The 55,580-nt window shown below is 62.9% G+C and carries 56 protein-coding genes (2 of these 56 only partly in view); 34 read left to right on the forward strand and 22 right to left on the reverse strand.

What is annotated here, in order from left to right; genetic code table 11:
- Together EKL15_RS09710 and lsrK are read right to left on the reverse strand one after the other, a co-directional pair.
- Positions 1-479, reverse strand: the 5' end (the start) of a protein-coding gene (locus EKL15_RS09710; protein ID WP_048233016.1) for an MFS transporter. Its footprint begins 706 nt before the window's first position; 479 of the gene's 1,185 nt are visible here — the first part of the coding sequence; it begins with the start codon at positions 477-479; its stop codon lies beyond the left edge, outside the window.
- Positions 480-700: 221 nt separating this feature from the next.
- Positions 701-2,266 (reverse strand): autoinducer-2 kinase, encoded by a 1,566-nt coding sequence (gene lsrK, locus EKL15_RS09715; protein WP_060421069.1) that lies wholly within the window; start codon positions 2,264-2,266, stop codon positions 701-703.
- A gap of 192 nt (positions 2,267-2,458) precedes the next feature.
- On the opposite strand from lsrK, the gene lsrG reads away from it, so the two are divergent.
- The 3 genes from lsrG (at position 2,459) to EKL15_RS09730 (ending at position 4,419) form a co-directional block, all read left to right on the forward strand.
- Positions 2,459-2,752 carry a (4S)-4-hydroxy-5-phosphonooxypentane-2,3-dione isomerase gene (gene lsrG / locus EKL15_RS09720; protein ID WP_043146917.1) on the forward strand — a complete coding sequence of 98 codons (294 nt, stop codon included), beginning with the start codon at positions 2,459-2,461 and terminating at the stop codon, positions 2,750-2,752.
- Between the two features lie 87 nt (positions 2,753-2,839).
- Positions 2,840-3,745, forward strand: a complete 906-nt coding sequence (locus tag EKL15_RS09725; protein WP_070914049.1) for an EamA family transporter — start codon at positions 2,840-2,842, stop codon at positions 3,743-3,745.
- 83 nt (positions 3,746-3,828) lie between these two features.
- Positions 3,829-4,419: a LysE family translocator gene (locus EKL15_RS09730; RefSeq protein WP_203089335.1), complete on the forward strand. Its 591-nt coding sequence runs from the start codon at positions 3,829-3,831 to the stop codon at positions 4,417-4,419.
- Here EKL15_RS09730 and EKL15_RS09735 read toward each other — a convergent pair.
- Positions 4,395-5,222 (reverse strand): AraC family transcriptional regulator, encoded by an 828-nt coding sequence (locus EKL15_RS09735; RefSeq protein ID WP_149572074.1) that lies wholly within the window; start codon positions 5,220-5,222, stop codon positions 4,395-4,397. The genes EKL15_RS09730 and EKL15_RS09735 overlap by 25 nt on opposite strands.
- Before the next feature lie 69 nt (positions 5,223-5,291).
- Between EKL15_RS09735 and EKL15_RS09740 the strand changes: the two genes are divergently transcribed.
- Entirely contained in the window at positions 5,292-5,510 is a 219-nt protein-coding gene (locus EKL15_RS09740) for a hypothetical protein (RefSeq protein WP_038879994.1), read from the forward strand.
- Positions 5,511-5,519: 9 nt separating this feature from the next.
- Here EKL15_RS09740 and EKL15_RS09745 read toward each other — a convergent pair whose 3' ends face one another.
- Positions 5,520-6,368: a PA4780 family RIO1-like protein kinase gene (locus EKL15_RS09745; RefSeq protein WP_084826612.1), complete on the reverse strand. Its 849-nt coding sequence runs from the start codon at positions 6,366-6,368 to the stop codon at positions 5,520-5,522.
- Between the two features lie 120 nt (positions 6,369-6,488).
- A complete protein-coding gene (gene amyA, locus EKL15_RS09750) occupies positions 6,489-7,979 on the reverse strand; it encodes an alpha-amylase (RefSeq protein WP_197757738.1) in 1,491 nt (496 codons plus the stop codon).
- Positions 7,980-8,479: 500 nt separating this feature from the next.
- On the opposite strand from amyA, the gene EKL15_RS09755 reads away from it, so the two are divergent.
- On the forward strand, positions 8,480-9,385 hold the full coding sequence (locus EKL15_RS09755) for a helix-turn-helix domain-containing GNAT family N-acetyltransferase (protein WP_080347957.1): 906 nt from the start codon (positions 8,480-8,482) through the stop codon (positions 9,383-9,385).
- A gap of 84 nt (positions 9,386-9,469) precedes the next feature.
- Entirely contained in the window at positions 9,470-10,768 is a 1,299-nt protein-coding gene (locus tag EKL15_RS09760) for an SLC13 family permease (protein WP_060440445.1), read from the forward strand.
- A gap of 77 nt (positions 10,769-10,845) precedes the next feature.
- On the opposite strand, the gene EKL15_RS09765 is transcribed toward EKL15_RS09760, so the two are convergent.
- Positions 10,846-11,103: a YdgH/BhsA/McbA-like domain containing protein gene (locus EKL15_RS09765; RefSeq protein WP_004939517.1), complete on the reverse strand. Its 258-nt coding sequence runs from the start codon at positions 11,101-11,103 to the stop codon at positions 10,846-10,848.
- 191 nt (positions 11,104-11,294) lie between these two features.
- Positions 11,295-11,552 (reverse strand): DUF1471 domain-containing protein, encoded by a 258-nt coding sequence (locus EKL15_RS09770; protein ID WP_060421097.1) that lies wholly within the window; start codon positions 11,550-11,552, stop codon positions 11,295-11,297.
- Between the two features lie 176 nt (positions 11,553-11,728).
- Between EKL15_RS09770 and EKL15_RS09775 the strand changes: the two genes are divergently transcribed.
- Positions 11,729-12,373, forward strand: coding sequence for a TetR/AcrR family transcriptional regulator (locus tag EKL15_RS09775; RefSeq protein WP_049201030.1), 645 nt, complete (start codon positions 11,729-11,731; stop codon positions 12,371-12,373).
- An 815-nt stretch (positions 12,374-13,188) separates the two neighbouring features.
- Here EKL15_RS09775 and EKL15_RS09780 read toward each other — a convergent pair.
- The 4 genes from EKL15_RS09780 to EKL15_RS09795 form a co-directional block, all read right to left on the reverse strand.
- Positions 13,189-14,007: a MetQ/NlpA family ABC transporter substrate-binding protein gene (locus EKL15_RS09780; protein ID WP_038880058.1), complete on the reverse strand. Its 819-nt coding sequence runs from the start codon at positions 14,005-14,007 to the stop codon at positions 13,189-13,191.
- Between the two features lie 19 nt (positions 14,008-14,026).
- The gene (locus tag EKL15_RS09785) at positions 14,027-14,695 is read right to left on the reverse strand and encodes a methionine ABC transporter permease (protein WP_203089337.1); all 669 of its coding nucleotides are present in this window, start codon (positions 14,693-14,695) and stop codon (positions 14,027-14,029) included.
- A complete protein-coding gene (locus EKL15_RS09790) occupies positions 14,688-15,713 on the reverse strand; it encodes a methionine ABC transporter ATP-binding protein (protein WP_203089339.1) in 1,026 nt (341 codons plus the stop codon). The genes EKL15_RS09785 and EKL15_RS09790 overlap by 8 nt, the downstream gene beginning before the upstream one ends.
- Before the next feature lie 264 nt (positions 15,714-15,977).
- Positions 15,978-16,421 carry an acetyltransferase gene (locus EKL15_RS09795; RefSeq protein WP_203089341.1) on the reverse strand — a complete coding sequence of 148 codons (444 nt, stop codon included), beginning with the start codon at positions 16,419-16,421 and terminating at the stop codon, positions 15,978-15,980.
- A gap of 241 nt (positions 16,422-16,662) precedes the next feature.
- On the opposite strand from EKL15_RS09795, the gene EKL15_RS09800 reads away from it, so the two are divergent.
- From EKL15_RS09800 to EKL15_RS09810, 3 genes are all read left to right on the forward strand, one after another.
- A complete protein-coding gene (locus tag EKL15_RS09800) occupies positions 16,663-17,535 on the forward strand; it encodes an oxygenase MpaB family protein (protein ID WP_203089349.1) in 873 nt (290 codons plus the stop codon).
- Positions 17,536-17,698: 163 nt separating this feature from the next.
- The gene (locus tag EKL15_RS09805) at positions 17,699-18,802 is read left to right on the forward strand and encodes a suppressor of fused domain protein (protein WP_038880072.1); all 1,104 of its coding nucleotides are present in this window, start codon (positions 17,699-17,701) and stop codon (positions 18,800-18,802) included.
- 29 nt (positions 18,803-18,831) lie between these two features.
- Positions 18,832-19,359 (forward strand): cysteine hydrolase family protein, encoded by a 528-nt coding sequence (locus EKL15_RS09810; RefSeq protein ID WP_060421112.1) that lies wholly within the window; start codon positions 18,832-18,834, stop codon positions 19,357-19,359.
- Between the two features lie 33 nt (positions 19,360-19,392).
- Here the strand turns inward: EKL15_RS09810 and EKL15_RS09815 are convergent, their stop codons facing one another.
- Positions 19,393-20,268 (reverse strand): NAD(P)-dependent oxidoreductase, encoded by an 876-nt coding sequence (locus tag EKL15_RS09815; protein ID WP_060421117.1) that lies wholly within the window; start codon positions 20,266-20,268, stop codon positions 19,393-19,395.
- A gap of 290 nt (positions 20,269-20,558) precedes the next feature.
- On the opposite strand from EKL15_RS09815, the gene trpS reads away from it, so the two are divergent.
- The 16 genes from trpS to EKL15_RS09895 all read left to right on the forward strand — a co-directional run bounded on the left by trpS (position 20,559) and on the right by EKL15_RS09895 (position 41,209).
- A complete protein-coding gene (gene trpS, locus EKL15_RS09820; RefSeq protein ID WP_046686640.1) occupies positions 20,559-21,566 on the forward strand; it encodes a tryptophan--tRNA ligase in 1,008 nt (335 codons plus the stop codon).
- A 117-nt stretch (positions 21,567-21,683) separates the two neighbouring features.
- Positions 21,684-22,517, forward strand: a complete 834-nt coding sequence (gene phnC, locus EKL15_RS09825) for a phosphonate ABC transporter ATP-binding protein (protein ID WP_203089351.1) — start codon at positions 21,684-21,686, stop codon at positions 22,515-22,517.
- Between the two features lie 41 nt (positions 22,518-22,558).
- Positions 22,559-23,491 (forward strand): phosphonate ABC transporter substrate-binding protein, encoded by a 933-nt coding sequence (gene phnD, locus EKL15_RS09830; protein ID WP_019454696.1) that lies wholly within the window; start codon positions 22,559-22,561, stop codon positions 23,489-23,491.
- 78 nt (positions 23,492-23,569) lie between these two features.
- The gene (gene phnE / locus EKL15_RS09835) at positions 23,570-24,433 is read left to right on the forward strand and encodes a phosphonate ABC transporter, permease protein PhnE (protein WP_193158834.1); all 864 of its coding nucleotides are present in this window, start codon (positions 23,570-23,572) and stop codon (positions 24,431-24,433) included.
- On the forward strand, positions 24,430-25,329 hold the full coding sequence (gene phnE / locus EKL15_RS09840; protein WP_033637591.1) for a phosphonate ABC transporter, permease protein PhnE: 900 nt from the start codon (positions 24,430-24,432) through the stop codon (positions 25,327-25,329). Before phnE (EKL15_RS09835) ends, phnE (EKL15_RS09840) begins: the two co-directional genes overlap by 4 nt.
- A 109-nt stretch (positions 25,330-25,438) precedes the next feature.
- The gene (locus tag EKL15_RS09845) at positions 25,439-25,903 is read left to right on the forward strand and encodes a DUF1456 family protein (RefSeq protein ID WP_004939471.1); all 465 of its coding nucleotides are present in this window, start codon (positions 25,439-25,441) and stop codon (positions 25,901-25,903) included.
- Positions 25,904-26,079: 176 nt separating this feature from the next.
- Positions 26,080-28,647 carry a putative mucin/carbohydrate-binding domain-containing protein gene (locus EKL15_RS09850; protein ID WP_203089353.1) on the forward strand — a complete coding sequence of 856 codons (2,568 nt, stop codon included), beginning with the start codon at positions 26,080-26,082 and terminating at the stop codon, positions 28,645-28,647.
- A 223-nt stretch (positions 28,648-28,870) separates the two neighbouring features.
- Positions 28,871-30,709, forward strand: a complete 1,839-nt coding sequence (gene atzF, locus EKL15_RS09855; protein WP_203089363.1) for an allophanate hydrolase — start codon at positions 28,871-28,873, stop codon at positions 30,707-30,709.
- Positions 30,702-34,322, forward strand: a complete 3,621-nt coding sequence (gene uca, locus EKL15_RS09860; RefSeq protein WP_203089368.1) for an urea carboxylase — start codon at positions 30,702-30,704, stop codon at positions 34,320-34,322. The genes atzF and uca overlap by 8 nt, the downstream gene beginning before the upstream one ends.
- Before the next feature lie 14 nt (positions 34,323-34,336).
- Positions 34,337-35,056, forward strand: coding sequence for a GntR family transcriptional regulator (locus tag EKL15_RS09865; protein WP_060421829.1), 720 nt, complete (start codon positions 34,337-34,339; stop codon positions 35,054-35,056).
- A gap of 26 nt (positions 35,057-35,082) precedes the next feature.
- Complete coding sequence (urtA, locus tag EKL15_RS09870) at positions 35,083-36,351, forward strand: urea ABC transporter substrate-binding protein (RefSeq protein ID WP_203089377.1); 1,269 nt, start codon at positions 35,083-35,085, stop codon at positions 36,349-36,351.
- Between the two features lie 56 nt (positions 36,352-36,407).
- On the forward strand, positions 36,408-37,988 hold the full coding sequence (gene urtB, locus EKL15_RS09875) for an urea ABC transporter permease subunit UrtB (RefSeq protein WP_203089385.1): 1,581 nt from the start codon (positions 36,408-36,410) through the stop codon (positions 37,986-37,988).
- Positions 37,988-39,064 (forward strand): urea ABC transporter permease subunit UrtC, encoded by a 1,077-nt coding sequence (urtC, locus tag EKL15_RS09880; RefSeq protein ID WP_149572084.1) that lies wholly within the window; start codon positions 37,988-37,990, stop codon positions 39,062-39,064. The genes urtB and urtC overlap by 1 nt, the downstream gene beginning before the upstream one ends.
- Positions 39,061-39,867: an urea ABC transporter ATP-binding protein UrtD gene (gene urtD / locus EKL15_RS09885; protein ID WP_015377102.1), complete on the forward strand. Its 807-nt coding sequence runs from the start codon at positions 39,061-39,063 to the stop codon at positions 39,865-39,867. The genes urtC and urtD overlap by 4 nt, the downstream gene beginning before the upstream one ends.
- A 12-nt stretch (positions 39,868-39,879) precedes the next feature.
- Positions 39,880-40,578 carry an urea ABC transporter ATP-binding subunit UrtE gene (gene urtE, locus EKL15_RS09890; RefSeq protein ID WP_149572085.1) on the forward strand — a complete coding sequence of 233 codons (699 nt, stop codon included), beginning with the start codon at positions 39,880-39,882 and terminating at the stop codon, positions 40,576-40,578.
- 118 nt (positions 40,579-40,696) lie between these two features.
- Positions 40,697-41,209 (forward strand): DUF2165 family protein, encoded by a 513-nt coding sequence (locus EKL15_RS09895; RefSeq protein WP_049272535.1) that lies wholly within the window; start codon positions 40,697-40,699, stop codon positions 41,207-41,209.
- Positions 41,210-41,231: 22 nt separating this feature from the next.
- Here the strand turns inward: EKL15_RS09895 and EKL15_RS09900 are convergent, their stop codons facing one another.
- From EKL15_RS09900 to EKL15_RS09920, 5 genes are all read right to left on the reverse strand, one after another.
- On the reverse strand, positions 41,232-41,744 hold the full coding sequence (locus tag EKL15_RS09900) for a GNAT family N-acetyltransferase (protein WP_147839581.1): 513 nt from the start codon (positions 41,742-41,744) through the stop codon (positions 41,232-41,234).
- Between the two features lie 24 nt (positions 41,745-41,768).
- Positions 41,769-42,074 carry a type II toxin-antitoxin system RelE/ParE family toxin gene (locus tag EKL15_RS09905; protein ID WP_047568680.1) on the reverse strand — a complete coding sequence of 102 codons (306 nt, stop codon included), beginning with the start codon at positions 42,072-42,074 and terminating at the stop codon, positions 41,769-41,771.
- Position 42,075: 1 nt separating this feature from the next.
- Positions 42,076-42,336 carry a type II toxin-antitoxin system Phd/YefM family antitoxin gene (locus EKL15_RS09910; protein ID WP_033637606.1) on the reverse strand — a complete coding sequence of 87 codons (261 nt, stop codon included), beginning with the start codon at positions 42,334-42,336 and terminating at the stop codon, positions 42,076-42,078.
- A 68-nt stretch (positions 42,337-42,404) separates the two neighbouring features.
- The gene (locus EKL15_RS09915) at positions 42,405-43,640 is read right to left on the reverse strand and encodes an FAD-dependent oxidoreductase (RefSeq protein WP_203089387.1); all 1,236 of its coding nucleotides are present in this window, start codon (positions 43,638-43,640) and stop codon (positions 42,405-42,407) included.
- Positions 43,641-43,716: 76 nt separating this feature from the next.
- Positions 43,717-44,286 (reverse strand): DUF4865 family protein, encoded by a 570-nt coding sequence (locus tag EKL15_RS09920; protein ID WP_060440434.1) that lies wholly within the window; start codon positions 44,284-44,286, stop codon positions 43,717-43,719.
- Between the two features lie 105 nt (positions 44,287-44,391).
- Between EKL15_RS09920 and EKL15_RS09925 the strand changes: the two genes are divergently transcribed.
- Entirely contained in the window at positions 44,392-45,261 is an 870-nt protein-coding gene (locus EKL15_RS09925) for a LysR substrate-binding domain-containing protein (RefSeq protein WP_149572090.1), read from the forward strand.
- On the opposite strand, the gene sseA is transcribed toward EKL15_RS09925, so the two are convergent.
- Entirely contained in the window at positions 45,258-46,103 is an 846-nt protein-coding gene (sseA, locus tag EKL15_RS09930) for a 3-mercaptopyruvate sulfurtransferase (RefSeq protein WP_159318939.1), read from the reverse strand. The genes EKL15_RS09925 and sseA overlap by 4 nt on opposite strands.
- 106 nt (positions 46,104-46,209) lie before the next feature.
- Here sseA and EKL15_RS09935 point away from each other — a divergent pair, with 106 nt between their 5' ends.
- Positions 46,210-46,632, forward strand: coding sequence for an NUDIX hydrolase (locus tag EKL15_RS09935; RefSeq protein ID WP_089185680.1), 423 nt, complete (start codon positions 46,210-46,212; stop codon positions 46,630-46,632).
- Here the strand turns inward: EKL15_RS09935 and EKL15_RS09940 are convergent.
- Positions 46,620-48,059: a PLP-dependent aminotransferase family protein gene (locus EKL15_RS09940; protein WP_203089389.1), complete on the reverse strand. Its 1,440-nt coding sequence runs from the start codon at positions 48,057-48,059 to the stop codon at positions 46,620-46,622. The two genes, EKL15_RS09935 and EKL15_RS09940, sit on opposite strands and share 13 nt — an antisense overlap.
- 180 nt (positions 48,060-48,239) lie before the next feature.
- Here EKL15_RS09940 and EKL15_RS09945 point away from each other — a divergent pair, with 180 nt between their 5' ends.
- The 3 genes from EKL15_RS09945 (at position 48,240) to EKL15_RS09955 (ending at position 50,414) form a co-directional block, all read left to right on the forward strand.
- The gene (locus tag EKL15_RS09945) at positions 48,240-48,422 is read left to right on the forward strand and encodes a DUF1127 domain-containing protein (RefSeq protein WP_060440430.1); all 183 of its coding nucleotides are present in this window, start codon (positions 48,240-48,242) and stop codon (positions 48,420-48,422) included.
- Positions 48,423-48,431: 9 nt separating this feature from the next.
- On the forward strand, positions 48,432-49,055 hold the full coding sequence (locus EKL15_RS09950) for a glutathione S-transferase family protein (protein WP_197652177.1): 624 nt from the start codon (positions 48,432-48,434) through the stop codon (positions 49,053-49,055).
- A gap of 228 nt (positions 49,056-49,283) precedes the next feature.
- Entirely contained in the window at positions 49,284-50,414 is a 1,131-nt protein-coding gene (locus EKL15_RS09955) for a Gfo/Idh/MocA family protein (RefSeq protein ID WP_049200982.1), read from the forward strand.
- Between the two features lie 102 nt (positions 50,415-50,516).
- On the opposite strand, the gene EKL15_RS09960 is transcribed toward EKL15_RS09955, so the two are convergent.
- From EKL15_RS09960 to EKL15_RS09970, 3 genes are read right to left on the reverse strand one after another with little or no spacing between them, the layout of a single operon-like run.
- A complete protein-coding gene (locus tag EKL15_RS09960) occupies positions 50,517-52,388 on the reverse strand; it encodes an amidohydrolase (RefSeq protein WP_033637616.1) in 1,872 nt (623 codons plus the stop codon).
- 21 nt (positions 52,389-52,409) lie between these two features.
- Positions 52,410-52,955, reverse strand: a complete 546-nt coding sequence (locus EKL15_RS09965) for an antibiotic biosynthesis monooxygenase (protein WP_038880135.1) — start codon at positions 52,953-52,955, stop codon at positions 52,410-52,412.
- Positions 52,956-53,003: 48 nt separating this feature from the next.
- On the reverse strand, positions 53,004-53,648 hold the full coding sequence (locus EKL15_RS09970) for a hydrolase (protein WP_004939390.1): 645 nt from the start codon (positions 53,646-53,648) through the stop codon (positions 53,004-53,006).
- A 140-nt stretch (positions 53,649-53,788) separates the two neighbouring features.
- On the opposite strand from EKL15_RS09970, the gene EKL15_RS09975 reads away from it, so the two are divergent.
- The 3 genes from EKL15_RS09975 to EKL15_RS09985 form a co-directional block, all read left to right on the forward strand.
- Complete coding sequence (locus EKL15_RS09975) at positions 53,789-54,700, forward strand: LysR substrate-binding domain-containing protein (RefSeq protein WP_203089391.1); 912 nt, start codon at positions 53,789-53,791, stop codon at positions 54,698-54,700.
- A 44-nt stretch (positions 54,701-54,744) separates the two neighbouring features.
- On the forward strand, positions 54,745-55,113 hold the full coding sequence (locus EKL15_RS09980; protein WP_100396113.1) for a cell envelope integrity TolA C-terminal domain-containing protein: 369 nt from the start codon (positions 54,745-54,747) through the stop codon (positions 55,111-55,113).
- 140 nt (positions 55,114-55,253) lie between these two features.
- Positions 55,254-55,580: the 5' portion of an OsmC family protein gene (locus EKL15_RS09985; RefSeq protein WP_203089393.1), read on the forward strand. The gene runs 150 nt beyond the window's last position; 327 of the gene's 477 nt are visible here — the first part of the coding sequence; its start codon is at positions 55,254-55,256; its stop codon lies off the right edge, out of view.

A 55,580-nucleotide genomic window follows, 5' to 3' on the forward strand; every position in this document is an offset into this window, starting at 1 on the left:
AGCGCCCCCGCCGGCACGCCGCACACCGCACCGACCGAGATGCCGCTGAGGATCAGCGCGGTGGCGCGGCCCTGGCTGGCTTCCGGCACCAGATGGCGGCCGTAGTTGGCGGCGAACGACCAGAAGCCGCCGACGCAGATGCCCAGCAGCACGCGGCCCAGCAGCATCATCGGGAAGTTGACGGCCAGCGCCGCCACCAGGTTGGAGACGATCAGCAGCAGCGACAGCCCCAGCATCAGTAAACGCCGGTCCAGGCGGCCGGAAATCAGGCTTAATGCGGGGGCGGCCACCGCCGCCACGATGCCGGGCATGGTGACCATCAGCCCGGCGGTGCCGGTGCTGACGCCGAGCGAAGGGGCGATGTTGGTCAGCAGGCCGATTGGCAGAAACTCGGTGGTGACCATGACAAAACAGGCGACCGTCAGCGAGAAGATCGCCGGCCACGGGGATGATGCAGGTTTATCTTTATTATTCAGCATAATGCCGCTCGTCTTGGGTGAATGCGCAGGCCGCGCTCGGGGCGCGGTGTGACCGAAGTCACAATCTACGGCAGGCCGAAGCCGCGGATAAATCCGTTTGCGGTGGTTACACTGTTTCTGAGGGGAAACAATCGCCGGCGGCGAGTGAAAACGCGGCTTGCGCCGCGCTGAGGGGAAAGGAATAAAACGGCATAAGGTTATGACCGAATGCCGCGTGGCGTTTACAGCCCCGGCGCTTTCCACAGCGAAGTGGTCAGGCCGTTATCCACCAGCGTCAGCTGATCGGCGTAAACCTGCCGCCAGGTTTCTTTCTGTTCCTGATACAGCGCGTGGTGGGTCATGTCCGGCTGATGCTCGCGCTCCCAACGCACCAGGCGCTCGCCGGTTTCGGCCAGCGACTCGTACAGCCCGGCGCCGACGCCGGCGGCGATCGCGCAGCCCAGCGCGGTGGCCTCTTTCACCACCGGCACCCGCACCGTCAACCCGGTGACGTCGCTGAGGATCTGGCTCCACAGCTTGCCCTTGGCCCCGCCGCCGGCGAACACCAGCGAGCGCGCCTGCACGCCGGAGAAGGCGGCGATCTGCTCCAGGTTGCAGGCGGAGACGATGGCGGCGTTCTCCTCCAGCGCGCGGAACAGCGTCTGTTTGTTGCAGCGCTCCGGGTCAATCGACATATTGATGAACGACGGCGCCGCGTGGTACCAGGTTTTGAAATGCATGGCGTCGGAAAAGATCGGCATCACGCCGTAGGCGCCCGGCGGCACCCTGGCCGCCATCTCTTCCAGCAGGCTGTAGGCATCGACCCCCAGCCGCTCCGCCAGCAATTTTTCCTCCGCGCAGAAGGCGTCGCGGAACCAGCGCATGGTCAGGCCGGTAAAGAAGCTGATGGATTCCGCCTGCGCCATGCCGGGAATGACGTGGGGGTTGATGCGGATGTTCATCTCCGGATCGATGGCCGGCTCCGGCAGATTGACGATCTGCTGCCAGAAGGTGCCGCCGAGCACCGCCGTCTGCCCGGCGCGCACGATGCCGAGCCCCAGGCTGCCGAGCTGCACGTCGCCGCCGCCCATCACCACCGGGGTGCCGCGCAGCAGCCCGCTCTCCTGCGCCGCCTGTTCGGTGACGCGCCCCAGCACGCTGCCGGTCTCTTTCACCGGCGACAGAATATCGGCGCGCAGCCCGGCCATGTCGAGCAGCGCCGGGCGCCAGTCGCGGCTGGTCAGATCCAGCATGCCGGTGGTGCCGGCGTTGGAAGGATCGACCGCCAGCTCGCCGCTCAGCATGTTGGCCAGCCAGTCGCTGATCATGGTCAGCGTCGCCGCTTGGCGGTAGATGTCCGGCCGATGGTGCGCCAGCCACAGCAGGCGCGGCATGGCGCTCAGCGCCAGCGTCTGGCCGGAGTATTGATACACTTCGCGTTCGAAGCCGTGGTTGTGCAGCTCTTTCAGCTCGCTGACTTCGCGGCTGGCGCGCGCATCGACGTTGGCGCAGGCCCAGATCGGCACGCCGTTGCGGTCGTACAGCACGATGCCTTCACGCATCGAGCAGCAGGCCACCGCGCGTATCGCCTGCGCCGTCAGCCCGGCGCGCTGCAAGGCCTGGCGAATGCACTGGCAGGCCAGCTGCCAGTTGCGGCTGAGGTCGAACTCCATCGAGCCGGGCACGCCCGGCACCGCCAGATGTTGCCACTCCGCCTGGCCATGCGCGATCTGGTTGCCCGCCACATCGAAGATCACCGCGCGAATGCTGCCCGTTCCTGCGTCCAGCGCCATCAAGTAGTTGTCCATAGCCTATGCTCTCAGGGGGAGGAGTGTTAACTATAGATGCCGCCGCCTTACCCCGCCGGGGGAGGAGTGGACGTCGCCGCTGCGATTTGTGAGCCAGGCGGCAAAATTGCCGTTGCGGCGGGCAATCGACGGGAATAAACCTATGGTTGGAAAGAGTCATTTTGCGGTACGCCGTTTAAACAAGGAGTTGCCATGCACGTCACATTGGTTGAGATCAACGTTAAACAAGACAAAATCGACGAATTTATCGATGTTTTCCGCGCCAATCATCGGGGGGCAATCGAAGAGCCGGGCAACCTGCGCTTCGACGTGCTGCAGGACGAACAGATTCCGACGCGATTTTACATCTACGAAGCCTATCGCGACGAGCAGGCGGTGGCGGCGCACAAGCAGACCCCGCACTACCTGCAGTGCGTGGAGAAGCTGGAAGCGCTGATGACCGGCCCGCGCAAGAAGACCACCTTTATCGGCCTGATGCCTGAGTAATCGCCGGCGTTTGCCGGTGTCCATGCGCCCGGTTTGGTTGTAACCTGCAAGCTAAAGCGAATTTTCAATGGGATAAGCGGGGCGAGGATGACATTGCGCGATCGGCTGTTGGCGCTGTTGGTGGTGGTGATCTGGGGCGTGAATTTCGTCGTGATCAAGTTCGGTTTACAGGGCATGCCGCCGTTTCTGCTGGCCGGAATGCGTTTCTTGCTGGTGGCGTTGCCGGCGATCTTCTTTATCCCGCGCCCGACGATCCCGTGGAAATGGCTGCTGCTGTACGGCATGACCATGAGCTTCGCGCAGTTTGCGTTTCTGTTCGTCGCCATCAAGGTGGGGATGCCGGCGGGGCTGGCTTCGCTGGTGCTGCAGGCGCAGGTGTTCTTCACCCTGCTGTTGGGTGTCGTGCTGATGGGCGAAAAGCTGCGCGTTAACCATTTTGTCGGCATCGCTATCGCCAGCGGCGGCATGCTGGTGCTGGCGCAGGCCAGCCTGCATAAGCCGGGCAGCGGCGCGGTCCCCCTGGCGGGCCTGCTGCTGACGCTGGCGGCGGCGTTTTCCTGGGCGCTGGGCAACCTGACCAACAAGAAGATCCTGGCCGGTTTCCCGCAGCGTAATATTTTATCGCTGGTGGTGTGGAGCGCGCCGATCCCGGTCGTGCCGTTCCTGGCCTGCAGCTGGCTGTTCGACGGCTCTGAGGCGGTGCTGAGCAGCCTGAGCCATGTGCAGGTCGGCACCTGGCTGGCGGTTGCCTATCTGGCGTTCGCCGCCACGCTGTTCGGTTATTCGGTGTGGGGCAGCCTGCTGGGGCGCTATGAAACCTGGCGGGTTGCGCCGCTGACGCTGCTGGTGCCGCTGGTCGGGCTGTTCGCCGCCTGGCTGCTGCTGGACGAAGCGCTGTCGCCGGCGCAGTTCGGCGGCGCATTGCTGGTGCTGGCCGGCATGGCGGTCAACACCTTCGGGCTGCCGCGCCGCCGGGCGGCGATCGCGCGTTAAACCGAACAGGGCAATTCTGTTCAATACGTTGTCGGCGGCGGTCGGCATTCTGGCGCCTGTGAATACTTTCTCAGGTGCCCATCATGAATATCTACCTTTCCATGGCCGCGTTTGCGCTGGCGGCCTCCATCACCCCCGGCCCGGTCAACATCGTCGCCTTGAGCGCCGGGGCGCAATTCGGCTTTGGCGCGACCCAGCGTCACGTGTTCGGCGCCACGCTGGGGTTTACCCTGTTGCTGGTGCTGCTGGGATTGGGCATGCACCAGCTGCTGACCCTGTGGCCGGCGCTGACCCGCTTGATTCAGTGGGCCGGCGTGGCCTTCCTGCTGTTTATGGCCTACCGGCTGGCGTTTGACGACGGCAGATTGGGCAACGGCGCGGCGCGGGCGCCTTCCTGTTGGTACGGCGCACTGATGCAATGGCTGAATCCCAAGGCGTGGCTGGCGTCGGTGGCCAGCCTCGGCGCCTTTGTCGGCGACGGCGACATCCGGCTGCTGTGGCAGTTCGCCGGGCTCTACTTCGTGATTTGCTATGCCTCGGTGGCCTGCTGGGCCTATATCGGCGCGATGCTGCGCGGCCTGCTCAGACAGGCGCGCAACGTGCGGCGTTTCAACCGCGCGATGGCGCTGCTGTTGGCGGCCAGCGCCTGCTATCTGCTGGCGGAGGGTTTTTGATACTGCCCCGGCGTGGCGGCCAGCAGCTGCTTGAAGGTGCGCTGGAAGTGCGCCTGATCGGCAAAGCCGCTTTCGCTGGCGGCCGCAGCGATCGGCAGGCCGCTCTTCAATAGCCGATGGCCGTGCTGCACGCGGCGGTTGACCAGATAGGCGTGCGGCGTCATGCCGTAGCGCTGGCGGAAGGCGCGGATCAGGTAAGAAGGGGACAGCGCGGCGGCGCGGCAAATGTCGTCCAGCGTCAGCGGCCGGGTGCAGTGCGCGTCGATAAACGCCGCCGCCGCTTCCAGTCGGGTATGCGCCGGTGTCTCCGGCTGGCGGACAGCGCCCAGCCCGAGCTGCAGGGCGCTGAAATACTCCACCATGGCGATCTGTTTTTCCAGCGCGCAGCACAGCGGATCCGTCAGCAGCGCATAAAGCCGGTTCAGGCCGTGGAACAGCGCCGGATCGCGGCTGAGCGGCTGGCTGAACGGAACAAAACGGTCACCGTCGCCGCCGAGCAGCTCCTGCTGCAGCGCGCCGAGCCAGGCGAGATCGAGATAGAACATGATGTACGACCAACGGCGATCGGCGATGGGGTTGCAGGCATGCGCCTGCTGCGGGTTGATGACAACCAGATCGCCGGCGCTGACCTGCATGCGCCGCTCGCCGTTGACATAGGTGCTGACGCCGCCGGTGATGGCGCCGATGGAAAAGAATTCGTGGCTGTGCAGGCTGTAGCACACCTGGCGGCCATCCGCGATGGCGCGGGCTTCGACGAACGGCAACTGCGGATCGCGCCAGAACTGCGGCGTTTTTTCACTCATACGCTTTCCTTTTCACTGCGGCGGCATCACAGTGTTATAGCCTGAAAGCGACGAGGGGGGGAATGGCGGATGATGATTTTTAACGTGTTCGGCCGTCTGCTGGGCGTGAAGCGCATCGGGGACGAATGGCGGCTGTTCCGCGTGACGCTGCCGGAGCGCAAATATGCCCCCAGCTACGATATCGTGCTGCCGGCCGACCTGCGCGAAGAGGAGATCGCCGGCTATCTGGGGGATATCTATCACGAGGCGGCGACGCCGCAGCGGCCGGACGTGTTTCGCGTCGAATAGCGCGGCGCGTTACTCTTCCGCGTTGCGCGCCATCATGCGGCGTTGATGTTCCTCGCCGGCGGCCTGGATCTCTTCCAGCACCGAGCCGACGTCGGCGTGTTTCAGGATTTCGCTGAACCGGCCGCTGAGGACGCTGTCCGGCGTCAGGTTGCCTTCCTGATACAGCGCCCAAATCTCTTTGGCGTATTGGCTGTCGCGCAGCTCCGGCGCGAACTGGCCGTAATACTCGGCCAGATTGCCGATATCGCGCTCGAACATGCTTTTGGCGTGGTTGTTGGCGGCGGCGTCCACCACCTGCGGCAGATCGATGATCACTGGCCCGTCTTTATCCATCAGCACGTTGAATTCCGACAGGTCACCGTGCACCAGCCCGGCGCACAGCATGCGCACCGCGTAGTTCATCATCAGGGCGTGATCGGCGCGCGCCTGTTCCGGCGTCAGGATGACATCGCTCAGGCGTGGCGCCACCAGGCCTTCTTCGTCGGTGATCAGCTCCATCAGCAGCACGCCGTCCAGGCAGATGTCCGGCTGCGGCACCCGCACCCCGGCCTTGGCCAGCAGATACAGCGCGTCCACTTCGGTGTTTTGCCAGGCTTCTTCCTGCTGCTGGCGGCCAAATTTGGAGCCTTTGCTCATGGCGCGCGCGTCGCGGCTGTTGCGCACCTTGCGCCCTTCCTGATAGTGAACGGCCTGCTTGAAGTTGCGCTTCTCGGCCTCTTTGTACACTTTGGCGCAGCGGATCTCATCGCCGCAGCGCACGATAAACACGTCGGCTTCTTTGCCGCTTTTCAACCGGCGGATGACGTCGTCGATTAACCCGTCATCAACCAGCGGCTGGAGTCGTTTTGGAATTTTCATGCAGCCTTGTACCCTATTTAGGCTCCGGTGTGAATGGCTTGCGCAGTTGATAGCGTAAGTTAGACCCGAAAGGCAAACATTAGTTTTGCCGCCGCGTCATCATTACGCGGCGGCGGGCGCTCACAGGCTGGCGGCCGGCACCCAGACGCTGACGCTGCCGGCGTTGACCGGGAAATGGGCGCTGCCCTGGTCGTCGGTGGTGATCTCCTCCTGACGGTTGCCGAGGAAATCGCGCCAGGCGGTGTGCGCCAAATCGGCGCCCAGCGCGACGGTCTTGCCGCTCTCGCCGCCGTTGGTCAGCACCACCACGCAGCCGGGGGCCTCGGCGGTGCCGGCGCGGCTGAAGGCCACGCAGTGGCTGTCGTCGAAGTAGTCGGTTTGCGGGCCGTTGGCGAAACGCTGGCGGGCGGCGATCAGCTTCTCCAGCTCCGGGATCGCCGGCATGTCAATCTGGTACTCGCCGCCGTCGCGTCCCTTGTCGCGGTAGCTGGCACCATACAGGTCGGGGTAAAACACGCAGGGCACGCCCTGTTCGCGCAGCAGGATCAGCGCGTAGGCCAGCGGTTTGAACCAGGGTTCCACCGGTGCTTCCAGCGATTGCAACGGTTGGGTGTCGTGGTTGGCGACCAGCGTCACCGCGTGGGCCGGATCGGCGGCGGTCAGGGTATCGGTGAAGATCTGCGCCATGTCGAAGCCGTCGCCCTGTTTCGACGCCTGATGAAACTTCAGGTGCAGCGCCACGTCGAACAGCATCACCTTGCCGTCCACCAGCTCGATGTATTGTTGCAGCGCACTCAGATCGTGCGACCAGTATTCGGCGACGATAAACAGGTCGCGCTGTGCGCTGCCGCGCACGTGATCCGCCCACTCTTTGAAGAACCAGGCGGGAATGTGTTTGGCGGCGTCCAGGCGGAAGCCGTCGCACGGCAGGCTTTCCAACAGCCAGCGCGCCCAGTATTTGAGCTCCTCCGTCACGGCGGTATTGCGGAACTCCACGTCGGCCCCCATCAGATAGTCGTAGTTGCCTTTTTCGTCGTCGACCTGATCGTTCCAGCCGTCGTCGCCATAGTCGTTGGCGATTTTGAACACCCCTTTGTCGTCCGGCTGCTCAACGTAATCGACGCCGCTGAAGCATGTGTAATCCCAGATAAACTCGGAATGCACGCCCTGGCGGCCGGGAAAGGTGAAGCGGGTGTAGGCCAGCGCGTCGAAGCCCTGGTCGTCGATGTCGTTGCGGTTGTTGGCGTCCACCTTGAACACGTGTACCTGTTCTTTCTCGTCCGCGCCAAGCTTGTGGTTGAACACCACGTCGTAGAGTACCCCCACGCCGTGTTCGCGCAGCGTAGTGGCGGCGTGTTCGAGCGCCGCCTTGTCGCCGTATTTGGTGGCCACGCTGCCTTTCTGGTCAAATTCGCCGAGATCGAACAGATCGTAAGTATCGTAGCCGACGGAGTAGCCGCCGGAAGCGCCCTTGTAGGCAGGCGGCAGCCACAGGTCGGTAATGCCCAGTTCGGCCAGGTGCGGGGCGCGCTCGGCGGCCTCCTGCCACAGTTTGCCGCCGTCGGGGTAGTACCAGTGGAAGAATTGCAGCAGGGTGGTTTTTTTCGTCATGAGCCAGCGTCCCGGTTAGTCAGAAGGAGAGGAGCAGTTAAAGCATGGGCTACTTTTGGCAAAAGGGACAATGGCGCAGGGAGGCGCGCGAAGGCAGGCGTAAATATGTAACCGACGTTGACCAGATAGCGGTTAAGTTGTCGATATCAAGTTTTCACATTTTAATTTTTATATTTTATTTTTCAAATAGATATTTGTTTTATTCTTTGCTATTTAAAATTTTGCTGTTTTTGTGTTCATTTTAATTTGTTTTTTATTTTAATTTAAAATATTAGATTGGGTTTTAATTTTTTAAATTATTTATTTATTAGTTTTAAATTCTTGGTGGTGAAATATTTTGACATATTCAGGTGCCCCGTTGGTTATTCATTCGCGATTGTTTATGCGTTATCGTTATGTTCGAAATTAGGTAACACTATCAACAAATAATCCATCCAACCTAGCGTGAAGGTGGAAGAACAGGGGAGCATAACGTCGTGAACATCAGGGATTTCAGAGCATTGGCGCGCAGTTTGGTCAGAGAATTCGGCATGTTGAACAAGCAGAGCAACGGCTCGCGCTTTTCGCCGCTGCAGATCCATCTGATGATTGAAGTCAGCGAGCAGCCGCTGGGCGTCACCGAGCTGGCGGCCCGGCTTTGCATCGACAAAGCCAGCGCCAGCCGGGCGCTGCGCAGCCTGGTTGCCGCCGGTGTGATAGAAACGGTGGATCATCCGGATGACAAGCGGCACAACCTGCACCGGCTGAGTAAAAAGGGCGGCAAGGCGCTGGCCGGCATCGAGAGCGACGCCGACGGTTTTATGCAGGCGGCGCTGGCGCAGTTGGACGACGATGAGCTGGCGAGTACCACCGCGGCGATGAAAAAGATGACCGCGGCGCTGCGCAGCGCGCGCAAACAGCGCGACGCCAACCTGCGGGTGCGGCCGATTGCCGCGCGCGACGATGCGGCGATGGCGGCGATCATTCGCGATGTGTTTCGCGAGTACGGCATGGACAAGATGGAAGGCGTCAGCCTGCACGATCCGGATCTCGATCGTCTGACCGGTCTGTATCGCGACAACGGCGGCCATTACTGGGTGCTGGAGCGGGACGGGCAGGTGGTGGGGGGCGTCGGCATGGCGCCGCTGGCGGGCGAAGAGCCCGGCTATTGCGAGCTGCAAAAGCTGTTCTTCAAACCCGGCGCGCGTGGGCTGGGCATGGCGCGCTATATGGTGGTACAGGCGCTGAAGGCGGCGCGGGCGGCGGGGTATCGCTACTGCTACCTGGAAACCACCGAACAGTTGAAAGAGGCGATCGGGTTGTACTACGCGCTGGGATTCACGCTGCTGACGGAACGGCGCGGCAACACCGGCCATCACGGCTGTAACGTGTGCATGCTGAAAAATCTGAAGAACGACGATATGTGAGCGGTTTCAAGGTTAGCGCCCGCGCCTTGTGCCACCCTGTTAACCGTTTGATAACAATCACAACGTTTTATCAGGGAGGAAACTATGTTGGGGGATCCGATGGCGCTGTCCGCGCTGGTCACGCTGGTGGTCATCGCGCTGTGGGCCAGCGCCCGCTTGCCGGAGTATTTGGTCGCGCTGCTGTTCTTCGCGGCGGTGATGGTGTTGCAGCTGGCGCCCGCCGCGGTGACCTTTTCCGGTTTCGCGTCTTCCGCATTCTGGCTGGTGCTTAGCGGTTTCGTGCTGGGCACCGCCATCCGCAGCACCGGTTTGGCGGATCGCCTGGCCAACCGGCTCTTGCCGCACCTGGCCGGCTCCTGGCCCCGCCTGGTGGGCGGCGTGGTGGCGATAAGCTACGCGCTGGCGTTTGTCATGCCCTCCAACATGGGGCGCATTACGCTGCTGATGCCGATCGTCATGGCGTTGGCCGATCGCGCCGGTTTGGGGGAGGGCTCGCGCGGCCGCATCGGTTTGGCGCTGGCGGTGGGGTTCGGCACCTTCCAGCTCTCCGCCAGCATCCTGCCGGCCAACGTGCCCAATCTGGTGATGAGCGGCGCGGCGGAAAGCGCCTACGGCAGCCACTTCGCCTATCTTTCTTACCTGCTGTTGCACGCCCCGGTGCTCGGGATCGCCAAAGGCGCGCTGCTGACGCTGTGCATCTGCGGCCTGTTCCGTGCGCGGCCGCAGCCGGTGGCGGCCGAGGCGGCGCAAACCCCGCTCAGCGCCGCCGAATGGCGGCTGATCGCGCTGTTGGGCGTCACGGTGTTGTTGTGGATGACCGACAGCTGGCATGGCATCGCTCCCGCCTGGATCGGGTTGGCGGCGGCCTGCGTTTGCCTGTTGCCGCGCATCGGATTTCTCAACGGCGAGCAGTTCGCCGCCGGGGTTAACGTGCGCACCTGCATCTACGTGGCGGGGATCCTGGGGCTGACCGCGCTGGTCAGCCACTCGGGGCTTGGCGATCGGCTGGGCGGTGCGCTGCTGGCGATGATGCCGGATCTGCACGGCAAACCGTTCACCGCATTCGGTTCGCTGGTGGGGATCACCGCATTGCTGAATTTTGTGGTGACCGCCAACGGCGTGCCGGCGCTGTTTACCCCGCTGGCGCAGGCGTTGTCTGCGGGCAGCGGCCTGCCGCTGCTGACGGTGCTGATGACCCAGGTGATTGGTTACGCCACGCCGCTGCTGCCGTATCAGGCCTCGCCGATCGTGGTGGCGATGGGGATGGGCAAAGTGCCGGCGCGTGAAGGGTTGAAGCTGTGCCTGCTGTTGGCCGCGCTCAGCTTTGCGCTGCTGGTGCCGCTGGATTATCTGTGGTTCAGGCTGCTGGGGTGGATCCCGTAAACCGACCGGCGCGTTGGCGGGTAGATAAAACAAAAGGCGGCCTGAGCCGCCCTTTTGCGCGATTGCCGGTGTGGCAATTAATTGTAGATGATCGCGGTACCGTGCAGTTTGTTGTCGCCGGTGGTTGCGATGATCTGGAAGGATTTGGCGCCGGCTGCGTCGGCTTTGGCCGCCAGTTTGTTTTCCAGGCTGCTCAGGTCGGACGCACCGCTGACGGTGACGACGCCGGCTTTTTGCAGATCGGCCGGTTGAGCATTGACCAGTTCGGCGGCGAAGCTGCCGAAGGAGACGGAAGCCAGTGCGATGGCGGCGATGGTCATTTTCAGGTTTTTCATGGTCTTATTTCCTATCTGTGTTCTTTACAATGTTTGTTTGGTAAGGTCGTTAAATTAATTAACGATCGATAATTTAATGTTAGATGCCGGTTTGACAGATTGCAAGTATTTTTTAATGCTCGTTAATTAATTTTTTTTACGCCCTGGCGTTGTGAGCAAAAGAACAGGCAATCCGTTGGCTTAATGCGTTGTTATTGATAGATTTCTGCAGTGCCGTGCAGCTGGTTGTTACCGCCGGCGCCGATGATGCGGAAGGATTTTGCACCGGCCTGATCGGCTTTGGCTGCCAGGCTACTTTCCAGCGAGGTCAGATCGGATGCGCCGCTGACGGTGATGACGCCCACTTTCTGCTGGTCAGCCGGTTGGCTCTGGACTAAATCGGCGGCGAAGCTGCCGAAGGAAACGCTGGCCAGAGTGAGGGCTGCTAGGGTTAATTTTAAGTTTTTCATAATGTTATTTCCTTTCCGATAACGGTGAATAGAGGGTTTTAATCCGCTTCGCTAACTTATCTTAACGATCGATAACTAAATGCTAATAGGTTCTCGACGAGGGCGCAATATTTTTTTATAATGATCGTTAAGTTATTTGTGCTAACCCTGCTGTGGAGCGGGATAGGAGAGGAACGATGAGCATCAATGAAACGGTCTGCGGCAAAAAAAGCCGTGGCAGACCGAAACAATTTGATCGCGACCGGGCGCTGGAAAGCGCGCTCGATCTGTTCTGGCGGCACGGTTATGAAGCTACCTCGCTGGCCGATCTGGTGGAAGTGACCGGCGCCAAGGCGCCAACGCTGTATGCGGAATTCGGCAACAAAGAAGGGATGTTCCGCGCGGCGGTGGAGCGCTATCTGCAGAAATATACGGTTTGCGCCAACCAAATGCTGGAGCAGGATCTACCGGTGGCCGAGATCGTCGAAGCCTACGTGCGTTCTTCCGCCGAGGTGTTTACCGACCCTGACACGCCGTCAGGCTGCTTTATGGTGTGCGCCTCCGCCGCGCTGTCGTCGGCGTCCGATGATGTCGCCCAGATGCTGCGCAGGAAGCATCATGCGCAGGAAGCGGCGCTGAAGGCCTGCTTCGATCGCAAGGTGCAGCAGGGCGAACTGCTGGCGAAAACCGACACCGCGCTGCTGGCGAAATACGTGATTTGCACTATTGAAGGCATGTCGGTGCAGGCGCGCGAAGGGGCAAGCCGGAGCGATCTGCTGCGGTTGCTGGAGGCGTTGATGCTGGTGTGGCCGCGGCTCAGCCAGATTGGCAATAAGGTGTAACAACCGGCCCGGCTTTTACCGCAATGCTGATCAGTTAATCCTGAGTGGCATTTTTTATCCAGCCTCTGGGCGTTCTGTGCAGGGGAATTGCCGTAAATGTCCTGCATTTCTCTGTGGCCAACATGAACGGCAATTGGAGGGGCCGAAGGCGCGGCCCCTCCACCCGCGCTCTTGCTTAACACCGTCTGTCCGCTTTGCGGAAATTACTCGGCCCATCCTGGGCCTCGCCCCTTCGGGGCCGCTGCAAGCAGCGTTCAAATCTGCTCCCGGCAGATTTGTCCTCGCCGCGTCTGCATTGTCGGGCGGGTCGGCTGCGACAAACGTCCCTGTTAGTCTCGCCTCAACCGGCCTTCCCTGACCGGTTGCCCCTGACAACGCCGTCTTGCTCGGCAGCCGGTGATGCGCACCAAAGGTCAACCCCCGTGCTGGCAGCTACCGGGCAACCCGTCCTTTATGAGGTTATGGCAGAGCGAGGAATCGGAGATGAGCACCGTATTGGACGCCCTTGAAGACGCCGAACGCAGGCATAGCGCATTAGGCGAAACCGCCATGGACGGCGGTTTCAGGTGAGACAGGCAGGGACGCCTGTCGCAACCGGCCTCAATGCGGTATGGCGGAGGGAGGGGAGTTGGCAAAGCCAACCGTCTGACAGGGCAAAGGCGAGGGTTGCCAGGGGCCGCGCCTTCGGCCCCTGGCTCGGTCGAGGTGCGTGAGCCACATAGAGCATCTCACTTTTATCGACCGAAAATTTCACGAACGCCTGCATAAAACGCTAACTGACCAGCATTACGGCTTTTACCGGGCCGTGTAACCCATTACTGATTGACCGGGATCACCGCGCCCTGGTATTTCTCGCGGATAAAGTCCTGAATCGGTTTGGAGTGCAGTACCTTGACCAGCGCCACGATCTCCGGTTTGTTCACGTCGGCCTTGTGCACGGTGATGATGTTGGCGTACGGGTTGTTTTCGCCGCTTTCGACCGCGATCGGATCTTTGGTCGGATTCAGCCCGGCGTCGATGGCGTAGTTGGCGTTGATCACCACCGCGTCGCCTTCGTCGTTGTTGTACATTTGCGGCAGCAGCGCGCCCTCAACGTTGGCCTGGAACTTCAGGTGTTTCGGGTTTTCCACCACGTCGCTGATGCGCGCGTCCACTTTGCTCACCCCCGGCTTCAGCTTGATCACGCCTTCCCGTTCAAAAATAGACAGGATGCGGCCTTCTTCTGCCACCGCGTCGCGCATGATGATTTTGCCGTTTTCCGGCAGATCTTTCAGGCTCTTGTACTTCTTCGAGTAGATGCCGATAGGCTCAATATGGATCGCGCCGGCGCTGACGAAGTCGTAGCTCTTGTCGTCGGCGTGGTCTTTCAGCACCGAGTTCAGGTAAGGCACGTGCTGGAAGTAGTTGGCGTCGATGTCGTGGCTGGCCAGCGCGGTGTTCGGCAGGATGTAGTCCTGGAAGCGCTTGATCTGCAGATCGATGCCTTCCTTCGCCAGTATCGGCTTGGCCTGTTCGAGGATCTCGGCGTGCGGCACGTTGGAGGCGCCGACCACCAGCTTGGTCGCTGCCGTGGCGCCAAAAGAGGCGAGGGTGGCGACGGAGGCGAAAGCCAACATCAGTAGGTGCTTTTTCATCATCGTTTTCCTTGGTTAATTAACGTTTATCGAGCGTTCTTGTCAGGCTGTCGCCGATGAACTGAATGACGAAAACGATCAGCAGAATCGTCAGCGTCGCCACCAGCGTCACGTCACTGTGGTTGCGTTGGAACCCTTCCAGATAGGCCAGGTTGCCCAGGCCACCAGCGCCGATCACCCCGGCCATCGCGGTGTAGCTCACCAGCGCGATCAGGGTGACGGTGATGCCGGAAACCAGCGCCGGCGAGCTCTCCGGCAGCAATACGCGGAAAATCAGGGTGCGGTTTTTGGCGCCCATCGAGCGCGCCGCCTCGATCACCCCTTTGTCGACCTCGCGCAGCGCGATCTCCACCAGCCGGGCGTAGAACGGCGCCGCGCCGACGATCAGCGCCGGCAGGGCCGCGTCCGCGCCGAGAATGGTGCCGATCAGCGATTTGGTGAACGGGATCAGCAGCACGATCAGAATGATGAACGGAATGGAGCGGAAGACGTTGACCAACACGGAGATCAGCGAGTAGACCGCCCGGTTCTGCCACAGCTGGCCCTTCGAAGTTAAAAACAGCAGCACGCCGAGCACGATGCCCAGCATCAGCGTGGCCAAACCGGCGATGCCGGTCATGTACAGCGTTTCCCAAGTGGCGTCCCACAGTTGGTCCAGACGCAGGTGGGGGAACAGGGATTCAATCATGTTGGATAACCTTGACGGCGATGTTTCTTTCGTGCAGCAGGCTGAGCATGTCGGCGACTTGTTGTTCGTTGCCTTCGGCGTGGATGTACAGTTCGCCGAACGAACCGTTGAGGGTGTGGCTGATCTTGCCGTGCAGAATGTTGACGGTCAGGGCGTAGCGCCGGATCACTTCGGAAATCACCGCCTGATGGGTTTGCACACCCACGAAGGTCAGCTTGAAAATCGCCCCCGGCAGATGGGCGGTGAGCAGCGGGTTGAAGCTCTCTTCGGTATCCGCATACTGCGACACCTGTTTGACGAACTGCCGGGTGATCGGCTGCTGTGGTCGGGTGAACACGTCGAGCACCGGGCCTTCTTCGACGATGCGGCCGTTTTCCATCACCGCCACGCGGTGGCAGATTTTGCGCACCACGTGCATCTCGTGGGTGATCAGCACGATGGTCAATTTCAGCTGGCGGTTGATGTCCAGCAGCAGGTCGAGAATGGCGTCGGTGGTCTGCGGATCGAGCGCCGAGGTGGCCTCGTCACACAGCAGCACGCTCGGGTTATTGGCCAGCGCGCGGGCGATGCCGACGCGCTGTTTCTGGCCGCCGCTGAGCTGCGACGGGTAGGCGTCTTCGCGCCCCTGCAGGCCGACCAGCGCGATCAGTTCCGCCACGCGCGGCGCAATCTGCGCCTTGGGCACGCCGGCGATCTGCATGGAAAAAGCGATGTTTTGGCTGACGGTGCGCGACCACAGCAGGTTGAAGTGCTGAAACACCATGCTGATTTTCAGGCGCGCCTGGCGCAGGTGGCTGCCTTTGGCGCGGGCGATATCGAAGCCGCCTACGTCAATGCGGCCGCTGGTGGGCGTTTCCAGGCCGTTAAGCAGGCGGATGAGCGTGCTTTTGCCGGCGCCGCTGTAGCCGATGATGCCGTAAATTTGCCCGGCCTCTACCGCCAGGCTGACGTTGTCTACCGCCACGACGCGGCCCTGTGTGCTGTCAAAAGTTTTGCAAACGTTCGAAAGAACGATCATAGCGAAGCGGATCCTTATCGATACTTCACAGCATTCCGTCCAGAGCGCGGTGCGCCGGACAGGGATCGTTCGGCTTTTCTGCGGGGCACAACCCGGCGGGGAGTGGCGGACGGAACCTCTGTTGCGGGTGAATACCGGGCAATCCTACCGAGGGTTTATAGTGACAGGAAGAATGTAAATTCTATTACTTATTCTGATTTGATATATAAACCGGCGGGTGAAACAGGGGGGAGAAAACCGGCCGCAGGGCGGCCGGCGGGAGGGCTAGCGTTTGTCCAGCTTCATGTGCAGCAGCGGGAACGGGTTGCCCTGGCCGTCGAGCGGCGAGCGGCCGGTGATGACAAACCCGTAGTGGCGATAGAAGCCGCTGGCCTGCGGGTTTTGCTCATTCACGTCCAGCTGCAGTTCATCGTGCAGCGTTTCCGCGTGGGTCAGCAGCGCTTTGCCCACCCCTTTGCCGCGCTGATCGGCGTCGATAAACAGCATCTCCACCTTGTTGCCGTTCAGGCCGATAAAGCCGCAGGGATGCCCCGGCCGCTCTTCGGCCACCCAGACGTTAACCGCCGGCAGGTAGTCGTTCAGCACCAGCGGGAACAGCTGTACGATGTTGTCTTCGGTTAAAAAATGGTGAGTGGCGCGCACCGAACGCAGCCAGATATCTGCCAATTGCGCGTTGTCTTCCGCCGCGCGTGCTCTGATGGTAATCATCGAACTCTCTGCTATCTAAGTTGAAGGAAAAAAACTAGATAGAGGTTTTGTGGGGTTAGTGCCGAATTAACGTGGGTTAACGCCCTGCAAAGCGCCTCTGCAGTGGATCGAATAGGCCCGCCTTTTTGCAAGCGGTATAATAACTGTAATTCAGTAAGTTAATGCTTTCAACCGCCGCAGGGCGCAATGGGGCGCCCGCCGCGTGATACACTGGCCTCTGAATGAGCGAGAGGGCAGCAGGATGGAAGCGGTACGCGCAGCGATAGAAAAACAGGTGCTCAGCCTGACCGGGCTGGCGCTCGGCGGCGTCGATTTTGAGAACCCACCGGGCGATCCGGGCTTGTTCGGCCCGCAGTCGGTCATTTGGCAGGTTCACCGCGATTTCACCCCGATGCTGTGCGGCGGCGTCAGCGCCTTGCTGCTGCAGATGTTGCACCCGCTGGCGCTGGCCGGGGTGTGGGATCACTCCAACTTCCGCGAAGATATGATTGGCCGCCTGCGCCGCACCAGCCAGTTCGTGTCGGTCACCACCTTCGGCCCGACCGCCGAGGCGGAGCGGCTGATCGCCAAAGTCAAAGCCATCCATCTGCGGGTGACCGGCATCGGCCGCGACGGCACGCCTTATGCCGCCAGCGATCCGGCGCTGCTGACCTGGGTACACGTCGCGGAGAGCAGCCGTTTTCTGGCCAGCCACCTGCGCTACCGCAACCCCCATCTTTCCCGCGATTTGCAGGATCAATACTACCGCGAAGCGGCGCGCGTGGCCGCCGCGCTGGGGGCGACCGCAATTCCTCAGTCCTGCGCGGAGGTCGAAGAGTACCTGCAGGCGATGCGGCCGCAGCTGGTCTGCGATGAACGCACGCAAGAGGTGGCGCGCATTCTGCTGAAGGCGCCGGCGCCGAGCGCATTGGCGCGCCCGCTCGGCGGGGTGGTGATGCAGGCGGGCATCGATCTGTTACCCGATTGGGCGCAGCGGCAGTTCGGTTTTCATCCGGGCGCGCTGCGGCGGCGGCTGGTGCGAACGGGCGCCGCAGGCCTCGGCAAGGTGCTGGGCGCGTCGATGCGCAACGGCTCCTATCAGCGCGCGGTGCGGCGCATCACTCAGCCGTCATGAGCCACAGCCGCTATAATTAACCTTTGTTTATCTTCGTTTACGGACGCTTTTGAGACTTTTACGGGTGATCCGGCCAGTAATGCGTTTTACACTTGGGGGCAAAGCCACATTCCATTTTTGGCGCGCAGCCGATTCTGCCGCGCCCTGACCCTATTGAGGTGATATGAACGAGTCATACGTACTTGCTGAAGTCAGCAATGAGAACCAGACGCTGGTTGCGGTGGTTCAGCAAGATCACCGGGCAGCCTATTTTTATATCTATCCCGCCGAAGCCTACAGCGATCGCTATCAGGTGCGCGCCTGCTGGCTGCGCAACCTGGCCGCCGCGCCGCTGCAGGAAGATCGCGCCGCGCTGGAACAAGGGCAGCCGCCGATGCTGGCGGCGGAGTATTGCCGCAACCTGGAAGGCGAAGCGCCGCTGAACCCGGAAGGGTTGATGGTGGTGTGGAGCGAAAGCGACGACGGCGCGGCCCTGTGGTATTACGGCCAACTGCTGGCGGTGATCCCCGGCTGGAGTCTGTATATCGACCATTCGGTGTGCTATTCCGCCAGCTGCATCAAGGAGAGCCCGTTGGCTTATCCGCTCGGCTCGGCCTCGACCAACACCCAGTATGCGCAGGCGGAGAGCACCCGCCAGTTCTGGCGCAGCTGGCAGCGTGAAGAGGGCAATCCGTGGCCGAAGATGCAGCGCGATTTTCAGGCGCGCTATGAGCCGCATTTTGGCCCTTCGGTGAAGTACTACGCCATCGATCAGGGCAAGTGGCCACCGATGGCCATCACCCAGCACGAGCGCGACGGCATCTATTACTTCCTCACCATGGGGGTGAGCATCCGGCCGATGCCGTGGGTGGAGATCCTGTTCAACGACGAGGCTTCGCGCTATCGCCGCATGGAGATGGCGATCGCCATCGACAGCCAATACATGACCGAAGACAACGCGGTGCAGATGGCCAGTGCGCTGGCCGGTTTCGCGCACGCGCCGTGGGCGCGGCTGACCTGGATCGGCGAAGGGCATACGCTGGAGTCGGACGTGGCGCCGCTGGGCTACGAGGGTTATATTTTATCGTCGTCCTTCTATCCGCATAGTGCGCACCTGGCTCTGCCGCAGCAGTACGGCGATCCGGTGAACCTGTTCTGGGCCAGCCCGGTGTTTACCGCCGAGCGGCAGTTGGCGCACGCCACGCCGAACGGCGGGCACGATCTGGTGAATCGGCTGCGGGAGCAGGGCGTCGACCATATTTTCCGCCCGCGCCAGCCGGTGTGCTGACGCCACTTATCTTCTCTTCGGGAGCCGCCATGACCACCGCGCTGTTGATTATCGATGTGCAGGAAGGATTGTTTACGCCGCCGCCGGCGGATGCCGCGGGCACCGTTGCGCGCATCAATCAGCTGAGCGAGCGCGCCCGCCGGGTAGGCGTGCCGGTTGTCGTCATTCAGCACCACACGCCGGACGACGAGTTGCGGCACGGCAGCGCCGCCTGGCAAGTGCTCGCGGCGCTGAAGGTGGCGCCGGGCGATCACCGGGTGGATAAAACCACGCCGGACTCGTTCCTGCGCACCTCACTGGGCGCGTTACTGATCGCCAACGGTGTATCGCAGCTGGTGGTTTGCGGCTACTCCACGCCGTTTTGCATCGACACCACGGTGCGCAGCGCGGCGGCGCACGGTTATCCGGTGACGCTGGCAGCGGATGCCCACACCTGCCACGACAAACCCTATGCCGACGGTCTGCTGATCCGCACCCACCATAACGAGACGCTGTCGAATATCGAAAGCTTCGGCGTGCCGATCCGCGCCGTTCCCGCGGCAGACATCGTGTTCTGAGAACGGAAAAACGGCGGCCGAGGCCCCCGTTCGTTATTTCAGGCCCGCCCGCCGCGCCGCCACCTTGGCCAGCGCGGCCCAGTCCAGATCCGCATCCCCCTGCGCCATCGCGTCGAGGAAGTTGTCTTTCAGCACCCCGGCGAACGGCATCGGCGTATGGCTGTCGGCCCCGGCGGCCAGCGCCAGCCCGACGTCCTTCAGCCCCAGCGCCAGCCGGAATCCGGCGGGGGAATACTTCTCGGCGGCGATCAGCGCGCCATAGCCCTGATAGGCCGGGGCGGCGAAGACGGTGCTACTCAGCATCTGCAGGTAGTCGGCGCCGGACACGCCGTAGTTGCGCACCAGCGCGCTGCCTTCCGCCATCGCTTCAATGGCGCTGGCCAGCGTAAAGTTGGTGGCGATCTTGACGACGTTGGCCTGCGCCGGATCGGCGCCGAAGTGCCAGGTTTTCTGGCCGAGGGCATCGAACAGCGGCTGCGCTTGCTTCAGTAGCTCGCTATCGCCGGCCGCCAGAATATTCAGCTTGCCGGCGGCGGCCACGTCGACCCGTCCCAGCACCGGCGCGGCGAGATAGCCGATGCCGTGTTCCGCATGCAGCGCCGTCAAACGCTGGGCGAGTTCGACCGAGATGGTTGCCATGTTGATATGCAGCGCGCCCGGTTTCATCCGTTGCAGCAACCCGCTGTCGACCACCACCTGTTGCGTGGCGGCATCGTCGGCCAGCATGGTGATCAGCACGTCGGCATCGGCCAGCTGCTCCGGCCGTTCGGCCTGCTGCGCGCCGGCGCTCACCAGCGGCTGCGCCGCCTGCGGCGAGCGGTTCCATACCGTTAAGGCGAAGCCCGCCTGCAACAGGTTGGCCGCCATGGCGCTGCCCATCCCACCCAGTCCGGCAAATCCGATCTTCATCATGCGCTCCTTTTTCAGGTTGAAGGTTTTACCCTAGCGCGCCAGGCCAGGAACGCAAATGCCGGAGTGTAACGCCGTCTTACGCGCCGGCGGCGGGCTATTGACGCGCTGCCGCTGCGGGTATACCTTGATGGCATGAATATATCGATGCACTCCACCCACAATCAGTCATGGTGGCGCCTCTTCTGAGGCGGCACGAGTATTCACATCTCTTTTTAATGCCGCCGGTTTGGCGGCATTATTTTTTGTGGCGTTGATCCGGCGGTCTACAGACCTTCAGGAGCACTGTCATGAGCTACACCATTCTTACCGGCGATCGCGCCACCGGCCCACTGCATTTAGGCCACTTCGTCGGCTCGCTGCGCCAGCGCGTCGAACTGCAGCACCAGCATAACCAAACGGTGATGGTGGCGGATCTGCAGGGCCTGACCGACAACGGCAACAACCCGCAAAAAATCAGCGCCAACGTGCTCAACGTCGTGGCCGACTATCTGGCGGTGGGCATTGATCCGCACAAGACCACGATCTGCCTGCAGTCGGCGCTGCCGGCGTTGGCCGAGCTGACGATGTACTACCTCAATCTGGTCAGCGTGGCGCGGCTGGAGCGCAACCCGACGGTGAAAAACGAAATCGCCGAGAAGGATTTCGCCCGCAGCCTGCCGGCCGGTTTTTTGATTTATCCGGTCAGCCAGGCGGCGGACATCACCGCCTTTGGCGCCACCCACGTGCCGGTCGGCGAGGATCAGCTGCCGATGCTGGAGCAAACCAATGAGATCGTGCGGCGTTTCAACCACATCGTCGGCCAACCGATATTAACGGAGTGCCAGCCGCTGTTGAGCAACGTCGGGCGTCTGCCGGGGCTGGACGGGCAGGGCAAGATGTCGAAATCGCGCGGCAACGCTATTCAGCTTGGCGCCGGCGCCGACGAGGTGCACAAGGCGGTGATGAGCATGTTCACCGACCCCGGCCATCTCAACGTCAGCGATCCCGGTCGGGTGGAAGGCAACATGGTGTTCACCTACCTGGACGCCTTCTGCGAAGACGCCGCACTGGTGGCGGATCTGAAGGCGCACTATCGGCGCGGCGGGTTGGGGGACGTGAAAATCAAACGGCTGCTGGAGGATTGCCTGCAGAGCCTGCTTGAGCCGATCCGCACCCGCCGCGCCGAATTCATCGCCGATAAAGGCGAGCTGACGCGCATCCTGCAGCACGGTACCCGCCGCGCGCATCAGGTCAGCCAACAGACGCTGCAACAGGTCAAGACGGCGCTGGGGCTGGACTTCTTCACCCTGGCGTGAGGCGAACGCCGGGGCGGCACGCGTCACGCCCCGGCCATAAAACGATCATCCCACTGTCATAAACTTATCCGTTAATAGGTGCCCATAATGATTAGCCACTGAAACCAGAGAAATCATATGGCTCAGGCACTGTTAAAATTGGCACAGCACGACTTTCCAGGGCAGCACGCCGCCGCATCCCGCAAAGTTTTATCGGTAAAGGGACTCGGCAAGGCCTACAAAGCGCAGCAGCGCGTGCTGGATGACATCAATTTCGATCTGCATGCCGGCGAATTCGTGGCGGTGATCGGCCGTTCCGGCGCGGGCAAGTCCACGCTGCTGCACACCCTGAACGGCACCATTCCTCCCAGCTGCGGCGAGATGCTGCACTTCGAAGACGATGGCGTGGCGCAGGATATCGCTCAGCTGGCCGGCCGCCAGATGCGCCAGTGGCGCGCGCGCTGCGGCATGATCTTCCAGGACTTCTGCCTGGTGCCGCGGCTGGACGTGATGACCAACGTGCTGCTGGGCCGTCTGAGCCATACGTCCACTCTGAAATCCTTCTTCAAACTGTTCGATGACGCCGACCGCGCTCGCGCCATCGAGCTGTTGCAGTGGCTCAACATGCTGCCGCACGCGCTGCAGCGCGCCGAGAACCTCTCCGGCGGCCAAATGCAGCGCGTCGCCATCTGCCGCGCGCTGATGCAAAACCCGCAAATCCTGCTGGCCGATGAGCCGGTCGCGTCGCTCGATCCGAAAAACACCCGCCGCATCATGGACGCGCTGCAGAAAATCAGCGAAGACGGCATCGCGGTGATGGTGAACCTGCACTCGGTCGAACTGGTGAAAGAGTATTGCTCGCGGGTGATCGGCATTGCCCACGGGAAGATCGTGTTTGACGGGCATCCTTCGCAACTGAACGAACGGATCCTGCACCAGCTGTATGGCGAAGAAGCCAATCAGATCCATTGAAGCACTTTTGACCTTTACCCTTTACACACAAGGCACACCTAATGAAAAAAGTATTGAGTCTGACCACCCTGATGGCCGGCGCGATGATGGTATTTAATGCTGCCGCAGCGGATGCGCCGAAAGAGCTGAACCTGGGCATTCTCGGCGGCCAGAACGCCACCCAGCAGATCGGCGATAACCAGTGCGTGAAGCAGTTTCTGGATAAAGAGCTGAACGTCGATACCAAGCTGCGCAACTCGTCCGACTATTCTGGCGTGATCCAGGGCCTGCTGGGCGGCAAGATTGACCTGGTGCTGAGCATGTCGCCGTCGTCGTTCGCTTCGGTCTACATCAAGGATCCGAAAGCGGTGGACATCGTCGGCATCGCGGTCGACGACGTCGACCAGTCGCGCGGCTACCACTCGGTGGTGGTGGTGAAGGCCGGCAGCCCGTACCAGAAACTGGAAGACCTGAAAGGCAAGGCCATCGGCTTCGCCGATCCGGATTCCACCTCCGGCTTCCTGATCCCGAACCAGGCGTTTAAAAAGCTGTTCGGCGGCACGGTCGACAACAAATACAACAACACCTTCTCCAGCGTCACCTTCTCCGGCGGCCACGAGCAGGACATTCTCGGCGTGTTGAACGGCCAGTTCGAAGGCGCGGTGACCTGGGCGTCGATGATCGGCGACTACAACACCGGCTACACCAGCGGCGCGTTCACCCGCATGATCCGCATGGATCACCCTGACCTGATGAAACAGATCCGCATCATCTGGCAGTCGCCGCTGATCCCCAACGGCCCGATCCTGGTGAGCAACTCGCTGCCGGCCGACTTCAAGGCCAAAGTGGTCACCGCGATCAAGAAGCTGGATAAAGACGATCACCAGTGCTTTATCAAAGCGATGGGCGGCAAACAGCACATCGGCGACACCACCCTGGCGGAATACCAGAACATCATCGATATGAAGCGCGAGCTGACTAAAGGCGACCGTTAATTCCCGGCTGCCTCGGCCGTCCGAATGAAGGGGTTCAGCGTGCTGAACCCCTTGTTCCATAAAGATGGAAGACCTCTTTTGAATACCGATTTCGCACACTATTACCAACGGATCCGCAGCAAGCAAAAGCGCGAAGCGCTGCTGTGGTCGCTCGGACTGGTGGTGCTGTACCTGGGCGCCGGCAACCTCGCCGAGTTCAACCTGCACACCGTCTGGGTGTCTATTCCGCACTTCTTCGACTACCTGGCCGAAACCATTCCGACGCTGCATTGGCATTTACTGTTCGCCGACGGGCGCACCGAGGGCTCGCTGGCCTACTGGGGTTACCGCCTGAATATCCAGCTGCCGCTGATCTGGGAGACCCTGCAGTTGGCGCTGGCGGCGACCATTTTCTCGGTGCTGGTGGCGACCGTGCTGGCGTTTCTGGCGGCCAGCAACACCTATACCCCGGCCTCGGTGCGGCTGGCGATCCGCACGCTGGTGGCGTTTTTGCGCACCATGCCGGAGCTGGCGTGGGCGGTGATGTTCGTGATGGCGTTCGGCATCGGCGCCATTCCCGGCTTCCTGGCGCTGGCGCTGCACACCATCGGCAGCCTGACCAAGCTGTTCTACGAATCGATCGAAACCGCCTCCAACAAACCGGTGCGCGGGCTGGCGGCCTGCGGCGCCACGCCGCTGCAGCGCATGCGCTTCGGCCTGTGGCCGCAGGTGAAGCCGGTGTTTCTCTCCTACAGCTTCATGCGGCTGGAGATCAACTTCCGTCAGTCGACCATTTTGGGGCTGGTGGGCGCGGGCGGCATCGGCCAGGAGCTGATGACCAACATTAAACTCGACCGCTACGATCAGGTCAGCATGACGCTGCTGTTGATCATCGTGGTGGTTTCCGTGCTCGACTACGTGTCGGGCGAGCTGCGTAAGCGCGTGGTGGAGGGGGCAAAATGATAGCGGGCACTCCGGCGTCGGCGGAAACGCTGCGCCAGTTGAAACAACAGCATCCTGCGATCTTCGCGCAGCAGGGGCGCTACCTGCGCACCGTCGGCCTGATCGCGCTGGCGATCGTGCTGTACTATGTGTTCTTCTTCCTGGTCTTCGGCATTACCTGGCCGCAGTTTATCAACGGCTGCCAGCAGCTGGGGCGCTATTTCCTGCGCATGTTCGTCTGGCACGACTTCGTCAACTGGCCGTTCATGTACTACTTTCAGCAGATCGGCATCACCATCGCCATCGTGTTCGCCGGCACCATCACCGCGTCGCTGATCGCGCTGCCGCTGTCGTTCTTCGCCGCGCGCAACGTGATGTCGACGCCGCTGCTGCGGCCGATCTCCGTGCTGGTGCGCCGCTTGCTGGACGTGCTGCGCGGTATCGACATGGCGATCTGGGGGCTGATCTTCGTGCGCGCCGTCGGCATGGGGCCGCTGGCCGGGGTGTTGGCGATCGTGATGCAGGACGTCGGGCTGCTGGGCAAACTGTACGCCGAAGGGCACGAGGCGGTGGACAAGTCCCCCAGCCGCGGCCTGACGGCGGTGGGCGCCAACGGGTTGCAGAAGCACCGCTACGGCATCTTCACCCAATCGTTCCCCACCTTCCTGGCGCTCAGCCTGTACCAGATCGAGTCCAACACTCGCTCTGCGGCGGTGCTGGGCTTCGTCGGCGCCGGCGGCATCGGCCTGGTGTACGCGGAAAACATGCGGCTGTGGAACTGGGACGTGGTGATGTTCATCACCCTGATCCTGGTGGTGGTGGTGATGATCATGGATAAGGTCTCGTCGATGCTGCGCAACAAGTACATCATCGGCGAAGACATCCCGCTGTATCAGCAAAAAAGCCAAATCGATTGAGAAACCCCTTGCCGATCCCTATACTGCCGCACATTCAAGGTGTGTGGCAGTCATTTCGTTTCGCAATGTGCGCACGTCCCCGTTAGACAAGTAAAGGCAATGCAATCCCATGATGAACAACGACGTGCTGCGCAGCGTGCGCTATATGCTGAGCATTAACAACGCCAAAATGGTCGAGATTATCAAACTGGACGATTTCGAGGTGGCGGTGTCGGCGATGGACGCTTACGTGATCAAAGAAGGCGAGCCGGGCTACGAGAAGTGCCCGGACGAAGTGATGGCGCACTTCCTCAATGGCCTGGTGTTCTTCAAACGCGGCAAGGACGACAAGTTCCCGGCGCCGGCGGTTGAGCTGCCGATCACCAATAACCTGGTGCTGAAAAAGCTGCGCGTGGCGTTCGAGCTGAAAGACACCGACATGCACCAGATCTTCACCGCGGTGGACTTCCGCATCTCCAAGCCGGAGCTGAGCGCGCTGTTCCGCAAAGAAGGCACCAAGAACTACCGCCCATGCGGCGATCAGATGCTGCGCTACTTCCTCAAAGGGTTGGCGCAGCGCGTTCGCGGCGAGTAACGCGCAGCGTTCACCGAGCCTCAGGCGCAATCGCAAGGTTGCGCCTTTTTTATTGCCGCTCTCCCGCCCGCCGTTGTTGTACAGGCCCTCAGCCATCCGCCATCGATGGTGGGCGGGCCGCCCCCCGGTTACTTTCTCATGGTCAATTCAATCACCCAAACCATGAGGAAAGCAGGATGCCAACCATCACGAAAACCCAATCACTTTACACGTTGACCCGGCCGGTCTGGCTGGATGCGGCAGGCATGAGCAAAGGTATCGATCACGATCGCCAGCACCTGGGCATCATTCTCGCCGCCGGGCAGGTGCTGCGAGTGCGGCAGACCAACGCGGCGTTTACCGGCAAGCTCACGCTGCGCTTGCTGAATGACGACAGCAAAACGGAGGCTGAATTCAGCCTCGGCGCGAGCTGGGTCGAGGCCCAGGTCAATGCCGTCTCGGTGCCGTTTATCGATACGCCGTACGGGCAGGGCGAACCGGCGCTGGAGTTCGAGTATCCGGACACGGCGAAAGCGCTGCCGGTTTATCGCCGCGGCGAAAACGAAGCCGCATTCTTCGCCCGCTGGGACGATCGGGACGCCGAGTTTGCGCTGGTCGATGCGGAATACGCGGTATTGCTGGTGCCGAAAATCAGTAAACCGGCGCTGAAGTCGCTGGGCGAGGCGAAAAACATCGACGGGCTGATCGCCTACTATGACCGCATTTTCACCTTCTACAATGCGCTGACCGGCGTCTCGTTCGAGGCTGAACACGAATCCGATCGCAATATTCGCAACCGCTACTTTATGAAGGCCGATAAACACGGCGCCGGCGCCGCGTATTACGGCGGCCGCTGGACGGCGGAAACCAGCAACTCGGTCAGCAGCTTCTGGCTGACGCCGAAAGACAGCAACTGGGGCAGCCTGCATGAGATCGCGCACGGCTATCAGGGGCACTTTATGGGCGACAAATATTTCTCCACCGGTGAGATGTGGAACAATATTTACGCCGCTTGCTATCAGGACGTGATGCTGGGAGAGCGCAAATACCAGGAAGGGTGGCTGTATAACTACGGCAACGCGGCTGGCGTCGAGAAGAAAATCGTCGATCTGATCGCTCAGGGTACGCCGCTCAACCAGTGGGATCTGCGCTCCAAGCTGTTCTTCGCGATGCTGATGGTCGACAAGGCAGGCAAGAACGCCTTCACGCACTTTAACCAGCAGTATCGCCAAAGCTGCAATACGCCGGGCTTCGTGCCGTCCGAACATGCCTTGCTGGACCTGCTGTCGGCAAGCTTCGCCGCGGCCGGCGAGCAAATCGACGTGACGCCGTTCGTCGAGCTGACCGGCGGCGTGATCACCCAAACGCAGCGCGATCTCAACGCGTACAGCCACGCCAAGGCGGTATACCCGCTGTATCAACTGGTGGATGCGCAGAGTTTGCCGGCGGTGCAGGCACAGCTGAAGCTGGATTCCTCCCTGCGCCTGGTCGATTCCTCTCAGCTCAAGGCGAGCGGCCTGAAAGGCGATGTCGCCCTGAGTCTGGATATCGATGACTTTGCGCAGATCTACGGTGAGGAGCTTGTGCTGATGGAAGGGGCGCGCTATGCCCACAAGGTCCGTATCGACGCGCCGACCCTGGCCCTGGCTGCGTTGCCGATCGGCGTGTACACCCTGCGGTTGCCGACCGGTAAAGATCGCAAATACCGGCCGACGGCGGGTTACCTGACGGTGAAACAGGGGAAAAGCGCGGTGACGCTTCGCTTCGAGCGCAAAGCCGCTTCGCCGATCGTGTCGCAGGAGATCAATCTGTTGGGCCTGAGCGATGCGGTCTTCGCCACCGTGGTCGTCGATCGCGCCAAAGGGGCGGTGGTGGTTGACGTGACCAGCACCACGCCGCACGCCTACTTCCCGGGTGAAACCTATGCCCGGGTGACGCTGCGCGATCGGCAGGGTGCGGTGCGCTTCAGCAAAGAGGTTCAGGGCACTCAGGCTACGTTAAGTCACGACGAGCTGCCGTTTGCCGAGGGTGATGACATCGAGATTTATCATGTGGAGCCGAGCCGGGTGCGTTTGAATCCGGCGGCGGCCGGCGTCATCGATAACAAAAACAAAACCAACGTGCTGCGTATCGAAACCAGCGGGCTGAAAAACCCGGCGCTTTCCGGCGATCCCGAGCAGGCGCTGCTGATGCGCCTGGAACAGGCGGCGCAGCGTTTGCGCCGGCTGCTGCCGGCCTACTACGCGCCATCGTCGTCGTTCAAGGACGATATTTATCTGGCGATCGGCGCCTTTGCCGAGCCGCAGCGCGAGCCGCTGTTGGCGACCTATCGGGATTGCCTGCCGGCCGGCAATACGCCGCCGGGCGCTAACGTCGGCAATGCGTTTACCGTGGCCGGCAAAGGGATTGGCGATCGCCAGTTTCTGACCTGCGCCGTCGATCTGGTGAAGAAAACCGTGACCGTGACGCTGGCGGCGGGGATTGCTCACCACTACTTTACCGACAGCTACGCCTTCCTCAGCGTGACGGATGCGGACGGTAATACCTTGCTCAGCTACGACGTCATCGGCAGCCAAAATCAACAGGCTAAAACCTGGGTGCTGCCGCTGTCAGGCTACGGCGGTGAGGTGATCCATCTGCGGCATGAAGAGCCGGACAACCGTCTGACGATCGTCAACGAGATGCAGCATGTGCGACTGGCGGAGAAGGGCAAGCAACAGACCTACTGCATTACGCCGGTCGGTTTAAAACGCATTAAGGATTGATCCCCATCGGCCTCCCGGGGCGGCGAGTGTCGTCGCCCCGATTTTCCTCTGCATCATCCCCTTATTGCACTCTTTTTGTTCTCCCGCTGCGCGCCGCTGGTGCAGGCCGTTCACCCTCGCCGTCATAAGTTTTAATTATAATTTATTGAAATCATGAGATTAAAAATTGGCACGCCGGTTGCTCTGTTGAATCCCATCTTGTGTACCAGATGGAATTCAGCCGATGAGCGACCCTGTTGAAACGTGCGGTTTTACCCTCAGTGAATGGCAGCACCATTATCAAACCCGTCCGGCGGGCGAGCGCCTCGCCTGCGTCAGCGCGACGATCGAAACCCTGATCGCCGGGCTGAACCCGGACGATAACGCCTGGCTGTATCTCGCCACGCCGGCGCAGCGCGAGCAGCAGTATCGGCAGCTCGCGCAGTTGCTGGCGGCGGTCGACGGCGATCTCAGTCGCCTGCCGCTGTTCGGCGTGCCCTTCGCCATCAAAGACAATATCGACGTCGGCGGCTGGCCAACCAGCGCCGCCTGCCCGGCGTTCACCTATCAGGCCGCGGCGGACGCTACCGTGGTCGCCAACCTGCGCGCCGCCGGGGCGATCGCCCTCGGTAAAACCAACCTCGACCAGTTCGCTACCGGGTTGGTGGGCACCCGCTCACCTTATGGCGCGGTGGTCAACAGCTTCGACAGCCGCTACGTCAGCGGCGGTTCCAGCTCCGGCTCCGCCTCGGTGGTGGCGCGCGGCCTGGTGCCGTTCGCGCTGGGCACCGACACCGCCGGTTCGGGGCGCGTGCCCGCCGGGTTCAACAACATCGTCGGGCTGAAGCCGACCAAAGGGCGGTTGTCCAACCGCGGCGTGGTGCCGGCCTGCCGGTTGAACGATACGGTGTCGGTCTTCGCGCTGACGGTGGCCGATGCGGCGCAGGTGGCGGAACTGGCGAGCGGCTTTGACGCGGCAGATCCGTATTCCCGCCCCGATCCGCATACCGCGCCGGCGGATATTCCCGCCGCGCCGCGTTTCGCCATCCCCGCCCAACTGGAGTTTTTCGGTGACGTTCAGGCTGAGCGGGCGTTTCACCGCGCGCTGGCGCAGCTGCAGGCGGGCGGCGCCACGCTGGAACCCCTCGATTTCGCGCCGTTTCGCACCCTGGCGGAACAGCTGTATTACGGCCCCTGGGTGGCGGAGCGCACCGTGGCGATTGAGCAGATGCTGGAAGCGAGCCCGCAGGCTATCGACCCGGTGGTGCGCGGCATCGTCGGCAACGGCCTGAGCTACAGCGCCTGCGACGCCTACAAGGCGGAATACCTGCGCGCCGAGCTGACGCGGCAAATTGCTCAGCGGCTGGCGCCGTTCGACGCGCTGGTGGTGCCGACCGCGCCCACTATCCGCACCCTGGCGGAGATGGCGCAGGAGCCGGTGCTGTTCAATTCGCAGTTCGGCACTTACACCAATTTCACCAACCTGGCCGATCTGAGCGCGCTGGCGTTGCCGGGGCCGCTGCGCGAAGACGGGCTGCCGGCGGGCATCACCCTGATTGCGCCCGCCTGGCATGACCGGGCGCTGGCGGCGTTTGGCCTGCGCTGGCAACGGCAAAGCGCCTTACCGCTCGGGGCTACCGGCCGGGCATTGCCGCCGCAGCCCACACCGGCCCCGTCTGCGGGACATGTGCGTCTGGCGGTAGTGGGCGCTCACCTCAGCGGTATGCCGCTCAACGTCCAACTGACGCAGCGCGACGCGGTGCGGGTGGAGCAAACCGTCACCGCCCCCTGTTACCGCCTCTACGCGCTGGCCGATACCGAGCCGCCGAAGCCGGGGCTGGCGCGCGTGGCGCAGGGAGCGGCGATCCGTCTTGAGCTGTGGGACATCCCGCTGGCCCGTTTCGGCGAGTTTGTGGCGGAAATCCCGGCGCCCTTGGGCATCGGCACGCTGCTGCTGGCGGACGGCCGGCGGGTGAAGGGGTTTATCTGCGAAGCCTGGGCGCTGGAAGGCGCCACGGATATCACTGAGTTTGGCGGCTGGCGCGACTATCTCGCCAGCCTTAAGGGGCACGAACATGTTTAATACCGTACTGATCGCTAACCGCGGCGAAATCGCCTGCCGCGCCATTCGCACCCTGAAACGCCTGGGCGTCACCAGCGTGGCGGTTTATTCCGACGCCGACCGCAATGCGCCGCACGTCACCGAAGCCGACAAGGCAGTGGCGCTCGGCGGCGACAAGGCCGCCGACAGCTACCTGCGCATCGACAAGATCCTTGCGGCCGCCACCGCCACCGGCGCGCAGGCGATCTACCCCGGCTACGGATTTTTGTCCGAGAGCGCCGAGTTTGCCGAAGCCTGCGAGGCGGCGGGCATCGCCTTTATCGGCCCGACGGCGGCGCAGATCCGCGAGTTCGGCCTCAAGCACCGGGCGCGCGAGCTGGCGGCGTTGGCCGGGGTGCCGATGACGCCGGGCACCGGCTTGCTGGAGAGCGTTGAGCAGGCGGTTACCGCCGCCGCGTGCATCGGCTACCCGGTGATGCTGAAAAGCACCGCCGGCGGTGGCGGCATCGGCCTGACGCGCTGTGACGGCGAGGCGGCGCTGCGCGACGCGTACGACAGCGTCAAACGGCTGGGAGAACAGTTCTTCCGCGACGCCGGCGCCTTTATCGAACGCTTCGTCGATCGCGCGCGCCACGTCGAGGTGCAGATTTTCGGCGACGGCCAGGGGCGGGTGGTAGCGCTCGGCGAGCGCGATTGCTCGCTGCAGCGCCGCAACCAAAAAGTGGTGGAAGAAACCCCGGCGCCACACCTGCCGGCGGCGACCCGCCAGGCGCTGCACCGGGCGGCGGTGGTGCTGGGCGAGTCGGTGAATTACCGCAGCGCCGGCACCGTGGAATTCATTTACGACGCCGCGCGCGACGAGTTTTACTTCCTGGAAGTGAACACCCGCTTACAGGTAGAGCACCCGATCACCGAGATGGTCACCGGCCTGGATCTGATCGAAGGCATGCTGCAGGTGGCGGCGGGCGACGCGCTGGATTGGGCGGCGCTGCAACGCGCGCCGCAGGGTGTGGCGATCGAAGTACGTCTCTACGCCGAAGATCCGCTGAAGAACTTCCAGCCCAGCCCCGGCGTGCTGACCGAGGTGCATTTCCCCGCCGACGTGCGCCTCGACGGTTGGGTGGCGACCGGCAGCGAAGTCTCGGCGTTTTACGACCCGATGATCGCCAAGCTGATCGTGCACGGCGCGGATCGGGCGCAGGCGCTGGAAAAACTGCGCGTGGCGCTGGCGGCGACCCGTTTGCACGGCATCGCCACCAACCTTGACTATCTGCGGCAGGTGATCGCCACGCCGCAATTTCAGCGCGGCGACGTTTGGACGCGCCTGCTGGACGAGGTGCGTTTCCAGCCGCACTGCCTCGAAGTGCTGCAACCCGGCACCTACAGCAGCGTGCAGGATTATCCCGGCCGCCTCGGCTATTGGGACATCGGCGTGCCGCCGTCCGGCCCGATGGACGACTTCGCGTTCCGGCTGGCCAACCGCATCGTCGGCAACCACCCGGCGGCCGCCGGGCTCGAGTTTACCCTGCAGGGGCCGACGCTGCGCTTTCATTGCGACGCCATCATCGCGCTGACGGGTGCCAGCTGCCCGGCCGATCTGGATGGCGAAGCGGTCGCTTACTGGCGGCCGATCGCGGTGCGGGCCGGGCAGGTGCTGACGCTGGGGCGCGCCACGCACGGCTGCCGCACCTATCTGGCGGTACGCAACGGCTTTGACGTGCCGGTGTATCTCGGCAGCCGTTCCACCTTTGCGCTGGGCCAGTTTGGCGGCCACGCCGGGCGCACCTTGCGCGTGGCGGACATGCTGGCGATCGCTCAACCGACGCTGGCTGCTTGTACCACGCCGGCGCCGATCGCCGCGCCGCAGGCGATGGACGACAGCCTGATCCCTTACTACGGCGACCAGTGGCACATCGGCGTGCTGTACGGGCCGCACGGCGCGCCGGACTTTTTCACCGCTGAATCAATAGAGGCCTTCTTCGCCGCCGACTGGCAGGTGCATTACAACTCCAACCGCCTCGGCGTGCGCCTGGCGGGGCCGAAGCCCGAATGGGCGCGGGAGGACGGCGGCGAAGCCGGTTTGCATCCTTCCAACGTGCACGACTGCGAGTACGCCATCGGCGCGATCAACTTCACCGGCGATTTCCCGGTGATCCTGACCCGCGACGGGCCCAGCCTCGGCGGCTTCGTCTGCCCGGTGACCATCGCCAAGGCCGAGCTGTGGAAAGTGGGGCAGGTGAAGCCGGGCGACCGCATCCGGTTCCATCCGATCGGCTTTCGCCAGGCGCAGTCGCTGGAGCAGGCGCAGCTTGGCAGCATCGAAGCGCTGGCGGCGGTGAAGGCCATCACCCTGCCGCCGCCGGATCTGGCCCCGGCGGAGACCGTTTCCGCCGCGGTGCTGGCGGCGCTGCCAGCGGCGGAAGGGCGTCCGGCGGTGGCGTATCGCCAGGCGGGGGACGGTTACATTCTGATGGAGTACGGCGACAACGTGCTCGATCTGGCGCTGCGGCTGCGCATCCATCTGCTGATGCAGTCGCTGCGAGAGGAGGCGATACCGGGCGTGGCAGAGCTGGCGCCGGGCGTGCGTTCGCTGCAGATCCGCTACGACAGCCGGCAGATTAGCCAGGCCGACCTGCTGCAGCGCCTGTTGGCGCGCGAACGGGCGCTGGGGGACGTCAGCCGCCTGAAGGTGCCGACGCGCACCGTCTGGCTGCCGATGGCGTTCGAGGATTCGGCCACGCTGGGCGCGGTGGATCGCTATCAGCAGACGGTGCGCGCTTCGGCGCCCTGGCTGCCGAACAACGTCGATTTCATCCAGCGCATCAACGGCCTGAGCCGACGCGAGCAGGTGCGCGACATTCTGTTCGACGCCAGCTACCTGATCCTCGGTCTGGGAGACGTTTACCTCGGCGCGCCCTGCGCGGTGCCGCTCGATCCGCGCCATCGCCTGCTGAGTTCCAAATACAACCCGGCACGCACCCACACCGCCGAAGGGACGGTCGGCATCGGCGGCATGTACATGTGCATCTACGGCATGGATTCGCCGGGCGGCTACCAACTGGTGGGGCGCACGCTGCCGATCTGGAACAAATTCCTCAAAAACCCGCAGTTCACCGCCGGTGAGCCCTGGCTGCTGCGCTTCTTCGATCAGGTGCGCTTCTACCCGGTCAGCGAGCAAGAACTGGACGAGCAGCGCGAAGCGTTCCGCGAAGGGCGCATGCAGGTGCGCATCGAAGAGAGCGAATTCGACTTCGCCGCCTACACCGATTTCCTGGCCGACAACGCCGAGGCGATCGCCGACTTCCAGCATCGCCAGCAGCAGGCGTTCAGCGCCGAAGTGGCGCGCTGGCGCAGCGATGACGACGAGGCCGAGGCGCAGCTGTTGCCGCCGGAGGAAGAAGACGCCATCGACGGCGATCTGGTCAGCGCCGATCTGAACGGCAGCGTGTGGAAGATCCTGGTGGAGCCGGGGCAGGCGGTGGCGGCCGGTCAGCCGCTGATCGTGGTCGAGGCGATGAAGATGGAGCTGGCGGTCACCGCGCCGCGCGCCGGGATCGTCAAACGCATCAGCTGCCGGCAGGGGCGGCCGGTCGGGCCGGGCGACGCCCTGCTGTGGCTGGAAAAAGCGGTCTGAACGGAGGGGCGATGATGCAAATCACCAACGGGGAGCACAAGGCGCGGCCGGAGGGACTGGCGGAGCGCATTTATCTGCAGCTCAAGGCCGACATCTTCGAGTTTCGCCTGCTGCCGGGCGATCGCTTCAGCGAAAGCGACGTGGCGCAGCGCATGGCGGCCAGCCGCACGCCGGTGCGTCAGGCGCTGTTTCGGCTCGAGCGCGAAGGCTATGTCGAGGTGCTGTTTCGCAGCGGCTGGCAGGTGCGGCCGTTCGACTTCGCCTACTTCGAAGAGCTGTACGACCTGCGCATCGTGCTGGAACAAGAGGCGGTGAAACGGCTGTGCGAATGGCCGGCCGGGGAAACGCCGGCCGCGCTGGCGGCGCTGAACCGTTTTTGGACCGAAGCGCCGCGTCTGGCGGACGGCCAGGCGGTGTCGCAGCACGATGAGCAGTTTCATCAGGCGTTGGTGGCCGCGGCGGGCAACGGCGAGATGGCGCGCATTCACCGCGAGCTGACCGAAAAGATCCGCATCATTCGCCGGCTGGATTTCACCCAGCAGGCGCGGGTGGACGCCACCTACCGCGAACACGCCGCCATTTTGCAGGCGATCCTGCAGCGGCAAAGCGAGGCGGCGCAAGCGCTGCTCGGCGAGCATATCGCCGTCAGCAAGGCAGAGGTACGAAAAATAACGCTGCACATGTTGCATCAGGCGCGGTCCCAGCAGCCCGCGCGCTCGGCGCAACGATTTTGATTTCACACACATCAGGAGTTTGAACTATGCAACGTCGTCGTTTTATCAAAGCTTTTGCGCTGTCCGCCGCCGCGATCGGCCTGGGCCTGGCCTGGAGCGTGCAGGCCGCCGACACCATCAAGGTCGGCATTCTGAGTTCGCTCTCCGGCACCATGGCGATTTCCGAGACGCCGCTGAAGGATGTGGCGCTGATGACCATTGACGAGATCAACGCCAAAGGCGGGGTGCTCGGTAAAAAGCTGGAGCCGGTGGTGGTGGATCCGGCCTCCAACTGGCCGCTGTTCGCCGAGAAGGCGCGCCAGTTGCTGAGCCAGGACAAGGTGGCGGCGGTGTTCGGCTGCTGGACCTCGGTGTCGCGCAAGTCGGTGCTGCCGGTGTTTGAGGAGCTGAACGGGCTGCTGTTCTACCCGGTGCAATACGAAGGCGAAGAGATGTCGCCGAACGTGTTCTATACCGGCGCGGCGCCGAACCAGCAGGCGATCCCGGCGGTGGAATACCTGCTGAGCGAGGACGGCGGCGGCGCCAAGCGCTTCTTCCTGCTGGGCACCGATTACGTCTATCCGCGCACCACCAACAAGATCCTGCGCGCCTTCCTGCACAGCAAAGGCGTGCAGGACAAGGATATTGAAGAGGTCTACACGCCGTTCGGTTACAGCGATTACCAGACCATCGTCGCCAACATCAAGAAGTTTGCCGCCGGCGGCAACACGGCGGTGATCTCCACCATCAACGGCGACTCCAACGTACCGTTCTACAAAGAGCTGGCCAACCAGGGCGTCAAGGCCACCGACGTGCCGGTGATCGCCTTCTCGGTCGGCGAGGAAGAGCTGCGCGGCATCGATACCCAACCGCTGGTGGGCAACCTGGCGGCCTGGAACTACTTCGAATCGCTGGATAACCCGACCAACAAGCAGTTTGTCAGCCAGTGGAAAGCCTACGCCAAGGCGCACAACCTGCCGAATTACGCCACCGCGGTCACCAACGATCCGATGGAGGCCACCTACGTCGGCCTGCACATGTGGGCGCAGGCGGTGGAAAAGGCCGGCACCACCGACGTCGATAAGGTGCGCGCGGCGATGGCCGGGCAAACCTTCGCCGCGCCGTCGGGCTTCACGTTGACCATGGACCAGACCAACCACCATCTGCACAAGCCGGTGATGATCGGCGAGATCGAGGGCAACGGCCAGTTCAACGTGGTGTGGCAGACCGAAGCGCCGGTGCGCGCACAGCCGTGGAGCCCGTATATCGCCGGCAACGACAAGAGGCCGGATTACCCGGTGAAGGGCGGCAAGTAACGTCACTCAGCGCCGGCGCGGCCCAACGCCCGCCGGCCCAACAGAAGAGGCAGCTGATGCAATCTCCGTTTTTATCTTCTCTGCGCGTCGGGCTGTGGCTGCTGTGCGCCTGGCCCCTGCTGGCGCAGGCCGGGCCGGCCGATGAGTTTGCGGCGGCCAACCGTGCGCAGCAGGCCAAACTGCTGCAGGCCTGGGCGGCCGAGCCGGACGCCGCGCGCCTGCCGCTGCTGCAGGGGCTGCAGCAGGAAACCGTGGCGATCGACGGGGCGAAGCGCGCCTTTATCCGCCAGGGCGATCGCTATCTGCCGCTCGAGGGCGAGGCGGCCCCGGTTGGCGAACCGAAGAAGGTGTGGCTGAACAACCGGCTGCGCATTCTGATTGCCAACGCATTGTCGGCGCAGCGGCTGGTCAGCGCGGACGCGGCGGTGCGGCTGCAGGCGGCGAGCGCACTGCAGCGCGAAGCGAACGGCGAGCAGCTGCCGCTGTTGGCCCGGCAGCTGGCGCGGGAAACAGACCCACAGGTGCATCAGGCGCTGAGCCTGGCGCTGGCTAACCTGCAGCTGGCCGACGGCAATCCGCAGGTGCGTTTCAATGCGGTGCGGCTGTTGGGCGAATCGGGTGAACCGGAAACCCGCGCGCGGCTGCAAGCGTTGACCGATGCCGCCCACGAGCCGGACGCCGCGGTGCGCGCCGAGGCGCAACGCAGCCTGCAGCGGGTGCAGCATCGCCTGATGATCGGCGATCTGCTCGGCCAGGCGTTCAGCGGCCTGTCGCTCGGTTCGATCCTGCTGCTGGCGGCGCTCGGGCTGGCGATCACCTACGGCCTGCTCGGCGTCATCAATATGGCGCACGGCGAAATGCTGATGCTCGGCGCCTATTCCGCCTACCTGGTGCAGGGGCTGTTTCAGCAGTTTGCGCCGCAGTGGCTGGCGCTCTACCCGCTGGCGGCGCTGCCGGTGGCGTTCGCCATCACCGCCGGGATCGGCATGCTGCTTGAGCGCACGGTGATCCGCCACCTGTACGGCCGGCCGCTGGAGACCCTGCTGGCCACCTGGGGCATCAGCCTGGTGTTGATCCAGCTGGTGCGGGTGCTGTTCGGGGCGCAGAACGTGGAGGTCGCCAACCCGGCGTGGCTGTCGGGCGGCGTGCAGCTGCTGCCGAACCTGGTGCTGCCGTGGAACCGCATCGCGGTGATCGCGTTCGTGCTCTTGGTACTGGCGATGACCTGGCTGCTGCTGAATAAGACCCGGCTCGGCATGAACGTGCGTGCGGTGACGCAAAACCGCGCGATGGCGGCCTGCTGCGGCGTGCCCACCGGGCGGGTGGACATGCTGGCCTTCGGGCTGGGATCCGGCATCGCCGGGCTCGGCGGGGTGGCGCTGTCGCAGTTGGGCAACGTCGGGCCGGAGCTGGGGCAAGGTTACATCATCGATTCGTTCCTGGTGGTGGTGCTCGGCGGCGTCGGCCAGCTGGCGGGGACGGTGGCGGCGGCTTTCGGCCTCGGCATCGTCAACAAGATCCTCGAGCCGCAGATCGGCGCCGTGTTGGGCAAGATCCTGATCCTGGTGCTGATCGTTCTGTTTATTCAAAAGCGCCCGCAGGGGCTGTTCGCCCTCAAGGGCAGGGTGATTGACTGATGAGCCAACCATTGACCGTAACCGGCGTGCAGAAAGCGCCCCGGCTGGCGTTGAGCATCGGCGCGCTGGCGTTGCTGGCACTGCTGGTGATGCCGTTCATGACGCTGTTGCCGGCGGATCATCCGCTGGCGGTGTCCACCTATACCCTGACGCTGGCGGGCAAGATCCTGTGCTACGCGGTGGTGGCGGTGGCGCTCGATCTGGTGTGGGGCTATGCCGGGCTGCTGTCGCTCGGCCACGGGCTGTTCTTCGCGCTCGGCGGCTACGCCATGGGCATGTACCTGATGCGGCAGGCGGCGGGCGACGGGCTGCCGGCGTTTATGGCGTTCCTCTCCTGGAATGAGCTGCCGTGGTTCTGGAGCGGCACCCAGCATTTCGCCTGGGCGCTGTGCCTGATCGTGCTGGTGCCGGGCCTGCTGGCCTTCCTGTTCGGCTACTTCGCCTTCCGCTCGAAAATCAAAGGGGTATATTTCTCGATCATGACCCAGGCGCTGACCTATGCCGGCATGCTGCTGTTCTTTCGCAACGAAACCGGCTTCGGCGGCAATAACGGCTTTACCGGTTTCACCACGCTGCTCGGCTTTCCCATCACCGCCGCCGGCACGCGGGTGGCGCTGTTTCTGGCGACGGTGCTGCTGCTGGCCGCCAGCCTGGCCATCGGCTTTGCGCTGGCGCGCAGCAAGTTCGGCCGGGTGCTGACCGCGGTGCGCGATGCGGAAAACCGGCTGACCTTCTGCGGCTACGATCCGAAGGGCTTCAAGCTGTTCGTCTGGACGCTGTCGGCGGTGCTGTGCGGGCTGGCCGGCGCGCTCTATGTGCCGCAGGTCGGCATCATCAACCCCGGCGAAATGTCGCCGACCAACTCGATCGAGGCCGCCATCTGGGTGGCGCTCGGCGGGCGCGGCACGCTGGTGGGGCCGCTGCTCGGCGCCGGCATCGTCAACGGCGCCAAGAGCTGGTTCACCATGGCCATTCCCGAATACTGGCAGTTCTTCCTTGGCCTGATGTTTATCGTCGTCACGCTGTTTCTGCCCAAAGGGGTGATCGGCCTGCTGCGCAGGAGGAAAACCTCATGAAAGCGATGCAAGTGACCGACGAGCTATTTACCCACCCGTTGCCGGCGGATAAATACCGGCAGCAAACCGATCCGGTGCTGCAGCTCGACAACGTCAACGTCAGCTTCGACGGTTTTCGCGCGCTGACCGATCTGTCGCTGCGCATTGGCGTTGGCGAACTGCGCTGCGTGATCGGCCCCAACGGCGCCGGTAAGACCACGCTGATGGATGTGATCACCGGCAAGACCCGGCCGGACAGCGGCAGGGTGTTTTACGATCAGACCGTCGATCTGACCCGGCTGGCGCCGATGCAGATCGCCCACGCCGGCATCGGCCGCAAGTTTCAAAAACCGACGGTGTTCGAGGCGCTGACGGTGTTCGAAAATCTGGAGATCGCGCAGAAAACCCGCAAATCGGTGTGGGCCTGCCTGCGCGCCCGCCTGAGCAGCGAACAGCGCGACCGCATCGACGAGATGTTGAAGACCCTGCGGCTGGGGCATGAACGCCACCGGCCCGCCGGGCTGTTGTCCCACGGGCAGAAACAGTTTCTCGAGATCGGCATGCTGCTGGTGCAGGAACCGCACCTGCTGCTGCTCGACGAACCGGCGGCCGGCATGACCGACGCCGAAACCGACTACACCGCCGAACTGTTCCGCGAGCTGGCGGGCAAGCATTCGCTGATGGTGGTGGAACACGATATGGGGTTTGTGGAAACCATCGCCGATCGCGTGACGGTGCTGCACCAGGGGCAGGTGCTGGCTGAAGGATCGCTGGCACAGGTGCAGGCCGATGAACGGGTGATTGAGGTATATCTGGGGCGCTGAGGAGGCGTAACGATGCTGCAGGTAGAGGAATTGAATCAGTATTACGGCGGCAGCCACATTCTGCGCGGCCTGTCGTTCGAGGCGCGCATCGGCGAGGTGACCTGCCTGCTGGGGCGCAACGGCGTGGGCAAGACCACGCTGCTGAAATGCCTGATGGGGCTGGTCCCGGCGCGCAGCGGCAGCGTCCGCTGGCAGGGCGAAACCATCACCGGTAAAAAACCGCATCAGCGGGTGCAGACGGGCATCGCCTATGTGCCGCAGGGGCGGGAGATTTTCCCGCGCCTGACGGTGGAGGAAAATCTGCTGATGGGGCTGGCGCGTTTTTCCGGCGCCGCCGCACGCACGGTGCCGGATCCGATCTATGACTTGTTTCCGGTGCTGCGGCAAATGAAGGATCGGCGCGGCGGCGATCTCTCCGGTGGGCAGCAGCAGCAGCTGGCGATCGGCCGGGCGCTGGCCTGCCGGCCGCAGCTGCTGATCCTCGACGAGCCGACGGAAGGGATCCAGCCTTCGGTGATCAAGGAGATCGGCGCGGTGATCAAGCAGCTGGCGGCGAAGGGCGATATGGCGATCCTGCTGGTGGAACAGTTTTATGACTTTGCCGCCGATCTGGCGGACAGCTATCTGGTGATGTCGCGCGGTAGCATCGTGCAGCGCGGCGCCGGCAGCAATATGGAACAGGACGGTGTACGCGGGCTGGTGGCGATTTGAACGAGGCAAAGGGAGCCGCATGTCTGAAAGTCGTGCAGCTGTTTCTCCTTGCGGATGTTATGGACTAATCTAAAAGGCGTTTTTTATTAATCCCTTGCCATGGATAGCTAACATCATCATGAACGAAATCACTGTGTCACGCCTCGGTTGCATCGTCCTGTCCCTGTTTCCGGCCCTGTGGGGGCTGTTCAGCCTGTTGAACAATACGGCGGATTTCGCCGGCACCGCGCGCAATGCGGTGGGCCCGCTGCTCGCCATGCAGGATACCTATCAGACGCCGGGGTTGATGTGGCGCGCGATCAGCGCCGACTGGGCCTGCATGTTGGGGTTGGCTGTCATCACCACGCTGGAAACGCTGGCCGGCCTATTCGCGGCCGCAGGCGTGGTGCTGATGATCGGGCGATTGAAAGGCCCTTACGCCGCCTTCGCCAAGGGTAAAGCCTGGGCGATGCTGGGGGCGATTTGCGCAATTGCGGTGTGGGGCGTCGGCTTTATGGTGGTCGCCGGCGACTGGTTTATGGCCTGGCAGGCCAAGAAGGATCCGCTGGCGGTGCAGCTGGGGGCGCTGATCTACCTGGCGCCCAATGCGTTTGCCTTGCTGTTCCTGATGCTGCAGCGGGAGCCGCGCTAAACGACGACGGAGCGGGGCGCGGTTACAGCGCCTTGCTCATCGTCCAAAGTTCGATGGCACCCTGTTCGCTGGTGTATTGAGCCTCGCCGCATACGGCCAGGCCCTGCCGCTGATAAAAGCGCTGGGCGTCGGCGTTCTGTTTCAGCACTTCCAGCCACAGCAGGGGCTGCCGGCGTTCGACGGCCTGCCGCTGCACCTGTTCGAAAAATTGTCGGCCGAAACCGCGCCCGGCGTAATCCGGCAGGAAGTAGATCTTTTGCAGTTCGGCGCCGCGCCGTTGGGTGGCGGCCAACAGGCTGTCGAAGTTCACGCGCGCATAGCCGACCAGGGCGTCATCCTCATAGGCCAACAGCCAGCACACGTCGGGATTGCGCAGTGTCCGCTCCAGCGCGGAAATGGAAAAATCCTCGGCCAGAAAGGCCTCCAGCTCGTGCGGGTAGCGCCACAGCTCACCGAAGTGCGCGCGATAGGTGCGGATGCCGATATCGCGCACCTGCGTTAAATCTTCCAGCAATGCCTGACGGACGGTGAACATCTGTGCCCCTTTGAGTAAGAAAAATTACAGCCGTTGTTCCAGATGCCGGTGGGGCACCATCGCCTGGTGCAGAATGGCAAGAACGGTGATGCCGGCAGGGCGGCTGCGGTAGTAGATCCTATGGCTGGCGTAAGGAAAACTGCGTATCTCTTCGCCCAGATCGTGAAAGTGTGCCTTACCCGCTTCCGGCATATCCGCCAGATGATGCATGACCTCTCTCAACTGCTCAAGATAGCGGTGAGATTGCGCTTTGCCCCAGTGCTCGACGGTGAAATGACGAATAGCCAACAGATCTTGTTGGGCTTGCGGGGTGAGGCGAAACGCGGGCATATCAGTCGGTTTCGTCGGTGAGCAGACGGTTGAAGAAGGCATCGCCGTCTACCGCCTTACCGGCGTCTTCCTCGGCGGTAGCCTGCGCGATTTTTTGCTGCAGCGCGCGTAATTTGAGATCTTCCAGCGCCTGGTAGTCTTCTACCGACATGACGACGGCGACCGGTTTGCCGTTGCGATTGATTTGCACCGGCTCACGCTGCGCCTTGAGCAGCAAATCGCCGAATTGGGTTTTGGCCTCGTTCGCGCTGAGTGCGTACATTTAATCGCTCCAGTTAATTAAATCGTTCGATTTAACCATTATACGGTGCGATGGAAAAACAACCAATATTATTCCGGCGGGCAGGTTTCGTTGGACAGATGTCGCGGCGTTTCACGGCGAAAACCCAGGCCGATGATGCGGCCGAACAGGCGCGGCAGCCAGCGGCTGTTGCCGACGCGGGCGATCAGGCGCGAACCGCCCGCCGCGCGGCGTTCGCCCGGCTTGCGCTGGCTCATTTTGATCTGCAAAAACTGGATGGCCCGGGTGGGGAATTCGCGCCGGCGCTGCACGCTCAGCAGATGCTTCAGCTGCAGCCGATGCTGGCGCAGCGGCGGGATCAGGGCGTTGGAGGCGGCCACCGCGTCCTGAATCGCCAGGTTGACGCCCACGCCGCCGATCGGCGACATGGCGTGCGCGGCGTCGCCGATGCACAGCACCCCCGGTTTGGCCCAGCGATCCAGACGATCGATGCGGATGCTCAGCAGCTTCACCTGATCCCACTCGACGATCTCCTGCAGGCGATCGTCCTGGAATGGCGCCACCTCGGCGAGGTGCAGCAAAAATTTCTCCAGGCCGCTGCGGCGGATCGCGTCGAAGCTGCCTTTATCGATCGAGTAGCCGCACTGCCAGTAGTCGCCGCGATCGATCATGATGAAGTTCTGCTTCGGCCCGGTATGACCCATCGACCAGGCCGGATCGCCCGGCTGCTTGCTGAGCTTCATCCACAATACGTCGCGCGGGGCACCGAAGGAGCGGCTGCTGAGCGCCGCCTGCTCGCGCACCACCGAGTTGCGGCCGTCGGTGCCGATCACCAGCTGGCTGCGCACGCGGATCGGGCCTTCCGGCGTGTCGGCCAGCACGCCGCATACCTGGCCGCGGTCGTAGAGCAGCTGATGAACCTGCGTCGAGGTGAGCAGCCTGAAATGGGGGAATACGGCGGCCTGCTGTGCCAAAAAGTTGAGGAACTCCCACTGCGGCATAAAGGCGATAAATTTGCAGCGCGTCGGCAGGCGGGTGAAATCCGCCAGCTTAATGTCGCGCCCGGCGACTTCGGCGTGCAGGGATTCGGCACGCTGGTGTGGCAGCGTCAGCAGTTCGTCGAGCAGGCCCAGCTGGTGCATGACTTCCAGCGTCGACGGGTGAATGGTGTCACCGCGAAAATCGCGCAGGAAGTCGGCGTGCTTCTCCAGCACCGTCACGTCGATCCCCGCCCGCGCCAGCAGATAGCCGAGCATCAGCCCGGCGGGGCCGCCCCCCACGATGCAGCAGGTGGTGGCGTAAGGTGTGATCGGTGATGACGGCATGGCGATTGACCCCGGAGAGCGGCCCGCATCCCGCGAACCGCAAATGAATGTTTAGTGTTGATAATGATTATCAATATCAAGTTTGGCTGTCAACCCGCGGCGCAGTGTGGTCAAAGGGGGCGGACAGATGGCCGACGCGGAACAGCTGGCCGTTTTGCACAGGGGACTGCGGCGGTTCACGCCATAAATCCAGCCGCACTAATCGCCAGTCGGCGGGATCGAACGCCACGATGGAGGCCAGCGCGCCGGGGGCCGCCTGCTGTTGCTGATGCAGCGCAGGCAGATCGCTGTAGGGGGCGATAATCTGCTCCTGACAGGTCGCCCACGCGGCCCCGGCCAGATGAGGACGATCGAAATGCGCCAGCCACGGCAGCCAATGATTGACGCGTGGCCAGCCGAATGCCTGGCTGAGCCCCCTGAAACCTTCGCCGGTCAGGAAGTCGCTCATGCCGGCGCTGCTGTTCCACAGATAGAAGGGGGCGTAGAGGTTCTCGGCGCTGCCTTCGCTGCGCTGCGCGTACAGATAGGCTTTGACGATCAGCTGCGGGCAGGCGTCGAGCCGGTGGCCGAAATCGGCGATGCGGCGGCGTACGATCGCCATGTCGTAATCGGCGGGCAGGGTGAAACGGTATTGCATCGCGAGCATAAGGATTCTCCGGAAAGACATTGACCGGGAGAGCGTGACACGCCATCTTTATCAGTAAAATCGGTATTATTTTGATTGATGGTTCAGAAAATCAGGATGGTCAGCATGGGGCGAATAACGTTCGATCTCGAGGATTTGCGCAGCTTTGTTACCGGCGTCGAACTGGGCAGCTTTGCCAAGGCCGCTGAACGGTTAGGGCGCTCGACTTCAGCGGTCAGCGCCCACTTGAAAAAGCTGGAACAGCAGGTCGGCGCGCCGATCCTGCGCAAGGCCGGGCGCGGCATGGTGATGACCGAGGCGGGGGAAACCCTGCTCGGCTACGCGCGCCGTCTGCTGGAGCTCAATGACGAAGCCGCCGCCGCGGTGCGCGGGTTGGATCTGCAGGGCACGGTGCGGCTGGGGCTGCAGGAGGATTTCGGCGAGACGTTTCTGCCGCAGGTATTGGGCAGCTTCGCGCGCGCCAATCCGAAGGTACGCATCGAGGCGCGCATCGCCCGCAATGCCGAGCTGATCGACTGGGTGCTGAAAGGCCAGTTAGATCTGTCGCTGGCGTGGGATGGCGGTTTGAGCACGCCGTTTCATCAGGCGCTGGGGCAGCGGCAGCTGCACTGGATCGCCTCGCCCGGCTTCGCGCTGGCGCCCTGGCGGGAAGGGAATGAGCCGCTGCCGCTGGTGATGTTCGACGCGCCTTGCCTGATGCGCAGCGCGGCGACGCAGGCGCTGGATCGCGCCGGCATTCCCTGGCGCATCGCCTTTACCAGCCGCAGCCTGAACGGCGTTTGGGCGGCGGTGAGCGCCGGGTTGGGCGTTACGGTGCGGGCCGCGGCGGGTTTGCCGCCTGGCCTGGCGCCGCTGGCGCCCGAACTGCTGCCCGCTCTCGGTCAGCTCGGCGTGGTGCTGCACCGCGCCGAGGATCAGCCTTCCGCCGCCGTGCAGCGGCTGGCGCAGATCGTGGTCGAGCGGATCGGCACTTAATCTTTAGCGATGGGCTGCTTGCCGCTCAGCTGGCCCCATTCGCTCCAGGCGCCGTCATACAGCTTGACCTGCGGCGCGTCGAGCGACAGCAGGCCGAACGCCAGCACCGCTGCCGTCACGCCGGAGCCGCAGCTGGTGATGATCGGCCCGTTGATGTCCACGCCCTTGTCGCTGAAGGTTTGGCGCAGCGCCTCCAGCGATTTGAAGCGGCCGTTCTCCAGCAGCTCGCCGTACGGAATGTTGATGCTGCCGGGAATATGGCCGCGGTGCAGGCCGGGGCGCGGCTCCGGCGCTTCGGCATAAAAGCGCGGCGCGGCGCGCGCGTCGAGAATTTGCACCGGCGTGCCTAACGCCTGTTCCACTTGCCGCATATCCACCACCGCGTCGGCGTTGAACCGGGCGTTGAACGTCTGCGGCTCAGGCTGCGCCGGGCCGGTCTCCAGCGCTTGGCCCAGCGCGGTCCAGCCGTTCAGCCCTTCGTCCAGCACGTAAACATGCCGGGCGCCGAAATTGCGGAAGGTCCACCAGCCGCGCGGCGCGGAGAACTGGTTGCCCTCATCGTAAATCACCAGGGTATCGCGCTCGCTGATGCCCAGCTTGCCCACCGCCGCGCCAAACTCCGCCGCCGTCGGCAGCATGTGCGGCAGCGCGGTGTTTTTGTCCGCCACCTCGTCGATATCGAAATAGACCGCGCCAGGGATATGGCCGCGTTCGAACTCGGCAAGCATGTCTTTCTTCGGCGTCAGCCCGACCGGCGACATCCGGACGTCGATCACCACCAGATTTTCATCGTTGATATGCTGCGCAAGCCATTGGGGAGTCACCAGAAACGGAGAGTTCATCGTCATTGTTCGCCTGTTGTGAAAACGGATTTTCACTATACACCAGGCCGCGCGGGGATGAAGTATGATGTTCAGTCAAAGAGGATGGGCGGGGAGCGGAGAAAACATGACGGATCAGGCGTTTGGCGGGGCCAAGATCGCGCTGCTGTGCGACGATCGCTTGCTGGTTTACCAGCGGGACGACAAACCGGGCATTCCGTGGCCCAGCCTGTGGGATCTGCCCGGCGGCGGGCGGGAAAACGGCGAAACGCCGCTGCAGTGCGTGCAGCGGGAGACGCAGGAAGAATTCGGCGTGGCGATCGCCGAACGTCAGGTTGTCTGGCGGCGGCGCTACGACGGCATCCTGCCCGGCTCCCCGCCGACCTGGTTTATGGCCGGCGAGATCGCCCCGGCGCAGATCGCCGCCATTCGCTTCGGCGATGAAGGCCAGCGCTGGCAGATGATGCCGGTGGCGCAGTTTATTCACCATCCGCAGGGCATCGAACATCTGCGCCGCCGGGTGGCGGAGTTTTTGCTTCAGTCCGTCTGAGGTTGCAGCACGCCGCTCGGCATCAGCCGCTGGATGGTGGCGCCGACCCGCAGCACCGCCTGTTCGATCTCCGCCGTCAGCTTAGGCGCATAGTTGATGCGCAGGCAGTTGCGGTATTTGCCGGCGGCGGAAAAGATGCTGCCGACGGCGATCTGCACGCCCTGCGGTTCGAGATGGCGGTTCAGCCGCAGGGTGTCGAACGCCTCGTCCAGTTCGATCCACAGCATAAAGCCGCCGCGCGGCCGGCTGACGCGGGTGCCGGCCGGGAAGTGCTTCAGGATAAGGTCGGTCATGCGGTCGCGGTTCTGCTGGTAGCGGGCACGCATGCGCCGCAGGTGCTGCAGATAGTGCCCGCCGCGGATAAATTCGGCGATCGCCAGCTGCGGCTGGGTGGCAGTGGCGCCGGAGCCGATGAACTTCATGTGCAGCACCCGCTCCAGGTAGCGGCCGGGCGCGATCCAGCCCACCCGCAGCCCCGGCGCCAGCGTTTTGGAAAACGAGCTGCACAGCAGCACGCGGCCGTCTTCGTCGAACGACTTGATGGTGCGCGGCCGCGGGTAGTGATAGGCGATGTCGCCGTAGACGTCGTCCTCGATGATCGCCGCGTCGTGGCGCTGCGCCAGCGTTAGCAGCCGCTGTTTGTGGGCGTCGGGCATGATGTAGCCCAGCGGGTTATTGCAGTTGGGCGTCAGCAGGATGGCCTTGACCGGCCACTGTTCCAGCGCCATCTCCAGCGCCGCCAGGCTGACGCCGGTGAGCGGATCGGTGGGGATTTCCAGCGCCTTGATACCCAGGCCCTTCAGCGTCTGCATGGTGCCGTGGAAGCAGGGCGAGTCGACCGCCACGATGTCGCCGGGTTGGCAAACGGCGCGCAGCCCGGCGGAGATCGCTTCCTGGCAGCCGGTGGTGATCAGCAACTGATCGGGGCCGATTTGGCAGCCGGAATCCAGCAGCAGGCGGGCAACCTGCTCGCGCAGCGCGGCCACGCCCTGAATGCTGTCGTAGTACAGGCTGCGCAGGTCGCCGTGGCGGGCGGCGTTGCGCAGGGCGACAATCAGCGGTTTCATCGTCGGTTCGGCGATATCCGGCATGCCGCGCCCCAGCTGGATCAGGCCCTCGCGCGGCCGGCTGCGCACCAGCTCCAGCACCTGCTCCCATTGCGAAATGTCTACCGGCCGCTGCACCGGCGCCGTCATGGCGGGCAGCTCGGCCTGCGCGCGCTGCGTATGCACGAAGTAGCCCGACTTCGGCCGCGCTTCCACCAGGCGCTGTTCCTCGAGCAGCCGGTAGGCTTGCTGTACCGTACTGATGCTGACGCCGTGCTCCTGGCTCAGCGTGCGCACCGAAGGCAGGCGGTGGCCGGCCGGATACAGCCCTTGCTGAATACGTTGGCTGAGAATGGCGGCCAGGGTGGCGTAGCGTGTCATACAGAGGCCTCTTATCGGGATAAAGAATTAAAAAACCGGTACAGATGCTTTCAAAGTAAACCATTCAGCGGTTTTTTTGGCACAGCTGTATGAAAAAAATAGCGCCAGCGTGAATCTGTATTGTTTTTCTCCCGGCGAGCATGATGACTGCAACGTGAAAACATCAGGGAGAATAACAACATGGCTCTGTTTTCTGGTACGCCGCTGCGGCGCTCGGTCGGTTGGTCACGCTGGCATCTGTATCTGCTGCGGCACAGAACGAGAAAGGAGCTGTTACTGTTGAACGACAGGCAGCTGGCGGACATCGGCCTGACGCAGGTGGAAGCCCGGCGTGAAGGCTATAAACCGTTCTGGAAAGAATAAGGAAAACCGATGCTGAGAGTCTTGGGCAAGGCTTCATCGATCAACGTGCGCAAGGTGCTGTGGACCTGCCAGGAGCTGGGGCTGCCGCTGGCGCGGGAGGACTGGGGCAGCGGCTTTCGCTCCACGCAGGAGCCGGCGTTTCTGGCGCTGAACCCGAACGGCCTGGTGCCAGTGCTGATCGACGGCGAGCGGGTGCTGTGGGAGTCGAACACCATTTGCCGCTATCTGGCGGGGCGGGAAGGGCGCCGCGATCTGCTGCCGCAGGAACCCGGTGCGCGCGCGGCGGTGGAGATGTGGATGGACTGGCAGGCCACCGATCTGAACGGCGCCTGGCGCTATGTGTTCATGTCGCGGGTGCGAGGGCATGCAGATTATCAGGATGCCGCCAGCCTGGCCGCCGCCGAGCGTGAGTGGAACCGGCTGATGGGGCTGCTGGACAGGCATTTGGCGCAGCACGGCCCTTATGCCGCCGGCGCCGCCTTCACGCTGGCGGACGTGGTGCTGGGGCTGTCGCTGAATCGCTGGCTGATGACGCCGTTCGAGCGGCCGGATTATGCGGCGCTGGCGGCCTATCAGCAGCGCCTGCTGCAACGCCCCGGCTACGTGCAGCACGGCGCCAACGGTTTACCGTGATATGAAATAAACGGTTCATTTTATCTCACCCGGATACGGCAAGCCGTGTCTGGGCTTTCTGCGTTGCATCATCCCGTCAACGTTTCATGAACGGCATCACGAATATGAACTTTATTTTCCCGCGCGCTTGTTATTGAAATTTATATTCCATATAAACCCGTTATCAGACGGCGCGTTTCATTGAACGGCGCCTGGTTCTACGCAGGATTTCGATCACGGGAGAAAATGATGAAACAGGTACGCGTTGGGTTAATCGGCACCGGTTATATCGGGCGTTGTCACGCTATCGCCTATGCGCAGGCCCCCACGGTCTTTCCTCTGAAAGGGGAGCTGGTGCTGGAGATGCTGGCGGAAGTGACGCCCGAGCTGGCGGCGCAGCGCGCCGGCGAGTTCGGTTTTGCGCGTTCGACCGGCGATTGGCGGCAGCTGGTGGCCGATCCGGCGATCGACGTGGTGGACATCTGCGCGCCCAACTTCTTGCACAAAGAGATGGCGCTGGAGGCGATCCGCCACGGCAAGCACGTGTATTCGGAAAAGCCGCTGGCGCTGGACGCCGCCGACGCGGCGGAGATGGTGCAGGCCGCCCGCGCCAAAGGCGTGAAAACGCTGGTCGGTTTCAACTACATGAAGAACCCGACCAGCCAGCTGGCGCGCGAGATCATCGCCAACGGCGAAATCGGTGAGGTGGTGCATTTTTACGGCACCCACAATGAGGATTATCTGGCCGACCCGCGCACGCCGATTGACTGGCACTGCCGCCGCGCCAGCGCTGGGCTGGGTGCGTTGGGGGATCTGGCGGCGCATATCGTCAATATGGCGCACTACCTGGTGGGCGATATCGTGGCGGTCTCCGGCGATATGCAGACCGTGATCAAACAGCGCCCGGATCCGCAAGACCCGGCGCGCCTGCTGCCGGTGGAAAACGAAGATCAGGCCAGCGCGCTGCTGCGCTTCGCCGGCGGGGCGATGGGCACTCTCGAAACCTCGCGCATCGCCTGCGGGCGCAAGATGGGGCTGACCTATGTGGTCACCGGCACTAAAGGCACGCTGAGCTATACCCAGGAACGGATGGCGGAGCTGAAGCTGTATCGGCACGATGAGCCGGCGGAGCGGCAGGGGTTCAAAACGCTGTTGGTAGGGCCGAAGCACCCGGACTACGCGGCGTTCTGCATCAGCGCCGGGCACGGCATCGGCTTTAACGATCAGAAGACGGTGGAGATCCGCGATCTGGTCAACGGCATCGCCGCGGGCGATCGCATGTGGCCGGACTTTGAAGAAGGCTGGAAGGTGTCTTGCGTGCTGGATGCGATAGCCGCCTCCGCCGAGCAGCGGCGCTGGCTGGAGATCAACCGCGATTGAAAATGAAATGGCGCTCTCCCGTGGACAGCGCCATTAATTTGTTATTTTGCTAACTTAATATCTTATTAAGCTAGTTGCATAGTAAGTTGCTGACCTGGCAGCTTAGAACGAGAAGCACGAACAGCCGAACGCGCCCCAGAAGGCATTCTCGTCCGACACCGGGATGCTGGAGCGGCGCGCGATGTCATGCTGATGCGCGTGTACGCCGCACGGGCCGCAGCATTGGTGCGCCTGGCTCAGCACGCCGACTTTGGCCGCCGCCGACGGCGGCGCGGAGCGGTAGTGGCCCGGCACCTGGGTAACCGGCGACCACTCCGGCAGCACCGGCAGCGGCGGCGGTGCCAGCGGCGAGAAGCTGCCGGCGGCGTAGACCACCTTGCCGTCCACCACCGTCATCACCGACTCGATGCCTTTGATCTGCTCTTCCGGCACGCTGAAATAGTCCTGCGACAGCACCGCCACATCCGCCAGCTGGCCGACCTTGATCTGGCCTTTCTTGCCCTGTTCGGTGGAGAACCAGGCGCTGCCTTGTGTCCACAGCATCAGCGCCGTTTCGCGATCCAGCCGGGCGCTGTCGTCGTACATCGCCATGCCGCCGACGGTGCGGCCGGAAACCAGCCAGTACAGCGCCGTCCACGGGTTGTAGCTGGCGACGCGGGTGGCGTCGGTGCCCAGTCCGACCGGCAGCTCGGCCGCCAGCATTTTCGCCACCGGCGGCGTATGTTTGGTGGCTTCGATGCCGTAGCGGTCAGCGAAATACTCGCCCTGGAACGCCATGCGGTGCTGCACCGCAATGCCGCCGCCCAATGCCTTGACCCGCTCGATATTGCGCTCGGTAATGGTTTCGGCGTGGTCGAACAGCCAGTGCAGCCCGTTGAACGGAATGTCGCGGTTCACCTTCTCGAACACGTCCAGCATGCGGCTGATGGACTCGTCATAGGTGGCGTGCAGGCGGAACGGCCAGCGGTGCTCGACCAGATGACGCACCACCCGCTCCAGCTCGTCTTCGGTGCCCGGCGGCAGATCCGGGCGCGGCTGCAGGAAGTCTTCGAAGTCGGCGGCGGAGAACACCAGCATCTCGCCGGCGCCGTTGTGGCGATAGAAGTCGGTACCCTGACCCGGCTTGAGCATGTCGGTCCACAGCTCGAAGTCTTCCAGCTCCTGCTTCGGCCGCTGGGTGAACAGGTTATAGGCGATGCGGATGGTCAGCTGCTTTTTCTCGTGCAGCTCGGCGATCACCTGATAATCCTCCGGGTAGTTCTGGAAGCCGCCGCCGGCGTCGATGGCGCTGGTGAGGCCCAGACGGTTCAGCTCGCGCATAAACTGGCGGGTGGAATTAACCTGCTGTTCCAGTGGCAGCTTCGGCCCTTTCGCCAGCGTGGCGTACAGGATCATGGCGTTGGGCTTGGCGATCAGCATGCCGGTCGGGTTGCCGTTGGCGTCGCGCTGGATCTCGCCGCCCGGCGGGTTCGGCGTGTCTTTGGTGTAGCCGACCACCTTCAGCGCCGCGCGGTTGAGCAGCGCGCGATCGTAGAGGTGCAGTATGAACACCGGCGTGTCCGGCGCCGCCTGGTTGATCTCGTCCAGCGTCGGCATGCGGCGCTCGGCGAACTGGAATTCGGTCCAGCCGCCGACCACCCGTACCCACTGCGGGTTCGGCGTGCGCAGCGCCTGTTCTTTCAACATGCGCAGGGCGTCGGCCAGCGAAGGCACGCCTTCCCAGCGCAGCTCCAGGTTATAGTTCAGGCCGCCGCGGATCAGGTGCAGGTGCGAGTCGTTCAGGCCTGGAATAGCGGTATGGCCATGCAGGTCGATCACCTGGGTTTCCGGCCCGGCGTGCTGCATGACTTCGCTTTCGCTACCGACCGCCAGAAACTTGCCGTCGCGGATGGCGACCGCCTGTGCGGTGGGATTTTGGCGATCGACGGTGTGAAACTTGCCGTTGGTGATGATCAATGAAGCGTGGTGGTTCATAACATTCTCCCGGCGAACCGCCTAGCGGCGGGTCAGCCATTGATGAAAAACGCGAGTCACGATAGGCATCCACAGGTACACCACCAGGGCGACCACGGTGGCGTCATTGAGAAAATGGCCGAGCAGCGTGCCGTCCAGCTGCGGCAGCACCAACCCCCAAAACCAGGGCACCAGATTGGTGGAAGGGAAAATCACCAGCAGGGTGATGATGAACTGCTTCCACTGGGGCGGCTGGCGCACGCCGGGATTGGGCGGGGTAAACCAGAACTCCGCGCCGGGGCGGATCTCGATATGGTCGCTCTCCAGCAGCAGCGGGGTGACTTCTTCGATGTATTGCTTGCGCAGCGGCGAGTGGATCCAGCGGTACAGGTTGTCGAGGTTGTCGAAGCGGACCAACACCGTATAGGCCTGTTCGTCGCCGGAAGGGCGGATGACGTTGACGCCCAAATGGCCGGTGAAGCCCGCGGCGTCGGGCATGATGCGGTTCAGCCAGGCCTCATAGGCCTGCTCGTTCCCCGGCGCCAAACGGTGGGTGATCACCAGCGTGACATGCTGCGGATGGGCCATAAAACCGACTCCTGAAAATACCCCGGCGCAGGGCCGGGGCAAGGGGGATTATTTCACCGTGCGCGCCGGTGCGTGGTGCACCATGGTGTAAGCGTAGTCGACGCCCATGCCGTAAGCGCCGCTGTGTTCGCGCACCAGCGCCATCACCGCGTCATAGGTGTCTTTGCGCGCCCAGTCGCGCTGGTACTCCAGCAGCACCTGCTGCCAGGTCACCGGCACGGCGCCGGCCTGCACCATGCGGTCGATCGAACGCTCGTGCGCATCGACGGAGGTGCCGCCGGAGGTGTCGGTCACCACATACACTTCATAGCCGGCTTCCAGCGCCATCAGCGCCGGGAAGGTCAGGCACACTTCGGTCCACAGCGCGGAGATCACCAGCTTTTTGCGGCCGGTGGCTTCCACGGCTTTAACGAAGGCCGCGTCTTCCCAGGAGTTCATCGAGGTGCGTTCAATCGGGGTAATTTCAGGGTGTACCGCCAGCAGTTCCGGCCAGATATAGCCGCTGAAGCTCTCGGTTTCGACCGAGGTGAAAAGGGTGGGGACGTTGAAAATCTTGCCTGCCTTCGCCAAACCAACAACGTTGTTTTTCAGTTGCTGACGATCAATATTAGCCACGCCGAAGGCCATTTGTGGTTGATGATCGATAAAAATCAGTGCGGAATTGTCTTTATCAAGCAGTTGAAACTTGGACATAATTTACCTTCCCAGTGATATTTCGGTTGAACATCTGATGAGTGTAACGCCGATAAAACGCATGGTAGGCAGAGGGCGATTTCAAAGATACCGCAGAATTTTTGCCGACTTGTTGAGTTTTTTTATACACGGGAGAAAGCATGAGATTAAACCTGGAAGCGCTGCTGATTTTGGACGCGCTGGACCGGCACGGATCTTTCGCCGCCGCGGCCGCCGCACTGTTTAAAACCCCTTCGGCACTCAGCTATATGGTGCAAAAGCTGGAGAACGATCTCGACATCACCCTGCTGGACCGCTCCGGCCACCGGGCGAAGTTCACCGATACCGGCAAGCTGATGCTGGAAAAAGGCCGGGTACTGCTGCGGGCGGCGCAGGATCTGGAGCAGCAGGCGCGCTATGTGGAGAACGGCTGGGAAAGCGAGATCACGCTCGGGATCGACGCCTCATTCCCGTTCGCCCGCCTGTTGCCACTGATCGACGAGTTCTACCGGCAACATCATCATACCCGGCTGCGTTTCAGCCACGAGGTGCTGGCCGGCTCCTGGGAATCGCTGGTTTATGGTTGCGCCGACATTATCATCGGCGCCATCTGCGAGCCGCCGTCGCGGGTGGGCTATGCGTTCAGCCGGCTGGGGCAGCTGGATTACGTGTTCGCCGTCGCGCCGCAGCATCCGCTGGCGGCGCTGCCGGAACCGTTGCCGAAGGACGAAATCCGTCAGCACCGGGCGGTGGTGGTGCGCGATACCTCGCGGGTCAACGCGCCGCAGAACCTGAACCTGCTCGAAGAGCAGGATACGCTGACGGTCTTCGGCTTCGACGCCAAGCTGCAGGCGCAGTTGGCCGGGTTGGGCTGCGGCTATCTGCCGCGTTCTCTGGCAGAACCTTACCTGAACAGCGGCGAACTGGTGGCGAAACGCGTTGAATCTGAGCGCTGCAGCGACGTTGCCTATTTCGGCTGGCGGGAAAGCGCCAGCGGCCTGGCGGCCAAGTGGTGGCGCGAGCGGTTGCAGCGTTATGCGGATGACGGCGAGGCTTACCCGGTGGCGCAGTGAGGGCCGCGCGATAAGGATAAATCCCCCCAATAAGGACATCGGGAATGAAAAAGACACTAAGTCTGTTGGCGCTGTTGCTGTTAAGCGGCTGCGGCGCCGGGCGTCAGGCCGGCATCCCGTTGCCGGAGCCGCAGGCCGAGGCGCAGGCCACGGTGCCGCTCAGCTATCCGGTGCGGGTGCATAACGCGGTGAGCCGCGAGCTGCGTTTGCCTGAACGCGCGCGCGGCCAACGCTGCACCATCAGCATTCGGCTGCGGCCGGACGGCAAGCTGGCGAGCAGCAAGATCGTAAGAGGCGACGCGCCTCTGTGCTCAGCGGCGAGTGCGGCGGTGCAGCACGCGCAGTTTCCGCCGATGGCCACCGCCACCGAGTACGCGCTGTTCAACGCCGTGGTGCTCGATTTCGTTCCCTGAAGGGATGTGACCGACGGGCCGCCTGCGCGGCCCGTTTTTTCTCGTTTCGCCGTTTGCGTATTCACGCTTTTCCACCAATAGTGTTTTCCGGGCACGTCTCAAGACGAGGTTGCATTGGCTGGCCAACGGGAGAAAAAGGCATGAAAGGCGAACATCATTATCAGGTGGCGGTCACCTGGCAGGGGAATTTGGGCGCAGGCACCGAGGATTACCGCGCCTACGGGCGCGATCACCTGATCGGCGCCGCGGGCAAGGCAGACATCGCCGGCTCCGCCGATCCGGCCTTCCGCGGCGACGCGACGCGCTGGAACCCGGAAGATTTGCTGGTGGCTTCGCTCAGCGCCTGTCACAAATTATGGTATCTGCATCTGTGCGCCACCTCGGGCATTTCCGTACTGGCCTATCAGGACAACGCCGTCGGGGTGATGCGTGAAGACGCGGCGCGCGGCGGCTTTTTCACCTCGGTG

The sequence above is a fragment of the Serratia sp. 4542 genome (genome assembly GCF_016805595.1).
Classification (GTDB): domain Bacteria; phylum Pseudomonadota; class Gammaproteobacteria; order Enterobacterales; family Enterobacteriaceae; genus Serratia; species Serratia nevei.

Coding starts and splice junctions, on each gene's coding strand:
- lsrK (WP_060421069.1), bottom strand. CDS start 2,266: ATGGACAACTACTTGATGGCGCTGGACGCAGGAACGGGCAGCATTCGC.
- lsrG (WP_043146917.1), top strand. CDS start 2,459: ATGCACGTCACATTGGTTGAGATCAACGTTAAACAAGACAAAATCGAC.
- EKL15_RS09725 (WP_070914049.1), top strand. CDS start 2,840: ATGACATTGCGCGATCGGCTGTTGGCGCTGTTGGTGGTGGTGATCTGG.
- EKL15_RS09730 (WP_203089335.1), top strand. CDS start 3,829: ATGAATATCTACCTTTCCATGGCCGCGTTTGCGCTGGCGGCCTCCATC.
- EKL15_RS09735 (WP_149572074.1), bottom strand. CDS start 5,222: ATGAGTGAAAAAACGCCGCAGTTCTGGCGCGATCCGCAGTTGCCGTTC.
- EKL15_RS09740 (WP_038879994.1), top strand. CDS start 5,292: ATGATGATTTTTAACGTGTTCGGCCGTCTGCTGGGCGTGAAGCGCATC.
- EKL15_RS09745 (WP_084826612.1), bottom strand. CDS start 6,368: ATGAAAATTCCAAAACGACTCCAGCCGCTGGTTGATGACGGGTTAATC.
- amyA (WP_197757738.1), bottom strand. CDS start 7,979: ATGACGAAAAAAACCACCCTGCTGCAATTCTTCCACTGGTACTACCCC.
- EKL15_RS09760 (WP_060440445.1), top strand. CDS start 9,470: ATGTTGGGGGATCCGATGGCGCTGTCCGCGCTGGTCACGCTGGTGGTC.
- EKL15_RS09765 (WP_004939517.1), bottom strand. CDS start 11,103: ATGAAAAACCTGAAAATGACCATCGCCGCCATCGCACTGGCTTCCGTC.
- EKL15_RS09770 (WP_060421097.1), bottom strand. CDS start 11,552: ATGAAAAACTTAAAATTAACCCTAGCAGCCCTCACTCTGGCCAGCGTT.
- EKL15_RS09775 (WP_049201030.1), top strand. CDS start 11,729: ATGAGCATCAATGAAACGGTCTGCGGCAAAAAAAGCCGTGGCAGACCG.
- EKL15_RS09780 (WP_038880058.1), bottom strand. CDS start 14,007: ATGAAAAAGCACCTACTGATGTTGGCTTTCGCCTCCGTCGCCACCCTC.
- EKL15_RS09785 (WP_203089337.1), bottom strand. CDS start 14,695: ATGATTGAATCCCTGTTCCCCCACCTGCGTCTGGACCAACTGTGGGAC.
- EKL15_RS09790 (WP_203089339.1), bottom strand. CDS start 15,713: ATGATCGTTCTTTCGAACGTTTGCAAAACTTTTGACAGCACACAGGGC.
- EKL15_RS09795 (WP_203089341.1), bottom strand. CDS start 16,421: ATGATTACCATCAGAGCACGCGCGGCGGAAGACAACGCGCAATTGGCA.
- EKL15_RS09800 (WP_203089349.1), top strand. CDS start 16,663: ATGGAAGCGGTACGCGCAGCGATAGAAAAACAGGTGCTCAGCCTGACC.
- EKL15_RS09805 (WP_038880072.1), top strand. CDS start 17,699: ATGAACGAGTCATACGTACTTGCTGAAGTCAGCAATGAGAACCAGACG.
- EKL15_RS09810 (WP_060421112.1), top strand. CDS start 18,832: ATGACCACCGCGCTGTTGATTATCGATGTGCAGGAAGGATTGTTTACG.
- EKL15_RS09815 (WP_060421117.1), bottom strand. CDS start 20,268: ATGAAGATCGGATTTGCCGGACTGGGTGGGATGGGCAGCGCCATGGCG.
- trpS (WP_046686640.1), top strand. CDS start 20,559: ATGAGCTACACCATTCTTACCGGCGATCGCGCCACCGGCCCACTGCAT.
- phnC (WP_203089351.1), top strand. CDS start 21,684: ATGGCTCAGGCACTGTTAAAATTGGCACAGCACGACTTTCCAGGGCAG.
- phnD (WP_019454696.1), top strand. CDS start 22,559: ATGAAAAAAGTATTGAGTCTGACCACCCTGATGGCCGGCGCGATGATG.
- phnE (WP_033637591.1), top strand. CDS start 24,430: ATGATAGCGGGCACTCCGGCGTCGGCGGAAACGCTGCGCCAGTTGAAA.
- EKL15_RS09845 (WP_004939471.1), top strand. CDS start 25,439: ATGATGAACAACGACGTGCTGCGCAGCGTGCGCTATATGCTGAGCATT.
- EKL15_RS09850 (WP_203089353.1), top strand. CDS start 26,080: ATGCCAACCATCACGAAAACCCAATCACTTTACACGTTGACCCGGCCG.
- atzF (WP_203089363.1), top strand. CDS start 28,871: ATGAGCGACCCTGTTGAAACGTGCGGTTTTACCCTCAGTGAATGGCAG.
- uca (WP_203089368.1), top strand. CDS start 30,702: ATGTTTAATACCGTACTGATCGCTAACCGCGGCGAAATCGCCTGCCGC.
- EKL15_RS09865 (WP_060421829.1), top strand. CDS start 34,337: ATGCAAATCACCAACGGGGAGCACAAGGCGCGGCCGGAGGGACTGGCG.
- urtA (WP_203089377.1), top strand. CDS start 35,083: ATGCAACGTCGTCGTTTTATCAAAGCTTTTGCGCTGTCCGCCGCCGCG.
- urtB (WP_203089385.1), top strand. CDS start 36,408: ATGCAATCTCCGTTTTTATCTTCTCTGCGCGTCGGGCTGTGGCTGCTG.
- urtC (WP_149572084.1), top strand. CDS start 37,988: ATGAGCCAACCATTGACCGTAACCGGCGTGCAGAAAGCGCCCCGGCTG.
- urtD (WP_015377102.1), top strand. CDS start 39,061: ATGAAAGCGATGCAAGTGACCGACGAGCTATTTACCCACCCGTTGCCG.
- urtE (WP_149572085.1), top strand. CDS start 39,880: ATGCTGCAGGTAGAGGAATTGAATCAGTATTACGGCGGCAGCCACATT.
- EKL15_RS09895 (WP_049272535.1), top strand. CDS start 40,697: ATGAACGAAATCACTGTGTCACGCCTCGGTTGCATCGTCCTGTCCCTG.
- EKL15_RS09900 (WP_147839581.1), bottom strand. CDS start 41,744: ATGTTCACCGTCCGTCAGGCATTGCTGGAAGATTTAACGCAGGTGCGC.
- EKL15_RS09905 (WP_047568680.1), bottom strand. CDS start 42,074: ATGCCCGCGTTTCGCCTCACCCCGCAAGCCCAACAAGATCTGTTGGCT.
- EKL15_RS09910 (WP_033637606.1), bottom strand. CDS start 42,336: ATGTACGCACTCAGCGCGAACGAGGCCAAAACCCAATTCGGCGATTTG.
- EKL15_RS09915 (WP_203089387.1), bottom strand. CDS start 43,640: ATGCCGTCATCACCGATCACACCTTACGCCACCACCTGCTGCATCGTG.
- EKL15_RS09920 (WP_060440434.1), bottom strand. CDS start 44,286: ATGCTCGCGATGCAATACCGTTTCACCCTGCCCGCCGATTACGACATG.
- EKL15_RS09925 (WP_149572090.1), top strand. CDS start 44,392: ATGGGGCGAATAACGTTCGATCTCGAGGATTTGCGCAGCTTTGTTACC.
- sseA (WP_159318939.1), bottom strand. CDS start 46,103: ATGAACTCTCCGTTTCTGGTGACTCCCCAATGGCTTGCGCAGCATATC.
- EKL15_RS09935 (WP_089185680.1), top strand. CDS start 46,210: ATGACGGATCAGGCGTTTGGCGGGGCCAAGATCGCGCTGCTGTGCGAC.
- EKL15_RS09940 (WP_203089389.1), bottom strand. CDS start 48,059: ATGACACGCTACGCCACCCTGGCCGCCATTCTCAGCCAACGTATTCAG.
- EKL15_RS09945 (WP_060440430.1), top strand. CDS start 48,240: ATGGCTCTGTTTTCTGGTACGCCGCTGCGGCGCTCGGTCGGTTGGTCA.
- EKL15_RS09950 (WP_197652177.1), top strand. CDS start 48,432: ATGCTGAGAGTCTTGGGCAAGGCTTCATCGATCAACGTGCGCAAGGTG.
- EKL15_RS09955 (WP_049200982.1), top strand. CDS start 49,284: ATGAAACAGGTACGCGTTGGGTTAATCGGCACCGGTTATATCGGGCGT.
- EKL15_RS09960 (WP_033637616.1), bottom strand. CDS start 52,388: ATGAACCACCACGCTTCATTGATCATCACCAACGGCAAGTTTCACACC.
- EKL15_RS09965 (WP_038880135.1), bottom strand. CDS start 52,955: ATGGCCCATCCGCAGCATGTCACGCTGGTGATCACCCACCGTTTGGCG.
- EKL15_RS09970 (WP_004939390.1), bottom strand. CDS start 53,648: ATGTCCAAGTTTCAACTGCTTGATAAAGACAATTCCGCACTGATTTTT.
- EKL15_RS09975 (WP_203089391.1), top strand. CDS start 53,789: ATGAGATTAAACCTGGAAGCGCTGCTGATTTTGGACGCGCTGGACCGG.
- EKL15_RS09980 (WP_100396113.1), top strand. CDS start 54,745: ATGAAAAAGACACTAAGTCTGTTGGCGCTGTTGCTGTTAAGCGGCTGC.